The organism is Rhodococcus sp. GQ147, assembly GCF_059759155.1.
On the sequence record NZ_JCAXDU010000029.1, the window covers coordinates 1 to 49,149 of the forward strand.

Below are 49,149 nucleotides of genomic sequence, written 5' to 3' on the forward strand. Positions count from 1 at the left end.
GCACCGGCCCGGCTACCCTCGACTCAGCACACCCGGACATGGGGAATTCCATGACGGAAACCCCTGGGGAATTACGCGACGGTCGACAGCTGGCACGTGCGAGTTGCTACCGGGGATCCTCTGTGGGGTCGGAAACCGGGTTCTGGACCACTGTGTGTGATGGTGCGACACTGCGACTCAGGGTAGGGATCCTGGCAATTCCGCCTGGCAGACTTCGGCCATGGACCGGAACCGAGGCACCGGAAACAACGGTCGCCACGAGTACTACAGCACCAGCGACGTCGGTGAGGAACTGCCGACCGTCCGGCACGGTGACTTCGAACAAGCGGACTAGGATATGCGCTTTTTGTCCGCGCTGACCAGACATCTGTCGGCACGATCCTGGGACACTGGGGTGTACGAGATCGAACGGCTGAGCTGGGCGGATTCGGTCATGACGTTGGTGGTGCGGGTATGGGGTCGCGATGACTCCGGCCTGGTCGGTTGGCGCGAACACCTGCCCACAATCCGAGCAGGTTTCGCACCCGACGATCCGGAGACAGTCGCGAGCGCCTGGCACACCGGCGAGTTCTGTCCCAGCTACCTGCCGCACCCGTATTCGCCTGGCCCCGACGGTATTCACTGGATCGGGACCCGGCGACCGTCTCACCCCGACAACCGGTGATACCGACCCCGCCGCTGGATCGTCACGGAAGGGTGGACCAGAACCGGACACCGTCACGTTAGGCACGCCGGCGCCGAGCCGCTCCACCGTTCGGTGCCCGCTCGTGCCTCCAGTCGACCAGCGACCGGGCGAACTTCGACATTCTTATACGCTCTAGCAGCTAATACAAGATAAAGTAGGATTTCTCATCTAAGCTTGTACACGTCGAGGGGACGAGCATGGCCGAAACATCACAGCTTCTCTCCGGCGCGATCGCGCTGCTGCGTCGTGCCGGCATCCGCCTTGTCTCCGGTTCCCTCGACGCCTGGGACCTGACTCTGCCCGACGGCCGGGAATTGCCGACCCGGGTGCGCATATCCCGGCGGCCACCCACCCCCACGGTCCTCGCCCGGCTGCTCGCCGAACCGGGCCCAGCCCGGCGCGTGCTCGTGGTAACCCCACACGCCACGGCGCATCTGCGCACTCTCGCGACAAACGGCGAAATCGATCTCATCGCCGTGGACGAAGACCTACTCGTATTCGCCGGCGCGCGCTACGACGTGACCGAAAACGCAACCCCTACATCCCCTGCCGCATCTGCTGCCCGGGGCCGCAAACCCTGGGTGCGCTGGGCTCTGGCCCGGGTCCTGCTGCTCTCGGATAGGGCGCAAACCCAACACCGGCTCGCCGAGACACTGGAGGTCTCCCAGCAGGCAGTCTCATTCGCCCTCAAACAGCTACAGGCGGTGCGGCGCACCGAGCACGGCTGGTTCGCCGCATCCCCCGAGGAGTTGCTCGCGGACTATCTGGCCGGCTATCCCGGTCCCGGTGGCGCCGTGACCTACTGGTACGGCCTGGATCCGGTGATTGCCCAGGCCACCGCCGTTGTTGACTTCTGCGCCCGGCAGGATGTGGCAGTGTTGGTCAGCGGCGATGCCGCGGCCGATGTGTACGCCCCATGGCGGCTGCCGACCCGGGCGATGCTCTACACCGATCGGTTCGTCGACCTCGCCGCCGCGGGCTTCAGTCCCGCCACCGAGGCCGAACACACCATGGCCGTGCAGGTCCCCGCCGATCCGACCCTGTGGCGCACCGCGGAGATCAGCGAGCCAGTGCTGTTGGCCGATCCGCTGATCACTGCGGGCGATGTGCTGCGCACCGGTGGCGCTGATGCCGCCGAAGCCGCCGATCATGTGTTCGCCACGATCCGTCAGAAGGCTGCTCTGTGACCGAGGTGGAGATCCTCGCCGCGTCGAATGCCGCCGACCGCGGCCTGCGGGCGTTGGCCGATCTCGCCGCCGCTGCGGCCGGGGCCAACTATCGGGTCGTTGGCGGGCACATGGTGCACCTGCTCGGTCGCCTCTACCCCACCGACACCGCTGCCCGGGTCACCGCCGACGCCGATGCCGGCATGGACCCTGTCGCCGCAGCCGACGCCACCTTCCACACCGCGCTACTCGCCCGTGGTTATCGGCTGGTGACCGGCAACCACTACGAGGCACCCTCCGGCGACGACACTCCCCTGTCCGTGGATCTCCTGGTTCCCGGCACCGGTGGTCGCCGGATCGAACGCGTCGAGTACGCCGGGCGCGGCTTCGACGCCACCCCCGGGCTGACCCTCGCGCTCGCCGCCGACCCGATGCAGGTGCGGGTGCGGGCACGCCTGACGACCGGCGAGACATTGCGTTTCGAGGTGCCGGTGCCCGGCGTCGAGCAGGCGGTGGTGCTCAAGGCGCTCGCCTGGCGCAGCCGCCTCGCCGCCAAGGACATCGCCGACCTGTGCACCCTGTTGTCGATCACCCATGAACACCGAGACCGGTTTCCCGATTGGAAGCTGCACACCGCCCGTACCGGTGCCCGCAAGGACGCAGCCCGGGCTCTGCACGAGCTGGTCGCCATGCTCGACCGCGGCCAGCGCATCGACGGACTGACTATCGCCCCGGCGCGTCTGTCCGGTCTCATTCGCCGCTACGTGGTCGACCCCCACACGGCCCGACCGCCAAGCGACACCGGCACCGGCACCGCGCAGCAGATCGCTCGTGATCCCAGCGGACAGGAGGCGTTGCTGTCGGCTCTGCGCGCCGCCGTGTCCGGGTCACCCACCACGCTCGAAGCCCGGTACACCCGGCGGTAGTACGACCCCGGCCCAGCCGGAGCCACCCGACCACAGTCCCCAGGCTGGCCCCGACCTGGAGCTGTAAGCCCGGCATTCCTTGTTCGAGAGGAGCCCCAGACCTCGCACGCTGTCCGCGACCCACGGTGCATGCATGGCTCGCGATGCGTGCACGCATCGCACGCACTGCACGCATCGGTATCGACGCGGATCAGAAAGCCTGGGTCCGAGCCACTGGTGCAGTTCACGCTATCGTGCCCACGACAACTCGCGCCGGGAATAGCCGGAGGCAGGGGCGCGTTGCACTGTCCGGATCGGGTGCGTTTCCGTGTCCCCCGGGCTCAACCCTTTGCCTTCACGGAGTTCCGTTCGGCTGGAGCCGTGTTGCGCCTTTCGCCGAGAGGCGACCGAATGCACCCGATCCCTTCCCCGTCCACTTCGTGCCAGCACGCTGCGGCGGCGTAGCCCATTGCCCACCTGCCTCGCGCAGCATCCGGCCGGCACCGCGAGCTTCTGCAACGCCTTGTCGGTACGGTCGTGGAGCCGGTGAACCAGACACCGACATCAACCGGCGGCGGCACGATATGGGGACGACATCCCCGCCCGCTCGGACACTCCCGTGCCTCCGGACTGTCACCATCAGTATCGACACTTACGTCAGGTGCCAGGTCCAGCGACTTACACCAGGTGATCACAGATTATTCACGTGATGTGCCGCCGACGGCGATGTCGCTGGATGGTCCCGGGGCCAGGAGATGCGAATCTAATATCGTGCCGCTGATTGTGCCCCGGGGTCTCCCCAATCATCGTTTCGTCCGCTACGTTCGACCACCTGTCAGTTCTCCTGGACGCGAGAGCGTTCCGCTGTATCCCCTACAACCGGCGACTCGTCAGATCAGAGTTCTCGTTGACACTGGCACCCTCGAACAATCCTCGGTGGAGGCGCTGGTAGCGCTCTTGACGAGGAGCGAGATCGAGTCCTGCCTTGTCGTTCAGAACGACGACGATTCACCATCCGATTGGATGAATGCTCTCGGCATCGACCGGTGGTACCGCTTTCACTTCACTACCGTGGACGAGGCTCCCCGAAGGGGTGACTCCTCGGTCGTGGGGGTGGAGGGGTTTGTTGGCGTTGACCAGGTGCTGGGCGCCACAGGACACTTCTTCGGTGTCTACTCGCAGCTCGACCATCACCGTGGTGAGGTAGCCGCTGGCCACGATGAGTTGTCGATCGCCGACCGCCATCGAGCGGCTGCGTTGGCCAGTGCCGCAGGCACACTGGGCGCCGATGTAATTGTCACGGGTGCTCGCACGGCTGGACGACACGACGTAGCCGACAACGACATAGCGATCAGCCTTTCCCCGGATCAGTTCACCCGGCTTTTCGGTCACTATCTCCGGATAACCGGGAACCGGGACTTGGAGGTTTCCTTCGGACAGCTGGTCGGCGGTGGAAGCTACAGGCGCACGCACAGCGCTCGATCAGTCACCGACATGTACGAGGCGGGCATCGATGCGTCGGCGCCGCATCTGACTGCGATACGAGTGATGGCCTTGGGAGCGGGGGATCAGGGATTGGTCGATTCGTCGAAGACTCCGGCGCCGCCGCACACCCCGGTGTCGGGCAGGGTCAGCTCGACCCGGGCCGCGGCGTCGTGGTCACCGGCCAGGGCGGCGGCGATGCTGCGGACCTGCTCGTATCCGGTCATCGCCAGGAACGTCGGGGCCCGGCCGTAGCTCTTCATGCCGACGACGTAGAAGCCGGGTTCGGGGTGGGAGAGCTCGGCGACTCCGTGCGGATAGACGGTGCCGCAGGAGTGCACGTTTGGGTCGATCAGCGGGGCCAGCGCGGTCGGGGCCTGCAGGACCGGGTCGAGGTCGAGGCGGATTTCCGAGAGCCACGACAGATCGGGGCGGAACCCGGTCGAGGCGATGACCTCGCCGACGGCGTCGATGCGGGCGCCGGTGTCAGAGACCAGCGTGAGCTGACCGTCGGTGGTGGGTTCGACGGCGGCGGTGCGGAAGCCGGTGACGACCTCGAGGAGTCCGGCGTCGACGGCCGTCTTGGCGCGCAGCCCGACGTCGCCGCGGCGCAGCACCCAGGTCAGCCGGGTGCCGGGGGTGGTGCGGGCGAGTTCGGCCAGCGCGACGATGGCATTGAGCGTTGAGTGGCCACTACCGGCGATGACGGTGTGCCGGCCGGCGTAGCGGGCGCGCACCGCGTCCTCGCCCAGGTCCGGGACGCGGTAGGTGATCTTCTCGGCGGCGGCGCGCTCGCCCAGGGCGGGCAGTCCTTCACCGCCGAGGGGGCTGGGGGTGTCCCAGGTGACCGAGGCGTCGATCACGGCGCGGGCGAGCAGGCGGGATTCGGTGCCGTCGCGGTGGCGTACGTGCACCGACAACGGTTCGGTGTCGCGTCCGGCGTCGACGATCCGGTCGCGGCCGCGGCGGGCGATGCCGATGACCTGGTGGTCGAGCCGGACCGCGTCGCCGAGGGCGTCGGCCAGCGGGGTCAGGTACCGGCCGGCCCAGTCCTGGCCGGTGGGGTAGGAGTCGACGCCGGGGGCGCTCCAGCCGGTGGTGTCGAGGAGACGCGGGCTGCGGGGTCGATCAGTTCGGCCCAGCGGGAGAAGGTGTGGACGCTGTGCCACTGCGTGATGGCGGCTCCGGCGCTGGTACCCCGCTCGAGTACCAGCGGCTCGAGGCCGCCTTCACGCAGGTGAGCGGCGGCGGCCAGGCCGATCGGTCCGGCTCCCACCACGACGACGGGCAACTCGCTCATAACAGATCCTTTCATCGATGGGTATCGATCTAAGCTGCCGCCAGAATATAGATGGGCATCGATGAATGCAGCCATCGATGCCGATCGATATAGTGGGGGTATGACATCACTCGGCCTGCCGACCCCGGCCATCCCCGGCGCGGAGGTGGACATCGACGCCCTGAGCCCCGAGGACGCGGCCACCTACGCCGGGTGGTTCGCCTGCCTGGCCGAGCCCACCCGGGTGCGGCTGCTGCACCACGTCGCCGCCCGCCCGGCCGGCATCACCGTCGGGGAACTCGCCGAGATCCTCGGGATCGGCCAGCCCACCATCTCCCATCACGTCCGCAAGCTCGCCGACGTCGGCTTCGTCACCACCGGCAAACACGGCACCAGCACCGTGGTGATGGTCAACCCGAGTTGCTGCAGCGACCTACCCAGTGCCGCCGACGCGGTCATGGGTGTGCTCACCGCACGGCCGTGCTGCCCCGAGGACGTCCCGGCCGACGTGAGCGTGCGCCCGCTCGCCGACCGCGATTGGGAGGCGGTGCGCCGCATCTACGGAGAGGGCATCGCCACCGGTACCGCAACGTTCACCACCGAGGTTCCCACCCGCGAGGTCCTCGAGGACCAGTGGCTGCCCGGGCATCGGTGGGTCGCCGAGATCGAGGGCCAGGTGGTCGGCTGGGCAGCGTTGAGCCCGGTGTCGGGGCGCGAGTGCTACCGGGGGGTGGCCGAGAACTCGGTGTACGTCGGCGACGGCATGCGCGGACGCGGGGTCGGCAAAGCGCTGCTGCGTACCCAGGTCATCGCCGCCGATCAGGCCGGACTGTGGACGCTGCAGACCTCCATCTTCCCGGAGAACCGTCCCAGCCTCGCCCTGCACCATTCGGCGGGGTTTCGCACCGTCGGTGTGCGCGAACGCATCGGCAAACTCGCCGGGGTGTGGCGCGATACGGTACTGCTCGAACGCCGCTCCGAGTCCGTTCCCGCCGCTGACAACCACTGACGAACGGGACCGACCGCCATGGATATCGAACTGCTGTACTTCGACGGCTGCCCGAACTGGCAGCTCGCCCGCGACCGCCTCGCCGAGGCCCTGGCCGCAACCGGCAACGCCGGCACCCCGATCCGGCTGCGCCGTATCGAGACCCCGGAGGCTGCTGAGCGCGCCGCCTTCGCGGGCTCCCCGACGATCCGCATCGACGGGATCGACCCGTTCGGTCCCACCGAGGGTGTCGGGTTGACCTGCCGCGTCTACCGCACCGCCGACGGACCCGGCGGCGCCCCGAGCACCGCGGAGCTGATCGACGTGCTCCGCCGGGTCGAAGGTCGGCAGGGCTGAGCCGGTGTCGGGCTTGACCTTCGAGTCGACTCGAAGGTTTACCGTCGAGGAGTGAGCACGATGCTGATCTCCCAGTTCGCCGAACACACCGGTGTCCCGGCCACCACCTTGCGGTTCTACGAATCCGCAGGACTGGTCCCGGCGGGGCGCACCGACAGTGGATATCGCGTCTACGGAGATCGGGATGTCGACCGCGTTGCGTTCATCCAGGCGGCCAAGCACGTGGGACTCCCCTTGGGTGAGATCCGCGAACTACTGGCGGTGTGGGAGCACGATCCCTGCGCCGAGGTCCGTGCGCAGCTACGCCCGAAGATGGCCGCTCGCCTGGACGAGGCCGCCACCCGGACCGCGGAACTCGCCGCCTTCACCGACACGCTTCGGCATGCTCTTGCCCAGCTCGACGACCTGCCTGATCGCGCCGAGCCGTGCGATGCCGGCTGCGGATTCCTTGCGCCGCAGCCCCGCACCCAGGTCGTCGACCCTCCTTTCGCTGCGCCTGGCGCGGCGATCACCGTGCCGGCCGACCCGCCGATTGCCTGCTCCCTCGACGCCGCCGACCACGGGGAACGTGTGCACCGGTGGCAGCAGGTACTCGTCGACGTTGTCCGCGAACCCGGTCCGGCGGATGTGCGACTGCGCCTGCCCATCGACCGAGTCGGTGCACTCGCCGAACTCGCCGCCGCCGAGCAGCACTGCTGCCCGTTCTACGAATTCGACCTGCATCTGCGCGGTACCGAAGTGATCCTCGACGTGGGGGCACCGGCAGCGGCTGCAGAAATGGTGCGCGCGTTGTTCGGCGACGGCACGAGCGCCCCACCTGCTCGCTGACCACCGGTCCCACATCCCTGGCTTTCACAGCCGGTCCCCACTGCTGCCTCGCTCGACCCGCCTCGAAAGGCCTCTACCAGCGCATGTCCGCGACCCAGTGGCTCGAACGCCACCAGATCCTCGTCTACCTCGGTGCCCTGGTGACCGGCGCCGTCGTGGGACTGACCCTGCCGGATTCCTCGTCGGTGTTCGAAGCGAGCATCTACCCGCTGCTCGGGGCACTGCTCTACGCCACCTTCCTGCAGGTGCCGTTCACCACACTGGCCGAGGCCGTCCGCGACCGCCGGTTCCTCACCGCGGCCCTGGTTCTCAATTTCGTCGTCGTCCCGCTCGTCGTCGCCGCCCTGACGTTGGTGGTGACATTCCCGCAGGCCGTGCTGCTGGGCATCCTGCTGACCCTGCTCACGCCCTGCATCGACTACGTCATCGTGTTCTCCGGTCTCGCCGGAGGTGACAGCAGGCGACTGCTTGCCGCCTCACCGCTGCTGATGTTCGCCCAGATGGCGGCACTGCCGCTGCTGTTGTGGCTGTTCATGGGATCAGAGCTCACCGATATCGTCGACGTCGCACCGTTCCTCGAGGCGTTTCTCATCCTGATCGTCGCACCGCTCGCCCTGGCGTGGGTCACGCAGGCCCTGGCTGCACGGCGCCGTGTCGGTGTCGTGCTCACCACCGCGTTCACCGCGGCGATGGTTCCACTGATGGCCGGAACCCTGTTCGTCGTCGTGGCTGGTCAGATCCCGAAAATTCGCGACGAACTCCACCACGTCGGCACGGTCATCCCCGTCTACGCCGCCTTCTTGATTCTCATGGCCGGACTCGGATTCATCGCGGCACGAGTGTTCCGGTTCGACGTCGGCCGCTCACGTGCGTTGATCTTCAGTGGTGCCACCCGCAATTCGCTCGTGGTACTTCCGCTCGCGCTCGCCTTACCGGCCGGCTATGCCCTGACCCCCGTCATCGTCGTCACGCAAACCCTGGTCGAGCTCGTCGGCATGGTCCTCTACGTCCGGCTCGTGCCACGCATGGTTCCCGACACACCGACAGCATCTCTGCCGTGAGGCATCGCTCGCACTGTCGATGATCAGGTCATCGACAGTGCGGGGACGCTGATGCGCGGGCGACGTTTGGAACGAGCTCGGCGATCAGCGCCTCGACCTGGGCCTTGATCTCGTCGCGGATCGGCCGCACCGCCTCGACCCCTTGCCCGGCCGGGTCCTCGAGCACCCAGTCCCGGTAGGACTTGCCCGGGAATGCCGGGCAGGTGTCGCCGCACCCCATGGTGATCACCACATCGGAGGCCTGCACTGCGTCGACGGTGAGGATCTTCGGATTCTGCGTGGAGATATCGATCCCCACCTCGGCCATCGCCTCGACCGCAGCGGGGTTGACCTGCGCGGCCGGAGCGGAGCCGGCGGAGCGGACCTCGATCCGATCCCCGGCCAGGGCGGTGAGGAACCCGGCGGCCATCTGGGAACGGCCGGCGTTGTGCACGCACACGAACAGCACCGACGGCGTGCGATCGGTGGCGGAGTGGGTGGTCATGAAGTGGAACGTCCTTTCGTAGAGGAAGGTCAGGCAGAGACAAGATCAGACAGAGACAGCGCCGAGCTCGGTCAGCAGGACACGGACCCGGGCATCGATGTCGTCGCGGATGCCGCGCACCGCCTCGAGCGACTCGTCTTCCGGGTCGAGCAGCGACCAATCGAGGTAGCGCTTGCCCGGATACACCGCGCAGGCGTCACCGCAGCCCATGGTGACCACCACGTCCGCGGCCGCCACCACATCATCAGTGAGCGGTTTGGGGTATTCGGCGCCGAGATCGAGCCCGATCTCGGCCATCGCCTCGACGACAACGGGATGGATCGACGATGCGGGCGCCGATCCGGCGGAGCGCACATGCACGCGTCCGACGCCGTGGTGGGCGAGCAACGCCGCCGCCATCTGGGAGCGGCCGCTGTTGCGCACGCACACGAACAGCACCTCCGGTACGTCCTTGGTGATCGCACCGTCGGCTTGTGCCAGCGCGGTGAGGCGTTCGCCGGCGAACCGGGTGGCCAGGGCGGTCAGGTGCGTGTGGATCTTGGCGGTGCGGCGCAGCGCAGCGTACGACTCGAACACCATCCGTTCCACGGTCTGCGGGGAGAACACCCCGGCGTACTTGTCGGCGAGGTGCTCGGCGGAACGCTGCAGCACCGCCTGAGGCATGAGCAGTTCCGGTTGTGCGGGGTGTGAAGACATCGGTCGCCTCCTGGCGTATCGACTTTTACTGCACAGCAGGGGTATTTGAACTCTTGAAACGCTTGCGCAGCGCCAACGAGACATAGATGAGGGCGACGAGGATCGGCACTTCGATCAGCGGACCGACGACACCGGCCAGAGCTTGACCCGAGGTGACACCGAAGGTGCCGATCGCCACGGCAATAGCGAGTTCGAAGTTGTTGCCCGCAGCGGTGAACGCCAAGGTGGTCGTGCGCTCGTAACCCAGACCGATCGCGGCGCCGAACAGGAACCCACCGCCCCACATGAGGACGAAATAGGCGAGCAGCGGCAACGCGATCCGCGCGACGTCCCACGGCTGCGACGTGATCTGCTCGCCCTGGAGCGCGAACAGGAGCACGATCGTGAACAGCAACCCGTACAGCGCCCACGGTCCGATCTTCGGCAGGAATGTGTCTTCGTACCAGTCACGGCCCTTGGCCTTTTCACCGAAGTGCCGGGTCAGGAAACCGGCGACGAGCGGGATGCCGAGGAAGATCAACACCGATTTGGCGATCTGCCACGGGGAGACGTCGAAAGCGGTCTGCTCGAGTCCGAGCCATCCCGGCAGCACCGAGAGATAGAACCAGCCGAGGACGGCGAACATGATCACCTGGAACACCGAGTTGATCGCGACCAGCACCGCGGCGGCTTCGCGGTCGCCGCACGCGAGGTCGTTCCAGATGATCACCATCGCAATGCAGCGCGCGAGGCCGACGATGATCAGACCCGTACGGTACTCGGGCAGATCCGGCAACAGCAACCACGCAAGGGCGAACATCAGCGCCGGGCCGAGTACCCAGTTCAGAATCAACGACGAGATCAGCAGTTTGCGGTCGCCGGTGACGGTGTCGAGACGGTCGTAGCGCACCTTCGCGAGCACCGGATACATCATGATCAGCAGACCGAGGGCGATCGGCAGCGAGATGTTGTCGATCTCGAGGACGCTCAGAGCGTCGCCGAGCCCGGGGATCATCCGGCCGAGCAGCAGGCCGACGACCATGGAGATGCCGATCCACACGGCCAGGAAGCGGTCGAGGGTCGACATTTTTCCTGCCACAGAACGGTTTTCGGTGGTGGTGGTCACGAAACGGTCTCCTGATGAGGTTCGGCCGGGGTGCACGCACAGGTCGATCCGGGTAGCACCCCCGATTCGGTGGCCAGCACTGCGGACAACTGCTCGAGCGCGGCAGGGATCACCCGGTAGTACACCCAGGTGCCGCGGCGTTCGCAGTCGAGCAGTCCGGCTTCGCGCAGCACCTTGAGGTGGTGCGAGATGGTGGGCTGGGACAGGTCGAAGGCGGGACTGATGTCGCACACGCAACTCTCGCCGCCCTGGTGGCTGGCGATCATGCTGAGCATGCGCAGGCGCACCGGATCGCCGAGGGCCTTGAACATGCGGGCCAGGTCGCCGGCCCAATCGGAGGTCAGGGGCTCACGCGAGAGTGGAGGGCAGCACAGCTCGGCCTCGCTCGACATCTGATTCGACATACGTCTATATTGACTTCTATCAATTCAATCGTCAACCCGAGTCCGTCGGAAAGGACCACCCCTCGTGCCCACACCCTCGGTGCTGTTCGTGTGCGTGAAAAACGGCGGCAAATCCCAGATGGCTGCCGCCCTCATGCGCAAGACCGCAAGCGACCGGATCGTTGTCCATTCGGCCGGCACCACGCCCGGCTCGTCGCTCAACGCCCTGTCGATGCAGGTTCTCGAGGAAGTCGGGGCACCCACCGCGGGCGAGTACCCCAAGCCGATCGATCCGCAGCTGCTGTCCGAGGTCGACCTCGTCGTCACCCTCGGCGGCGAAGCCCACGTCGACGCGCCCGCCGGCGTAGTCGTGGAGAACTGGGACATCGACGAGCCGTCCGAGCGCGGCGTCGACGGTATCGAGCGGATGCGTCTGGTCCGCGGCGACATCGCCACCCGCGTCGACGAACTCGCCACCCGGCTACTCGACGCGACCCGCTGAGCACCTACCCCAACCAGGAGCAGAACACCATGAGCACGATCGCAGTCTTCGAACCGGCCCTGTGCTGCAACACCGGCGTGTGCGGCGAGGACCTCGACCAGAACCTGGTCACCTTCACCGCCGACATGGCCGCGCTGACCGGGCAGGGCGCCACCATCACCCGCCACAATCTGGCCAACGACCCGCTCGCGTTCGCGCACAACGAGACCGTCACAAAGTTCCTCGAACTTGCCGGATCGGACGGTCTTCCGCTGGTGCTCGTCGACGACGTCACCGTCGCCACCGGGCGTTACCCGACCCGCGCCGAGCTCGCCACGTGGGCCGGACTCGATGTTCCCGCCGCAGCGCCGTCCGGGGTGACCATGCTCGGGCTCGCCGACGACAACGACTCGTGCTGCACACCGGACGAGTCCACCTGCTGCTGACCACCCAGATCCGCACCCGCCCGCCGATCCGTCCGACGAGGAGTATCTGCTGCCATGACTGCCACCGACCCGACGTTCCTGACCGACCCACCCAGGTTCGTGTTCTTCACCGGCAAAGGCGGGGTCGGCAAGACCTCCATCGCGTGCGCGTCGGCGCTGCGCCTGGCCCGAGCCGGCAAGAGGGTGCTGCTGGTCTCGACCGACCCCGCGTCGAACGTCGGGCAGGTCTTCGGTCTGAGCATCGGCAACACGATCACCGAGATCCCCGCGGTGCCGGGGTTGTCGGCGCTCGAGATCGATCCCGAACAGGCCGCCGCCGCCTACCGTGAACGCATCGTCGGCCCGGTCCGCGGATTGCTGCCCGACGCGGAGATCGCGTCGATCACCGAACAGTTGTCCGGCTCGTGCACCACCGAAGTGGCCTCGTTCGACGAATTCACCTCGCTGCTCACCGATCCCGACGACCGGGTCGCCGGGTTCGATCACGTGCTGTTCGACACCGCCCCCACCGGCCACACCATCCGGCTGCTGCAGCTGCCCGGCAACTGGACCGAATTCCTCGATAACGGCAAGGGCGACGCGTCCTGCCTCGGGCCGCTCGCCGGCCTCGACAAGCAGAAGGCCATGTACGCCGGCGCGGTCGAGGCGCTGTCGGATCCCGGTCGCACCCGCCTGGTGCTCGTCGCCCGCGCCAACCGCTCTGCGCTGACCGAAATCGCCCGCACCCACGACGAACTCGCCGCGATCGGCATGACGAGACAGCATGTGGTCGTCAACGGCGTGCTGCCCGCCCCCGTCGACGACACCGATCAGCTGGCCACCGCCGTGCATCACCGCGAACAGGCGGCGCTCGCCGCGGTTCCCGCCGCGATCGCGGCGCTGCCCACGGATCTGGTCGCCCTCAAGCCGGTGAACATGGTCGGTCTCGACGCTCTGGCCACCCTGTTCGACATCACCACGGCCTCGAGTGCCGTCGGCGTCGATCCGGACGTCGCGGCGGTCACCGATGCTTCCCTGGCGGATCTGGTCGATGAGATCGAGTCCGACGGGCACGGTTTGGTGATGTGCATGGGCAAGGGCGGGGTCGGTAAGACCACCGTCGCCGCCGCGATCGCGGTGGCACTGGCCCGCCGTGGCCATGACGTGCACCTGACCACCACCGACCCTGCCGCGCACCTGACCGACACTCTCGCCGGGGAACTCGACCATCTTGAGGTCTCCCGCATCGACCCCCATGAGGCCAGTCAGGCCTACCGCAACCGGGTGCTGGCCGCCAAGGGCGCCGGGCTCGACGACGCCGGCCGCGCCACCCTCGCCGAAGATCTGCGGTCCCCCTGCACCGAAGAAGTCGCGGTGTTCCAGGCGTTTTCGAAGGTCATCCACGAATCACGCCGCAAGTTTGTCGTCGTCGACACCGCCCCCACGGGTCACACCTTGCTGTTGCTCGATGCGACCGGCTCGTATCACCGTGAGATCGCCCGGCAGATGGGCGACGGCGGACGCTTCACCACTCCTTTGATGCGGCTGCAGGACCCGGCACAGACCAAGATTGTGCTGGTCACGCTCGCCGAGACCACTCCGGTGCTCGAGGCCGCCGGTCTGCAGGGCGATTTGCGACGCGCCGGTATCGAGCCGTGGGCGTGGGTGGTCAACAACTCTCTTGCCGCAGCGGAGCCCACCGCACCGCTGCTCCGCCGGCGGGCCGTAGCCGAACTCGAGCAGATCGACAAGGTCCGGGGTGAGCTTGCCGACCGGTACGCGGTGATTCCGCTATCCACCACCGAACCCGTCGGAATCACCGCGGTGGGATCCTTGGCCGAACTGCGTCCGGAACCGTCGCCGGTGCAGTAGCTACCTGTAGAGGATTCAGCGGAACTTCTCCCGCGGAAGTCCGTCCACAGGTCTACCCAGAATCGGGAGCTACTCGCCGCTCGAGTATTGAAACTCGATGCTGCGACGATGTATCGGACATTATCGCCCACCCTGCCGCCTGAATACCCGTGGAGAAGAACTGTGCCGACTGTCCTTGCGTCCGACACCACCGATCTTGTGTCCGCGGTGGGTGCGGCTGTCGGTGGTGGTGCGACGGTCGTGGCCGCAGCGGCGGCGGTCGCCGCAGCTTTCGTGGCTGTTCGCACGTTGCGGGCGACGAAGCGTGACAGTCGGGACCGATCACGGCCGATGGTCGGTGCTGAATTGGTGATCGATCCTCAACTATCTGCTCGGACGGCGTCTCTGGTCGTACGCAACTTCGGACCCTCGGTGGCGTACAACGTCAAGGTTGAATTCGACCCACCACTGGCTGAGCAACCTACCCACAGCGGCCAGCCGAGCATCATCGCATTCCTCCTCAAGCGCTACGCCGACCCCATCCCCACCTTCATGCCCGGTAACGAACTGTTCAACATCTATTTCATCGGCAAAGAGGACCCGGACGACCCCGACCGGTCCATCCGCAACGATGAACAGATCCCCGATCGAGTCACCGTGACCATCACCTACGGATCTGCCCCCAACGAGCGTGATACCTACAGCGACACGTTCGTGCTCGACATGAGCGTTCATAGGTGGGGAACATTCTCGACGCACTCGGACTCACTGCACTCCCTGCAGAAACGCTCAATACAGGCATTGGAGAAGATCGCCCCCGCGATGGCGCACCTCGCCACGGACATCGGACGGATCGAGGAGTACCTCAAGCCCGAAAAGATCCGAGCACAGCAGGCCGTCGAAAAGATCGAGGAATGTCGCCAGATGCGCGAATTGAGCCGCCAGATGCTCGGAGACCGTTCTCCGTACGCGGACGAGGATGGAGAAGAGCGGCATGCCACCAACCCGCTGAACTCGAACGCCTTACGGTCACCCGGTGACGACAGCGTCCCGGACGGAATCCGCTCGCTCCAGGACCTGCGGGCACTCGCTCGCACGATCCGCATCTCGAGCCGGCCGGACCCGACGGAAATCGCCGCTGCGACGACCGCAGACACGTCCGCTGCGACTCCATACACCGATCTGGGAGGCATCAACGACACCGACCCGGACCCGGCCGGGCGGCAGAAGCCATGAACCGCACCCGCGGCGAGGACGGGGCCACCGTGTTGGTGATCGCCGGACGCAGCATCGACATCGACACCGCGACCGCCAAGGCCCACGGCTATCCGGCGGTGACCGTGGCCCGCTACGACCTGCCCGGACCCGGAGCACTCAAGGAGATCACCGCCGACGAGATCGCCCGCACCCACAAGGTGCGCTCCCGCATCAGCCACGCCCAACTCGACTGGTTCATCCGTACCGCCGTCGACGCCCCGTGGGCGGCGGCGCCGATCGAAGCACAACTGGTCGAGGCCGACCCGAACATCAGCGGCGAGCTCTACGACCGGGCCGAAGCCCTCTACGACCATTTCCGCACGGCCGCGCCCCGGCGCGTGGGGGTAGCCAAGATCAGCAAGGTGCTCCACCTCAAACGCCCCGGATTGTTCCCCATCCTCGACTCGAAGGTCAGGTGGGTGAGGTCGAGGTGGAGGCGCCGCAGCAGCTGGGCGTTGAGCGCGTCGAGAGGGGATGCGATGGCAGAAGAGTCCACTCTGGGGTCTACCGTGAACAAGTGCGCCGTGTGATGTTTCTTCTCCGTCCGAGCTGGTTCATTCTGGCCGTGGTGGTAGTCGGTTTCGCGTATGGGTGCTTCACCCTGCTCGCCCCGTGGCAGCTGAGCAAGAACACGAGCACCGAGGATCGGAATGCGCGGATCTCGGCATCGATGGCGCAGGACCCGGTCCCTGTCGCCGAGCTGCTCGGCGGTGACAGTGCGACGATCGACGACGAGTGGAGGCGGGTCGTCGCGCAGGGCTCGTATCTGCCCGACTCTGATGTGCTCGTCCGGTTGCGCAGCGTCGAATCCCAACCCGCGTACGAAGTGCTCACGCCGTTTGCGCTGGGTAATGGTCGGACGATTCTCGTCAATCGAGGTTATGTGCGTCCGGTACGCGGTAGCGAGGTCCCCGCAATCCCCGCCGCACCGGGCGGAAATGTCTCGCTCGATGCTCGGATCCGCAAGTCCCAAGGCACAATGGACGGCAAGGAGCCCTTCACTGACGCGGGCTATCAGCAAGTGTATTTTATCGACGCGCCGCAGGTCGCGGCTGTGACGGGTCTCGAACTCGAAGACGTCTACCTACAACTCGATGCTCACCAGCCGGGCGGGCTCGGAGTCATCCCACTTCCCCAACTTGATGCGGGTCCGTATCTGTCGTACGGGCTGCAGTGGCTCGCGTTCGGGATCATGGCCCCAATGGGACTGGGGTATTTCGTGTGGGCGGAGTTGAGGGAACGCCGCAAGGTGAAGGCCACCCGAACCGACGACGAGACGCCGCTCTCCGCGAGCGAGAGTCTCGCCGCCCGGTACGGCCGGCCGCGGTAACCGAGCCCAACGTTGTGCTCCGATTCGACAGTCCACGAGCTACGCGGGCAGCGACGGCCATCTTTGGACCGCGCACATTTCAGCATCAACGCCCAGCGGTTCCTCATGCTTCGAGCAAAAAAGTTCCAGCACACAAAGTGCCGTGCCGGTTTCGGGATCTGCTCTGTAGAATGAGACGGAAGGTTTTCTTCCCTTCTGAGGGAAGGGAGAGTCAGGTCGCAGGACTCGTTCACCTCGGTTCGACGGTATGAGGGCAAGTCGAGTCCTGCGATTCTGGCCGCCACATGATTGCCCGGACCTCAACATAATCCGTGTCTGCGCAGCACAACGTGCGGGTGGTCCCTGACTGGCCCCTTTCGAACTCGGACAGCAAGTAGTAGATGAGGAAGACGGTGCACTACCGGACTTGTTGTTCCGTCTGACTCAATCGCAGCGAGAGGCGCGGTGTCAGGTGGGTCGAGTGAGCATCGAAACCAGATCCTCCGGGACCTGCATCGGGGTCATCAGCCCCGCCGAAGTACGCCCGGTGTTGCCTTGAGGGTAGCGGCCCAGCGCCGAGCCGGGAGCGGCGAGCAGAATCCGCACGACCTGGCCCACAGCCTCGCGGCGATCACGCTGGCGCAGCGCCAAGGTGAACATGGCGAGGTGGTTGCGGGTGTGCGGCCACGGGTAGGGCTGGGACAAGATGTGGGCGCGTTCGAGGTGGCGCCAGCGCCTGACATCGTCGCTGCTATGTCGAGCGGCGGTCATCTCCGCGGTGTAGAGGGTGCGCAGCTGTTCGGGCATTCGACTCATGAGATGTGGTCCCTGTTGGAGGTTGCGAGAAGCAGGGCGCCGACGACGAGGACAACACCGCAGGTGATGTAGGTGTCGGCGAGGTTGAAGGTGGGCCACCACCCGGTGTGGAAATAATCGGTGACTTTGCCATCAAGGAAGCGGTCGACGACGTTGGCGGTGGCGCCGGCGACGATCGCGGCCAGGCCGATGGTCTGGATCAGTGGACTGTCGAGTGCAGTGCGCCAGGCGAACACGCCGATCGTCACGGTGAGGGCAGCGGTGACGGCAAGAACGACGGTAGGGGGGAGCTGGTCACCGAGACTGAACGCGACCCCGGTGTTGTAGGCCAACCGTAGTTGCAACAACCCGAAATCGATTGCCCGCCCACCGGACAGCGCGTCGCGCGCCACCGGATCGAGGGCCAACGCGACCGCAGCCAGGGCACCCACCAGCACGACGAGAATACCTCGGCCGCAACGCCGCCTGCCCACGGGCACTACGGACGACACGGAGTTGTCCTTATCTGTCATGACCGAGCTCCGGCGACCGGCACGGATGACTTTGTCGATTCTGTTGTCGCGGTCAGGCTCCGGGCGTGTCCGGCGCGCACCCCGTTGGCGATCACAATGATCTCGGCGATCTCGTGGACCAGGACGACGGCGGCCAGCCCGAGTATCCCGAACAGGGCCAGGGGCATCAGGACGGTGATGATCGCGAGCGAGAGGCCGACGTTCTGCAACATGATCGTCCGGGAGCGTCGGGCGTGCTGCAGGGCTTGGGGTAGGTGCCGCAAGTCCTCACCCATCAGGGCGACATCGGCGGTTTCGATGGCGACGTCGGTGCCCATCGCGCCCATCGCGATCCCGAGGTCGGCGGTGGCCAGGGCCGGGGCGTCGTTGACGCCGTCGCCGACCATCGCCGTCGGCCGCGTACCGCGGAGAGTGTCGATGATGCGGGCCTTGTCCTCCGGACGCAGATCGGCGTGGACCTCGTCGATGCCGACGGCGGCGGCCAACGCTCGTGCGGTGCGCTCGTTGTCGCCGGTGAGCATCGCCACGGTGTAACCGTCGCGGCGCAACTCAGCGACGACGTCGCGGGCTTCGGGGCGCAGTTCGTCGCGCACCGCGACCGCGCCGATCAGGGCGCCGTCGCATTCGATGAGCACCGCGGTGGCTCCGGCGTGCTGCATCCGCTCGATATCCGCGGCCAGGGGGCCAGGATCGATCCAGCCGGGCCGGCCGAGCCGGGCGGGGATGCCGCCGACGTGTCCGGTCAGTCCGGCCCCGGGGACCGCATCGACGTCCTCGGCCGGGGTGTAGTCGTCGACGGCGGCGAGGATCGCTGCGGCGAGGGGGTGTTCGCTGCGGGCCTCGAGGGCGGCGGCGACGTTCAGGACGTCGCCGCGGGTGGCGCCGCCGGTGGTGGCGACGTCGATGACCTCGGGGCGGTTGCGGGTCAGGGTGCCGGTCTTGTCCAGCGCGACGGTGCGGATCCGGCCCAACGCTTCGAGGGCGGCACCGCCCTTGACCAGGACACCGAGCTTGGACGCGGCGCCGATCGCGGCGACCACCGTGACCGGGATCGCGATGGCCAGCGCACACGGGGACGCGGCGACCAGCACCACCAGGGCGCGTTCGATCCACACCAGCGGATCGCCGAACACGCTGCCGATCGCGGCGATCAGCGCCGCGGCAACCATCACCCCCGGAACCAGAGGCTTGGCGATCTTGTCGGCCAGACGCTGGGCCTCGCCCTTGCGGGACTGCTCGGCCTCGACGATCCGCACGATCTTGGCCAGCGAGTTGTCCTGCGCACCGGCGGTGACCTCGACCTCGAGAACGCCGGTGCCGTTGATCGAGCCGGCGAACACCTCGGAGCCCGGTGCGGCCTCGACCGGGACGGATTCGCCGGTGATCGCGGAGGTGTCCAGGGCGGTGCGGCCGGTGCGGATGGTGCCGTCGGTGGCGAGCCGCTCCCCGGGTTTGACGATCATGATCTCCCCGAGCACCAACTCTGCGGGGGCGACGGTCTGTTCACGACCGCCACGCAGGACGGTGGCGGTGTCCGGCACCAGATTCAGCAGGGCGCGTAGGCCGCGGCGGGTGCGGGTGACCGCGTACTCTTCGAGGCCCTCGCTGATGGCGAACAGAAAGGCGAGCATCGCGGCCTCGCCGACCTCGCCGAGCAGCACGGCGCCGACGGCGGCGATCGTCATCAGAGTGCCGACCCCGATCTTGCCGCGGGCCAGGCGTGTGAGGGTGGAGGGGACGAAGGTGTAGCCGGCGACGATCAGCGCCAGGGCTTCGAGGGTCAGCTTCACCGGGTGGGGGCCGTCGGTCCACCCCACGACCAGGGCGGCAACCAGCAGCAGCCCGGCGACGGCGGCCGCCCGAATCTCGGTGACCTGCCACCACTTGTCGGGCTCGTGGTCTTCCTCACCCTCGACGCGGGGTTCGTCGTGGCCGCAACCGCACGCGTCACTCACGACTTCTCCCCGGTGTCGGTGCTGTAGTTCGGGCACAGCGCGACGGCGTTGCCCGTCGCGGCCAAGAGGGTTTCGGCCGCGGCGAGCAGATCGAGCAGTTCCGGTCGGGTCAGCGAGTAGAACACCTGCCGGCCCTCGGGTCGGCCCTGCACCAGACCGCAGTCCCGCAGGCACGCCACATGCGCGGAAATCGTCGACTGCGCCAAGTCGAGCGCGCCCACCAGATCCGCCACGCGGGCTTCACCGCCGGCGAGCCGGCGCACGATGGCTAGGCGGGTGCCGTCGGAGAGGCTGTGGAACAACGCCACTGCCGAATCCACGGATTCGCGGGCGTGGCAACCCACATCATTGATCGTCATATGACGATAATAACCGGCACTCAACGATATGAATAGGTCGGGTCACCGGCGGGCATCCTCACAGCCCGAATGCATCACCCTCGGCGAGAATGAACACGCCGAGACCGATCAACACGATCGGAAACAGCACGTGTTCCCAGCGCTCAAGAACCTCGGCGATCGGCTTGCGGGTGGCGAGGTAGCGCGCCGCGATGACCAGAACTGCAACCAAGGCCAAAAAGACGATCGAGTAGGCCACCACCGCGGGGGCTCCGACAGTGACGAACACCGGGACGTAGACCCCGATGTTGTCGCCTCCATTGGCGAACGTAACCGCGGCGACCGTCCCTACCGCGACCTTCTTACCGGCGGTTTTCTGTTCGTCGTCCTCCCCTCGCCCCCGCCATGCCCGCCATGCGGCGTACGCACCCAGAAGCAGAGGGATCAGACCGAAGTAGGCGATCACCTCCTCCGGCAAGAAGGTCGTCGCCCCCACTGCGACCAGAACGGAGGCGGCGAGGATGGCGCCGAATCCCAGATACTGTCCCACCAAAATCGCTGTGGTGGTGCCCCCAACCCCGGCTCCTCGAGCGAAGAACAGCGACAGCACGATGATGTCGTCGATATTGGTCACGAGAAACAGGCCGACCGCCTGCAGGACGGACGCGAGCAGATTCATGAGCACCTTTCGACCCGGCGCCCGAACCCGTCCGCTTACGAGCGATCCGGGAAGACAGCAACGCTTCGGCGCACACCTATAATCGATTGAAGGGGATTATATCGGGTTTCGACGATGACAGAGTCGCCGCCCTGGTGGGATCGCCCTCGGCCACGCCGGCCCCCGGCCCCCGGGACCTCGGGTGCCGCCCAACGCCTCAATCCATCAAGGTGCACATCAACGGCCCCGCAAGGACAGTGACGATGACGGCCCCGAGCAGGACGGTGACGCCGAGACGAACGAGCGGCGGAGGCGGGCTGACCAGCCGCGCGGCGCGGGCGGTGAGCCCACCGCCGCCGCCGAGGGTACCTTCCGGGGCCGGATGCCCACCCAAGGCGAGCAAACCGCCGAGGAGGGCCCGCCTTCCCTGTCCGCGGACCGACACGTCGTCAGCGCACATCTCGAACAGACGCCCGATCTCGGTGGCGCCGACCCGGAACAGGGAAACCCCGGGCAGTGCCGCTGCCACACTGTGGACGACATCGAGCACCAGCGAGTGGCGGCCGCCGAGGTGGGCTCGCTCGTGCGCGAGGACGGCGGCGAGCTGCCGGGGATCGAGCACCGCCAACGCGCCACGGGTGATCACCACCGATCTTTCGCGTCCGGCTATGCAGTACGCCACTCGTTCCTCGGAGTCGATCACCACTGCGTCGAGATCGGGGATGCGACGTCCGACCATCCGGGCCAGGTGGGCGTGCTCATGGGTGCGGGCTCGGCGGCGCTGCACACCCCGGCAGATCCGCCACGCCCCGACGACCCCCACGGCCGCCCCCCGGACAATACGATTCCCGACAGCAGACGCATGTCTGCGCCGGAGTGCTCGCCGACGCTTGTCGAGAGCGCGCCGACACAGTCGACGATCCATCGAGCGGCGTCACCACCTCTGCCGAGCACGTCGACGAGGGCAATCGCCACGGCAGCGGTTGCGGCGACGGACACACCTGTGATTGCGCTCAGCCAGGCGGCCACGCCCAGGCGCGGGGCGATCCCGGCGGCGGTCAGCCGTGCCAGGACCACGGGACCGAACACCGCGACGGCGGCGGCGTAGAGCAGCAGGCAGAGGACGGGGATCACGCGGTGTCCTCGCCGCCGGACAGTCGACGCAGTGCTTGGCGCAGGCTCGCCGACTCCTCCGCGCTCATCTGCTCGACGAAGTGGGTCAAGACCAGATCGGTCTGCCCGCCCGCGTCGAACACCTCGCGCATCAGCCGAGCCGTGTGTTGTTCCCGGCTCAGTGTCGGCCAGTAGGTGAATGCCTTGCCGGTGCGGACCCGTGCCAGCCACCCTTTGCGGTACAGGTTGTCCATCGTCGACATCACCGTGGTGTAGGCGATGTCGCGGTGCGCGGCGAGAGCGTCGAAGATCTGCCGGACCGTGGTGGTGCCCTCGCGCTCCCAGATCCGGTCCATCACCACGGCCTCGAGTTCACCGAACCCCTTCACCCGCACCGTTGCCTCCGCTTTCGTGTCTGCCGTTCTCCCAGGGTAAGGCGGGCCGGATGCGTCCGCGGCCGGTCACCGCCGTTGACCCTCCCGATCACCCGGATCGACCGTGCACCTACTGAGCGCAACCGAGCGGATGGATGTGCCGGTGGCCGGCGGTGTCGAAGTGCACCAGGTCGGTGACCGGATCGAGCACCACGTCGGTCAGGACGGTGTGCAGGCCGATGTGGACTCCGGTCAGCAGTCCGAGCGCCACCGAGTCGTGATCGGCGATGCGCCGAACGGTGAATCGTCGACAGGGCAGGACGGCGGTCAGAAGATCGGGCCACGACTCGGCGCGGTCTTCGGTCGGGAACGGGATGGGACTGCCGAACGGGTTCGACCGCGGATATCCCAGGACCCGGACGAGTCGGACCTCGAACAGTATGCCGACAACATGCTCGAGCCGGTCGGCCTCTCTCGGGAGTTCGATCCACAGCAGGGACAACTCCGGTGCCCTGAAGGTCTTCACCGGGCAGTTCCGCCGCACCACGTTTCTCGCGTGTTGTCGGCCGTGGCCGGTCAACTCCGCTCGGTGCGCCGTGGGGCGGACGATCAGATCGGCGGCCCCCTGGCGTCGGTGCATGGTTGACACTGCTGACAGCCTCCAGCCCAGACGGGCTGCCCGCGCCGTGGTCGAGGTTTCTTCGCAGCGGCCGCTCCGACGGTAGAGGCTCGCAAGGTAGTCCTCCACCGCCTCGAGGTGGTGAACCCGCCACGGGCGCCACAGCGGAGGTGAACCGGTCGTTTTCGGCATGAACGCTTCCTTGCTGGACGAGCCCAGGACCAGCGTTCCCGTCTACATCTACTATCTACGTACGGAGATAGTAGATGCGCGAAAGCGGCGCATCGCGATCGAGGAGGAGGTGAAACATGCAGGAAATGATTGCGAATTTGCAGGCGCTGTGGGACTGCCACGTGATGATGCTCAGCGGCGCATGCCAGATGTGTGCGTCGATGATGTGCTGCTGATCCCGACCGGTCGTCCGATCGAAATACTATCTCGCGTAGTATTTCGGTCGGACGACAACGGAGAGGGGCCACATGTCTACCAGAGCCGCATGGTCGATCACGTGTCTGTTCGTGATCGTCGCGTTCGTGGTGGCGCTGTGGCCCCAACGGGAGGACGACACCGTGACCCCAGCCGATTCCGGGCTACAGCCGACCGCGGTATCCGCCCGCCCCGCCCCGGCACGCAACGCTCTGCCCGACCCGGGCGCGACCCCGCCCTGCCCGACCGGCACGGGCATCGGGGCTGCAGGTCCCCTGGCGGAGGTGACGGTGCGGTGCCTGGGTTCGGACCGCCCCGTCGATCTCGGCGGCGCCCTGGCCGGGGAACCGGCCCTGCTCAACGTGTGGGCCTCGTGGTGCGGACCGTGCCGGGAAGAAATGCCCGTGCTCGATGCCTACGCCCGCGAGCCCGGCGCGGTGCGGGTGATCGGGATCAACGTGCAGGACACCGCGGGCTCCGCCGCGACGCTGATGACCGACCTGCGCATCGGCTACCCCTCGTTCGTCGACACCGACGACCGGGCACAGCAGGCACTGGCCGGCCCACCCGTGTTGCCGCTGACCTTCCTTCTGCAGCGCGACGGTTCGGTGGACCGGATCGCCGAGCCCGCGGTGTTCACAGGCCCGGACCAGGTCCGTGCCGCGGTGAACGGGCTGCTGCGATGACCGGCGTAAAGCCGACAGGCGGCCGGCCGTCTCGACTGCTGGGCCGAGTGGTCCTGGCCGTGGTGGTGCTGGTGGGGGTGAGCGGCTGCGGCACCGGCTCCGACGCCGTCGCCCAGGGTGGCACCTTCGATTTCGTCGCCCCCGGTGGACAGACCGACATTTTCTACGATCCGCCGGCCGACCGCGGCACCCTCGGCGCGCTCTCCGGCCCGGACCTGATGACCGACGGCGTCACCGTCGACCTGGCCGATTACGCCGACCAGGTGGTCGTGCTCAACCTGTGGGGACAGTGGTGCGCCCCGTGCCGCAGCGAAGCCGACGATCTCGAGCGCGCCTACGCAGCCACCCAGGATCTGGGAGTGCAGTTTCTCGGTATCAACGTCCGCGATCCCCAGCGCGACAAGGCCCAGGACTTCGTGATCGACAACAATGTGTCCTACCCATCGATCTACGACCCGCCGATGGCGACCTTGACCGCCCTCGGTGGCGCCTTTCCCACCAGCGTCATCCCGTCCACGCTCGTCCTCGACCGGCAGCATCGCGTCGCGGCGGTGTTCCTGCGGGCCCTGCTGACCGAGGACCTGCAACCGGTCATCGAACGCGTGGCGGCCGAACAGTGACCGTGACTGTGCTCGCGCAGGGAATCGGGGCGAGTTTCCAGACCGCGGCCGCGTCCGGGCCGCTGCTGTTGGCGGTGGGCGCCTGTCTGTTGGCCGGGTTGATCTCGTTCGCCTCTCCGTGCGTGGTGCCCCTGGTGCCCGGCTACCTGTCGTATCTGGCCGGCGTCTCCGGCGCCGAAGCACCGGCCCTGACCCCTGCCGGTGTAGGCACCGCCGGGGTACACACCACGGGCCGGTGGCGGGTCACCGGCGCCGCCGGCCTGTTCGTCGCCGGTTTCACCGTGGTGTTCGTGCTGGCCACCGCCTCGGTATTCGGGGTGATCGGGGCACTGCGGATCAACCAGGAACTGCTCCAACGCCTCGGCGGGGTGATCACCATCGTGATGGGCCTGGCCTTCATCGGCCTGATTCCGGCATTGCAGAAGGACACCCGTTTTGCGCCCCGGCGCATCTCCTCACTCGCCGGCGCCCCGCTGCTCGGTGGGGTCTTCGCGCTGGGGTGGACACCGTGCCTGGGCCCGACGTTGGCCGGGGTGCTGTCTGTGGCGGCCGGCACCGAAGGCACCACCGCCGCCCGCGGAGTGCTGTTGATCGTCGCGTACTGCCTGGGACTGGGACTGCCGTTCATCGCCTTGGCGTTCGGTTCGTCCTCGGCCCTGCGCGGTGTCGGATGGCTGCGCCGCCACTCTCGCACCATTCAAATCGTCGGCGGCGTGATGCTCCTCGCGGTCGGCATCGCTCTGCTGACCGAGGCATGGGAGTTGTTCATCGCGTGGATCCGGGATGAGTTCGTCACCAGCGTGGTGCTACCGATATGACCCTCACCGACCGGAATCCGGCACCACCGCTACCGAGTCCTCCTCCGTGGCGCCGCGCCCTCGCCCAGGCCCGGAACCTGTGGCGTCAGCTCACCTCGATGCGCACCGCCCTGGTGCTGCTGTTCCTGCTCGCGGTCGCCGCGATCCCCGGGGCGCTGCTCCCGCAACGCAACCTCAACGTCGGCAAGGTCGACGAGTACATCGCCGCCCGCCCGGTTCTCGGCCCGCTCCTGGACCGACTCGAAATGTTCGACGTGTTCGCCAGCTTCTGGTTCACCGCCATCTACGCGCTGCTGATGATCTCGCTCATCGGATGTCTGCTCCCGCGCCTGCGCGAGCATCTGCGGGCGCTGCGCAGTGAGCCGGTCGCGGTACCGCGCAATCTGTCCCGGCTGCCGCACCACCACCAGGGAAAACTCGACACTCCCATCGACGACACTCTCGAGCAGGTACAGACCGTGCTGCGCCGGTGGCGAACGGTCACCCGCACCGGCGACGACGGGCACCGGTCGATCTCCGCCGAAAAGGGCTACCTGCGCGAGGCCGGCAACCTGGTCTTCCACTTCTCCCTGGTGGGGTTGTTGGTGGCGGTGGCCACCGGCCGGTTGTTCGGGTACGAGGGCGCGGTGATCGTCATCGCCGACGGCGGTCCCGGGTTCTGCAACACCTCCCCGGCGGTGTACGACTCGTTCCGAGCCGGTACCGCCACCGACGGCACCGGACTCGAGCCCTTCTGCGTCAGGGTCGAGGACTTTTCCGCCGACTACCTCGACAACGGCCAAGCGAAGATGTTCACCTCGAACATCTCCTACCAAAACGGAGAGGACTTGGGCACCGACCGCTGGCAGCAGCACCGACTGCGGGTCAACGAACCGCTGCGCCTGGGCAACGAACGGGTCTACCTCACCGGCCACGGCTACGCGCCCCGGTTCACCGTGACCTTCCCCGACGGACAATCGCGCACCGAAACATTGCAGTTCGCCCCCGAGGACGCCACCACGTTCCTCAGCAGCGGCGCCCTGCGTTTCGATCCGCCCGGCGGCACCTACCCGGATCCGGACGAGCGCCGCCGCAACCAGATCGCGCTCGAAGGGCTGTTCGCGCCCACCGCAGCGTTCGACGGCACCTTGCTGACCTCGGTGTTCCCCGACATGTTGGATCCGGCCGTGGCCATCGACATCTACAAGGGCGATACCGGCCTGGATACCGGCATTCCGCAGTCGATCTTCAAGCTGAACTCCGAAATGATCAATCAGGGCCGGTTGGTCAAACAGGACCGCGTCAACCTGAAGCCCGGCGAGTCCACGACCCTGGCCGACGGTACCGCGGTACGGTTCGACGGCGCCGAGGAATTCGCCTACCTGCAGGTCTCTCATGATCCCGCGCAGAACTGGGTGCTGGTCTTCGCAATCACCATGATGGGCGGACTTCTGGCCTCGCTGGTGATCAAGCGCCGCCGGATCTGGGTGCGGTTGCGCCCTGACGGCGCCGGCACCGCCCTCGAACTGGGGGGATTGGCCCGTACCGACCAGGCCGGGTGGGGTTCGGAGTTCACCGACATCTGTCAGCGCCTGCTACCCGATGTGCCCTCTGCTCCGAAGGAAGACCGATAGCGTATGCCGATTGACGACACCCTCGCCCGCTACTCCGACCTGAGCTTCGAAACAGCCTTCGCCATCTACTTACTGGCGCTGGTGCTGTTCATCGCCGAATTCGCGGCCGTGCGGGTGCGCCGTACCGCACCCATCCTCGCGGCCGCCACCACCTCTGCCACTTCTACCACCTCTGCGGTCCCCGCCGACAGGCCGGGCCGGGTCGCCGAGCCACCCCGGCGGGACCTTTCGGACCGGCTCGGCCGCATGGGCGTCAGCGTCCTCGTGATCGCCCTGATCTTGCACGTTGGTTCGATGGTGCTGCGCGGGCTGGCCACCGCGCGTTTCCCCTGGGGCAACATGTACGAGTTCGTCACCGTCACCTGCGCGGTGGGCGTACTTGCCGGGCTGATCGTGCTGCGCCGCCCGGCGCTGCGCGTGCTGTGGGCATTCGCGCTGATCCCGGTGCTGATCCTGCTGTTCGTCGCTGGCACCGTGCTCTACGCCGATGCCGCCCCGGTGGTGCCGGCGCTACAGTCTTTCTGGCTGCCGATCCACGTCTCGGTCGTGTCCGTCTCGAGCGGAGTTTTCCTCGTCTCCGGGGTGGCCAGCACGCTGTTTCTGCTGGCGTTGAACGCCGAAAAACGCCCGGATACCCGGCTGGCCCGACTCATGCAACGGCTCCCCGACGCCCGCGCCCTCGACCGTCTCGCCTACCGCACGACGATCTTCGCGTTCCCCTTGTTCGGTGCCGGGGTCGTCCTCGGCGCGATCTGGGCCGAAGCCGCCTGGGGCCGGTTCTGGGGCTGGGACCCGAAAGAAACCGTCTCGTTCATCGCATGGGTGATCTACGCCGCCTACCTGCACGCCCGGGCCACCGCCGGCTGGCGGGAAACCCGCGCGGCCTGGATCAACATTGCCGGGTTCGTATCTATGCTGTTCAACCTGTTCATCATCAACATGGTGGTCTCGGGGCTGCACTCCTATGCCGGACTGAACTGACACACCCTGGGCATGTGTACCTGTGTGTACAGGGGTCTGCGCGTCCGCCTAATAGGAGGGAACTCGTCGATGAGTGAGGGGGCCACCACCGTGGCGCTCCCTACCTCGGTGCGCCGCCGCGGACCGGAGTTGTCGGTGCCGGTGCGTAGTGCGGCATCGATTCTGGCCGGGCTGATGCTCTATGCCAGTTTCCCACCCCGCACGGGATGGTGGTTGGCCCCGCTCGCCATTGCCGTGCTCACCGCCGTACTGCACGGCCGACGCAGGCGCGCCGGCTTCGGCTACGGCTACCTGGCCGGGTTGGGGTTCTTTCTGCCCTTGCTGCCCTGGGTCGGTGTCTACGTCGGACCAGTGCCCTGGTTGGCGCTTGCAGCGATCGAGGCGCTCGCGGTCGGGATATTCGGCGCCCTGGCCGCGGCGCTCAGCCGCCGCCCGGCGGCCCCGGTATCGATTGCCGCCGCCTGGGTGGTCACCGAAGCAATACGCGCACGGATTCCGTTCGGAGGATTTCCGTGGGGACGGCTGGCCTTCGGGCAAGCCGAGGGGCCACTTCTGCAGCTGGCTTCCCTTGCTGGGCCTGCCGGTGTGGGCTTCGCCGTCGCGGTGATCGGCACCGCGGTGGTCACAACCGTGATCGCTGCGCGCGAGCGGCGGCCTGCGGTCGCGATGGGTTCGATGCTGCTGGCAGCGGTCGCATTTGCGGCGGCACCGCTCGTCGGGATGCGCGACTCCGCCCGCTTCCCGGCATCGACGGTCACGGTCGCGGCCGTGCAAGGCAACGTGCCGCGAATGGGGCTCGATTTCAACGCCCAGCGTCGGGCCGTGCTCGACAATCACGTCGCGGCGACCGAACGACTTGCCGTCGACGTGGCGTCGGGTCGCGCGCCCCGGCCGCAGCTGGTGGTGTGGCCGGAGAACTCCTCGGACATCGATCCGCTGCGTCAGGCCGATGCCCACGCCGAGCTCGATGAGGCCGCTGCCGCCATCGGCGTGCCCATCCTCGTCGGTGCCGTGCTCGACAACGGGGACGGCACCAGCGGTAACAGTGCGCTGGTGTGGGATCCGGTGACAGGTCCCGGGGCCCGGCACCTCAAGCGGCGCCTGGTGCCATTCGGGGAATATCTGCCGCTGCGCCCGGTGATCGAGCGCCTGTGGCCGGCGGCCGCGCAGGCAGGCCGGTTCATCCCCGGAGACGGTACCGGCCGGGTCGAGCTCAACGGCGTACCGGTGGGGGTGGCGACCTGTTACGAGGTTGCCTTCGACGATGCGGTTGCCGAGTCGGTGCGGGCAGGCGCCCAGTTGCTGGTAGTGCCCACCAACAACGCGACCTTCGGCCGCACCGAGATGACCTACCAGCAGCTGGCCATGTCTCGGCTACGGGCGGTAGAGCACGGGCGGTCCGTGGTGGTCGCGGCTACCAGCGGCGTCAGCGCTCTGATCACTCCCGACGGCGCGGTCACCAACCGCAGTGCGATGTTCACCGCCGACGTCCTCGTCGGTGAGCTGCCCCTGGGTACCCGACTGACCTGGGCGACCCGGCTCGGTTCGGGCCCTGAGGTGCTCGCCGCCGCGGCCGTGATGTGGATCCTGCTCATCGGTCGCCAGAAGGCCCACACCCACCCAATTACTAAGACAGGTAGTTTTTAGCGCCTTCTTAGTATATCGTTTCGTTATCTTACCCGTCGCGGCAACGGCGGATCTACATCGAAAGAGCATGTCAGGAGCGTTATTGTGGGACGGCACCATGCATCAACCCGGAACCAAATCCGTTACCTTACCGATATAGAACCGGGTTCCGCGCCAGGATCCGAAGGACGCCGGGGGCGGCACCGGGCGCCGACGAACCGCGCCACGACCGGGGCATGTGCATCGTCGGTCGCGACCGGCGCACTGCTGATCGTGGGATCTCAGATTCTCGCTCCGGGCACCGCGGCTGCCCAGCCGACCTCGGGTGGTGTGCATGCCGCCGCGCCTGCACCGGTCCCGTTGCCAGCCGAACTCGCAGCACTGGCCGCCCTGCCGGAGGTCGAGGCGGCGCTCGACCAACTCGCCGCGGTTCCGGGTTTTCCCGCGGTAGTGTCCCCTGCCGCCACTGTTCCGGCCCTGCCGTCGAGCTCAGCGGTGCCGACAAACGCAGCCTCCTGGGCGACACCGACACTGCAGCCCCTCGCCGTCGCTCCGGTCTCGGGCACCTTGACCTCCGCGTTCGGACCGCGATGGGGTTCGTCCCACGCCGGTCTGGACATCGCCAACAGCATCGGCACCCCGGTCTATGCTGCCGCCTCGGGCACCGTGATCGACTCCGGCCCGGCCTCCGGGTTCGGTCTGTGGGTCCAGGTCCGGCACGATGACGGGTCCACCAGCACCTATGGCCACATCAACGAAACGCTGGTTGAGGTAGATCAGCGTGTGCAAGCCGGTGAGCAGATCGCCACCGTCGGCAATCGTGGTCAGTCCACCGGTCCGCACCTGCACTTCGAAACCACCGATCCGGCCGGTACGAAGGTAGATCCGACCCAGTGGCTGCAGCAACGGGGTGTACCCCCGACAGACCTGTCGCGGATGGCATAGCCGCCGCGTCGGCTCGGCGATGGCAGCCTCCGACGGCCCCCACGTGGAAAACTATGATTTATAGTATTTACGGTAGGGCGACGGCCTATCGGTGCCGAGGAAGGCAAACGCGGTGAACAGCTCAGACAAACCGAAGTCGCAGACGCCCCGAAAGCGACCGGGACCGCTCCTCCTAGCCGACTCGCACCGGGTGCCGTGGCCGATGATCGGCGCTGCCGTGGTGATCATCGCCCTGATCGGGGCCATCGCGTACAACCTCGTCCCGAAGATCTCCGAACGCACCGAGGCCCAGAAGTACGTGCCCAGTGCGGACAACCCCGATCCGTCTGCGGTGATCGACGGGGTGGAGAAGATCGACTACCCGGCCGGAACGCATGTGCAGGCACCGCAACGGGTGGCCTACGACCAGACTCCCCCGATGGGGGGCCCACACGATCAGTACTGGGCCACCTGTACCGGCACGGTTTATTCCGAACCGATCCGCAGCGAGAACGCGGTGCATTCGCTCGAACACGGCGCGGTGTGGATTACGTACGACCCGCAGAAGGTCACCGGGGACGAGGTGTCAACATTGGAGGCGAAGGTCGACGGCCAGCCCTACACCCTGATGTCGCCCTATCCGGGCTTGCCATCCCCGATCTCGGTGCAGTCCTGGGGCCACCGCCTCGCGCTCGATGACTCCGAAGACGATCGACTCGCCCAGTTCATCACTGCCTTGCGCCGAAACCCCAACACCCACCCCGAGGCAGGTGCCACCTGCTCCACCACTCCAGGCAGTTTCGATCCGAGCGCTCCGCCGCCGTTCGATGCGTCCGCGCCGGGGCCGGACGCCGTCCCCATGACCGTGGGCCAGCAGTCTGCCCCCGCCGCCCCGGCGACAGGCTCGAACCTCGGACCCGGCAATGGCTGAGTCCGACGACACTCCCGTCCTCACTGCCCCCGCCGCTCCCGCTGCCGGTGGATGGGCCAGGCTCGGCCGCACGCTCGCCGTGGGTGTGTTCGCGCTCGTCGTCGGTCTCTATCTGGGTATCGGTGCCTCGGGACTGAGAGGCGGTCATCCCGAGCCACCTGCACAGGACTCGGTCGAGGTTGGCTTCGCCCAGGACATGTCGGTGCACCACAGCCAGGCGGTAGAAATGTCGGCCATGGCGCTGACCAACGCGACCGACCCGGCGGTCCGCACCCTCGCCTACGACGTGCTCACCACCCAGCAGGGCCAATGGGGCACGATGCAGGGCTGGTTGGCCGTATGGGACCGACCGCTGCAGGCGGCCGGGGAACCGATGACCTGGATGCGCGCTACCGAGGACAGCGCCGGGACGGCGGCAGGTATGACCGAGCACGCGGCGATGCCGCCCGGATCGGCCATCCAAGGACCACGGATGCCCGGGATGGCCACCACCTCCGAACTCGACACGCTACGACGCACCACCGGCCCCGCATTCGACACCCTGTACCTGCAACTGCTGCTTCGGCACCATCAAGGCGGCCTGCCGATGGCACGCTACGCCGCGGCCAACGCCACCGAACAAGTGGTCACGACGCTGGCCCGACAGATCGCCGACACCCAGCAAGCCGAATCGACGACGATGCAGCAACTACTTACGGCCCACGGCGCCGCACCCTTACCGATGAACTGACCGGCGAAACTGCCAGGACCCGGACCGGCACCGTCCCGGGTCGGCGCTCAGGAGCGATCATGAAACAGTCGTCGACCATGCGGGTGTCCCGCCTGGTGTTCCTCTACACCGCAGTCCGTCTGGCGGTGGTCGCCGGCTGCGCCGGCGCCGCGGTGGCCGGCGTCCACCTTCTCGGACTCGAGGTGTCGCTGACGTGGACGCTCCTTGTCGGTGTACTCGCCGGGATAGCAGTGTCGCTGGTAGCCCTGCATCGGCTGCGCACCCGGATCAACGACGAGATCCGCATCATCGATAACCAGCGAAAATACCCACCGAAACGGCCCCGGCCCTGATCCTCATCAATCCGATGTTTCGGAACGGACGCAGTCAAGGCCGCGCCGTCAAATAGATCAACACCAAATTGAGCGCCGTGATCGTGGCAGCAATAACCCACGCCACCATGGTGGTGAGCCGATGGTTGACGTCGATGCCCATCAGCGCCCGATCGCTGGTCAGACGCACCAGAGGGATCAACGCAAAAGGAATACCGAACGACAGCACCACCTGCGAGAGCACCAGGGCCCGGGTCGGATCCGTCCCGAGCGCGACCACCACCAACGCCGGCACCAGGGTGATCAAGCGCCGCGCCAGCAGCGGTATCCGTCTGCGCAGCAGCCCGTCCATGATCAAGGACCCAGCGTAGGCACCCACCGAGGTCGACGCGAACCCGGAGGCCAACAGGCCCAGCGCGAACAGCAGCGCTACCGTCGAGCCGAGTTCTAGGCCCAGCGCCGTGTGCGCCTCCTCGATCGAATCGACCCCCTCCCGGCCCTGCAACGTTGTCGCGGCCGTGAGCAACATGGCCAGATTCACCGTGCCCGCCACCACCATGGCCAGTCCGACATCCCAGCGTGTGACCCGCAGCAGCACGGCCCGTCGCGGACCGGGCTCGGGATGACCGTGACGATCCCGGACCAGTCCCGAGTGCAGGTACACCGCATGCGGCATCACGGTCGCACCGAGCATGGCCGCCGCGAGCAGCACCGATTCGGCACCGTCGAAGCGCGGCACGAGTCCTGCGGCCACGGCGTGGGCGGGGGGCGGGGCAACGAAAAGGCTGGTGACGAACCCGATCGCGATGACCAGCAACAGACCGGTGATGACCCGTTCGAAACCGCGCTGACCACGCGTGTCCTGCACCAGCAGCAAGAGCAACGAGACCGCTCCGGTGATCAACGCTCCCGTCAGTAGCGGGAGATCGAACAGTAGGTTCAGGGCGATGGCGCCGCCGATGACCTCGGCCAGGTCGGTAGCCATGGCGACCAGTTCCGCCTGTCCCCAGTACGCCAAGCGCGCCGGTAGGGACATGCGCTCGCGGAGCACCTCGGGCAACGACCTGCCGGTGACCAGACCGAGTTTGGCGGACAGGTACTGCACCAGCGCGGCTATGACATTGGCCACCACGATGACCCACACCAGCAGATAACCGAACTGGGCCCCGGCACTGACGTTGGAGGCCACGTTGCCCGGATCGACGTAGGCGATAGAGGCGACGAATGCCGGTCCGAGAAGAGTCCCACGGCGCCACCGTTGCACTGGCCCGACATTGCGCGTCAGCGTCATCCGCCCTCCAAAAGGTTTCCCTGAATTAAAAGTCAGGGGAACCGAAATTTCAAGAAGTCGCGGTGTGCACAGAGTCCCGGCGAGGAGATGACTGCGGGCAGCACCTCCTCGCCGAGTCCGGTGTCAGCTCTTCCGGAAGGCGCGCATTGCCGCCCAGGTGCCCCCGGCGATGACCAGCACCCCCAGTACTGCGAACCCCAGCAGCAACGGAATCGACGAGCCTGAGGACTGTGAGTCCTCAGGGGCAACCTGCGCTTCGGTGGTCTCGGGCTCGGCTGCGCCCGACGAGGGGGACGCCTCCTGAGCCTCGGAGGTCGGTGTCTGCCCGGCCGCCGCGGTGACGGTGAAGGCGTAGGAACCGGTGATGGGATGGCCGTCGGCGGAGACGACCCGGTAGCCGACGGTATACTCCCCTGCGGTCAAGGGCTCCGGGATGGCCAGCCGCACCCGTTCTGCGTCGACAATCGCCTCGGAGCTTCCCCGTTGAGTGCCCGAACTGTCGGTAAGTGTCACGGTGGCGAAAGCGGTGTTGATGGGTTGGTTGAACTCGAGTTCGATTCCGTCCGGGGAACTTGCCACCGTGGCGTCGGCGGCGGGAGTCGAACCGATCAACATGCTGTGAGCTTGCGCGGGCGCGACGCCGAGGAGCAGCACCGCGGCGGCCGCGGCGAAGATCGTGATGAGTCTGGTCATGGGAACATACTTTCTCGGCTCCCTACCCCGGCGCAGCGTCCGGCGCGGTGGCCTGTCGAGAGAACGCAAAGGGTGCTGATCGGGGTCTACCCTAGCCCATCTACTATGTACCGTAGTTTTACGGTTGGTCGGTGACGCTACCGGCTCGCTCAGACACCGAGACGGACGAGAATATGAAACTGACGACCAATGTGAAAGTGTCCGCGGCTCTGGTCGCCCTGTTCGTGGTGTTGTTGTCGGTGTTGCTCTACACCAATAGGGCCGGGACGAACGCCGGGACGACTGGCCAAGAGGCGCCCGGCGCTGCCACGGCACCGGTGTGGACCCCAGATATCCGTACCTTGTCCACGGCCCCCGACGACAAGGTCCAACTCGTCGAATTCCTTGATTTCGAATGCGAGTCCTGCCGGGCCTTGTACCCGGTGATGGAACAAATCCGCAACGAGTACGTCGGGCGGATCGACTTTGGGATCCGCTACTTCCCCATTCCCAGCCACACCAACAGCCATCTGGCCGCACGGGTCGTCGAAGCCGCGGCCCGGCAAGGGCGTCTCGAGCCGATGTATCAGCTCATGTACGACACCCAGGCACAGTGGGGCGAGTCGAGCCAGTCCCAGGAAAAAGTATTCTGGGGTTTTGCCGAACAACTGGGCCTGGATATGGCCGCATTCGAGCGGGACGTCAACGATCCCACCGTCAGCGCGCGCGTGGACCGGGACTTCGACGACGGTCTTACCCTCGGTGTACAAGGCACACCCACCCTGTTCCTCAACGGCGTCGAGCTGCCCCCCATGCCCACCTACGAACAGCTACGGGCCCGGATCGACGCGGCGCTGGCCGAGTGAGCGCCCCGACGCGTCCGGCGGCGCCTGCCACCGACGAGGCGTCGGGTCGGACGCTCGGCAGCACGGGGGTGGGCTGGATCCTCGTTGTCTGCGGCGCAGCGGGGCTACTAGCCTCGCTGGTACTCACCGTCGAAAAGTTCGCCGTGCTGGCCGATCCGGCCTATCGGCCCTCGTGCAGCATCAACCCGGTCATCAGCTGCGGGTCGATCATGACCTCGTGGCAAGCGGAACTGTTCGGCTTCCCTAATCCGTTGCTGGGCGTCATCGGTTTCACGGTCGTACTGACCACCGCCGTAGCGGTCCTGGCCGGGGCCGGCGTGCCCCGCTGGTATTGGAACGGCCTGTTCGCCGGCCTGACCGCGGCGGTCGCCTTCGTGCACTGGCTGATTTTCCAGAGCCTCTACCGGATCGAAGCGCTGTGCCCGTACTGCATGGTGGTGTGGCTGGTCAGCGTGCTCGGCTGGTGGTATTGCCTGCTGCACCTCGAGGCGGTGCAAAAACATCGACCGTTGCGGTCATGGCAGCGGCTGCACCGGCTGCATGCAGTGGTCCCCACCGTCTGGACGCTGACTGTATCCGCCCTGGTAGCGCACGCCTTCTGGCCGTACTGGCAGACCCTGATCTGACAAAAGTTTCCGGGTAGCGGCAGCCTCCGCTCACTCACGGCGCATCGAGCGATATTCTCCCCATCGCGAGGTACCTTTTGCGAGGCGCGCGGGAATGCTCGGACGACTACGTGCCGTCCTCGCGTGGTGGAGGAAGCCGGTGCAGGTACTGCTCGGGCAGCTCGGATTCGGCAGCCCGACGGGCAGCCTCGGCCTCGACCATCTGCGACGACCGCGCCCAAACCACCTTGATCCAGTGGTACGCCAGGACGGTCATCGCTCCCCACCCCAAAAACAAGCCGATGCCCGGGCCGGCCCCACCGGCGACGGGATCGAGGGTCTGCCGCGACCACACGGCAAGCACACCGAACACGATCGCCAGCGTGCACCCGGCGCTGGCAAACCAGGCCAGCACCCATCGTCGGGTCACCAGCGCCAGCATCGAGAGCACGATCCCGAACACCGCTGCCAGCACCAAAAAGATCCGCGAAGGAAGGGTGATGGTTTCGGCCTGTGCCACCGTAGAGCCGGCCAGCACCTGCCAGCCGTTGGCGCCACCGTTGTGCGGAAGTGAGAACGAGACCGCCACCACCACCACCACTGCAGCGACCACCACCGCACGCATCCCGGGATCGATCTGTCCGGCGACCCTCTTTTCGGCGGCCGCCAGCTCCTGTCGACGGTGGACCGGATCGGGGTAGACAGTCGACTCGTCGCCGGGCTGTACCTCGTCCGGATCACTACGGTCACCCGACTCGCTCATAACTCGACCTCCGCCCTGGGAAAATGTTCCGGTGACCGCGACCGTCCAAAGCGGAGCAGACCGGTCGGCCCTCGGATGGATCCAGCCCGATCCGTCCGAGGACCGACCGGCGCAGGTACCCGCACCCCTCGGACCAGGCACCAGCCCTCTACCCGGGATCGACCAGCACCTGTGCCTGGGGCTCGTCCCGCCACAACTGCGCAATGATCGCGCAATACGACCCCGCGGTAGCGGACCAGGTCGCGGAGGCATCGACTACCCCCAGCCCCCGGCCGATAACTCCGGCCGCGAGCAGCACCGCCCGATTGGCCAGTGCCGCAGCCGGACTGCCACGCTCGACGACGGTGCCGGCCAGGTCCGCCGCCACGTCGAAGAGCTCTGTCGGCACGGCCGGTACCGACTCGGTTCCTAGGCCATGCTCGCGCAGGTGCGCACCGGCACGAAGATGCCGATCCACCTGCCCGAGAACATGTTCCAACGCACGCACATGTCGGCGCAACTTACCCGGCTTGCCGATGTGCGCGGCGGTGATCGGCGGCAGGCGACGTAACCGTTGAGGATCCGGAAGCCCTGCATGCTCGAGCGTCACGGCGGTCAGGTCTCGGATGAGCCAGTCGGCCAATGCCGCGGTGGCTCGGTCTGTTGCCGGCACGGTCACCACCGGCATGTTGGTCTTCAACGGTATTTTCCGATCTTTCGGCGCCGAGACGGCGAACGATTTATTCCTTCGTATCGGTGCGTGCCGAGGCCTCGCCGGTGCTCCGCGGTTCGGCAAGCTCACGCTTAGCGATTTCGGTGCTCCTGGGCGCACCACCGAAACCCACGTGTGCCTCGGCCCTCATGCGTTCGACCATGTGCGGGTAGTGCAGCTCGAACGCCGGCCGTTCGGAGCGGATCTGCGGCAGTTCGGTGAAGTTGTGTCGCGGCGGCGGGCAGGTAGTCGCCCATTCGAGCGAGTTGCCGTAGCCCCAGGGGTCGTCGACAGTGACGATCTGCCCGTAGCGGTAGCTCTTGAAGATGTTCCACACGAATGGCAACACCGAGGCACCGAGGACAAAAGATCCGATCGTCGAAATCGTGTTCAGGGTGGTGAATCCGTCCGAGGGCAGGTAGTCGGCGTACCGGCGGGGCATGCCTTCATTGCCCAGCCAGTGCTGGACGAGAAAGGTGGAATGGAAGCCCAGAAATGTCAACCAGAAATGCCACCTGCCTAGGCGCTCGTCGAGCATTCGACCGGTCATCTTCGGAAACCAGAAGTAGATACCCGCATAGGTCGCAAACACCACGGTGCCGAACACGACGTAGTGGAAGTGCGCCACCACGAAGTACGAATCGTGCAGCTGGAAGTCCATAGGAGGGGAGGCCAGGATCACGCCCGACAGGCCGCCGAAGAGGAAGGTGATCAAAAAACCCACGGAGAACAACATCGGTGATTCGAAAGTCAACTGCCCCTTCCACATGGTGCCGATCCAGTTGAAGAACTTCACTCCGGTCGGGATGGCGATCAGGAAGGTCATGAACGAGAAGAACGGCAGCAGCACCGCGCCGGTGGCATACATGTGGTGCGCCCACACCGCGATCGACAGGGCCGCGATGCCGAGGGTGGCGTAGATCAGGCCGGTGTAACCGAAGATCGGCTTCCGGGAGAACACCGGGAAAATCTCGGAGACGATGCCGAAGAACGGCAGCGCGATGATGTAGACCTCGGGATGACCGAAGAACCAGAACATATGCTGCCAGAGCATCACTCCGCCGGTGGCGGGATCGAAGAGGTGACCGCCGAGTACCCGGTCGTATAGCAGCCCCATCAACGCTGCGGTCAGCAGCGGAAAGGCGATGAGGATCAGGATGGAGGTGACGAGAATGTTCCAAGTGAAGATCGACATCCGGAACATCGTCATGCCGGGGGCTCGCATACACACGATGGTGGTGATGAAGTTGACTGCGCCCAGGATGGTGCCCAGTCCTGAGATGGCCAGGCCCACGATCCATAGATTTGCGCCCATGCCGGGGGAGTGCACTTCCGTGCTTAAAGGCACATACGCGGTCCAGCCGAAGTCGGCGGCGCCGCCGGGGGTGATGAAGCCGCCGACTGCAACGAGGGATCCGAACAGATACAGCCAGTAGCTGAAGGCGTTCAGCCGGGGGAATGCGACATCGGGCGCGCCGATCTGCAGTGGAAGGATGTAGTTGGCAAAGCCGAACACCACAGGAGTGGCGTACATCAGCAGCATGATCGTGCCATGCATGGTGAACAGCTGATTGTACTGCTCATTCGAGAGGAACTGCAGACCCGGCGCGGCCAGTTCGCTGCGCATGATCAGGGCCATCAGGCCTCCGATAGCGAAGAACGCGAACGCGGTCACCAGGTACATCTGACCCAGTACTTTCGGGTCGGTCGTGGTGATCATTTTGTGGATGAACGCACCCTTGGGGCCGCGCCGCGCCGGCATGGGGCGGGTAGCGGCAGGCCAGGGTGGCGGGGCGAGAGCGGTCATGTGCTGTCCGATCCGAAGTTTCGCGCGAGCGCACGGTGATGAGACGCCCTCGAGCGTACCTAATTACTATGCTGCATAGTAATTAGGGTCGGTTCGGTCGCCCGTGCCGGATCATGCCTGAGCGAGGGTCAGGCACACGGCCGCGGAGGTCGCCGCCAGCCCGACCAGCGCGGTAGCGACAGGCATAGCCATCGACAACGCCGCAGCTGTGGCGTACGACACCTTCGGGCACCGCGTCCGCCAGCTCACGCGCAGCTTGAGCAGTCGCAGCGAGATCTCGTTGCTCAACCCCAAGGTCCCGGCCGGCTGCGGCAATGTCGAAGCGGAGACCACGGTCAGCGCCGAGCACACCGTCGCCGTGCTGGTGGCGCGGGCAGCGTGCTGATCAGCGGTCAGTTCGACCAGGGTTTTGACCGCGGCCGGGGCGGCGGCGAACAACGGCACTGCCGGAAGCACCGCGGCCAAGATGTCACATGTGGTGACGATCAGGTGGTGACTGCCTCGCAGGTGTGCCCGCTCGTGGGCCAGGACAGCATCGCGTTCGGAACCGCTCAGACACTGCGAGAGCCCGTCGGTAGCCACCACGAATCCGGGTCGGCCGGCCACGCTGTAGGCCATTGGCATCGGGTGCGCCAGCCACATCACACCGTCGTCGCGGGAGTGGGCGACGATGGAGACCACATCACGGTGGTAGTCGAGTAGACGGGTTTGTTCTCTGGTGTACCGCCGACCCAGGATCACGGCTCGCACGGTTATGGTGAGCAGGGCCAGGGCTCCGGTAGCGGCCAGGGTTTCGGTGATCCACGGCTGCATCGCGTGGGAAACCGCGGACAGACACCGCACCACGGCCTCGACCGCGGTCTCGGCAGGCGCATGGTCGGGCCAGGCCAAGGTGACCACCGCGGAGGCGCCGAAGAACAAGGCCCCGGCTATGCTGCCCAGCCACGCCGCCAGCAGGACTCCGGGAGGCACGGAGGTGGCGGCGAGCGGACCGAGCATTCGCGGGGCCGCCATCGAGATCAGGGCGGCGCCGAGCAACAGGACCAGGGCCAATGTCATTGGTCGGCGGCCCGGCCCGTCCAGCCCCGGCGCAGGGCATCGTATTCGCGGTCGCTGACCGTCTTGGCGAAATGCAGCAGCACCGCGCTGGGGTCGGTGCTGCTGTCGAGCAGGGCGCGCAGTGCCTCGGAGGTGGCTTCCTCCCGGCTGCGTGAGGGCGAATAGTAGTAGGCGCGACTGCGTTTTTCTCGCTGCACCCAGCCCTTCTCATACAGATGGGTGACCACGGTCAAAATGGTGGTGTAGGCGAATTCCTTGCGATCGCGAAGCCGTTCGACCAGGCCATGGACCGACTGTGGCTCGTCGGTCGACCACAGTTCGTTCATCACCTCGGCTTCGAGACCCCCCAACCTGTGTATGGCTTCCCTCGCAGACATTCGCCGATTATCCCTTATCTATGTGCGTGCATCTGACGCGATCTGAACCCCTCGTGCGTTCAACCATGCCATGGGATCGGCCTTCTGGCCGTCCGGTCCCCACACTTCATAGTGCAGATGTGGCCCGGTCGATTGTCCCCGATTGCCCACGGTGGCGATCTGTTCCCCGGCTCGCACGCGCTGACCTGCAGAAACCAAGGCCTGATCGATGTGCCCGAACACCCCGATCGTGCCGTCGTCCTGCAGGATTCGTACCCACAGTCCGAAGCCGGAGGCGGGACCGGCCTCGAGTACCGTGCCATCGGTCACCGAGACGATCGGGGTGCCGATCGAGTTGGCGATGTCGAGCCCGTAGTGGCTCGTGCCCCAGCGGGGTCCGAAGTTCGACGTGAGCGTGCCACTGACAGGCATCAGCGTTTTTGGGCGGCGCGCCTCGGCCTCTTGCATGAGTCGGCGCTCCTCCCGGATCCGTGCCCGGTCGAGTTGATCCGCGAAGTCTGCCAGCATCGGCACCTGCACGGCCTGCAACACCTGGGGGGCCTGGGGTAGCACATCCGTAGGGGCTGAGGGTTGCGACGCGGCCTCGATCTCGTCGCTGACCGTGGGAGGGACCGAGGCGGCATGGGCGCTCGAGGTCGTTGCTGCCAGCAGCGCGCCTGCCGCTACCGACACGGCCAGCACGCGTCCGCTGGTTCCTGGGCTCGTTCGGCGATGCGCGCCTTTGCTTCGGATCGGCCTCGGGGCGAGGGCGTCCGCATGCTCGGCAAGGGCATCCCGATGCTCGATATCGAGACGTTCTACCGGGTCCAGGACAGCCACTGTCGTCGGGAAAGCAGCGTCATCGCGACCTGCGTCGATGGGATCGGTCGGCTCGGGAACAGGCCACGCTGCAGTACTACAGTCAGAGCGGCGGGGAACGACGAGTTGGGGCTCTGGTTTACGGTGTCGGGCCAAGATCGCATCCTCAAGAAGGCACCCGCTCGCGTGATAACGAAACGGTGACGGACACCGACACGTTACTACTATTCTGCATAGTTTCAATACCGGATCGTTACCCGGTCTCCGATTCGCGCTTGGGGTCGTGGCCGGAGTCAGCGGCGTCGGCTGCTGCCGCGGTACGAGAGTGTGGGTGCAGTCCGTTCAGCATCGCGTTGTAAGCGGCCAGTTCGCGATCTCCCTCGCGGTCGACCTGGTCGTTCCGCTTCCGGGCACGCTGGTTTTCGATCGAACTCCATCGCACGAGCGCGAGCACGGTGGCCAGTAGCAGCGGTAGCTCGCCGACGGCCCACGCCAGGTTTCCACCGAGTCGCTGATTGGCAGCCAAGTCGTCGAACCAACCCAGTTGCAGTGAGGTATAGAACTCGGCGGCGATCACAAAATCCGCCATGATCAGGGCGACCAGAAAGAACGCGTAGCCGGCCAGCGCGACCGCCACTGCTCCCACGCGCGTCAACGGTCCCTGCGGCACGGGGACAGGATCGATCCCGACGGTGACCCAGAAGAAGACCAACCCCACCGCCAGCAACCACATATCGAGCACCATGCGTCCCGGGTAGGAGCCGCCGTCGTACAGTCCTCCGAGATACAACAGGTAGAAGGTGCCCACGAGCACCACCGCGGCCACCAGGGGATGGGTCACCCATCGCAGTGCGGTGCTGGCGAAAATCGCCCGCATCCAGTCGCGGGCTCCTGGAACTGCATCGCTGGGGCCGGAGCGAACCGCGCGGGCCGCCAAGGTGAGCGGAGCGCCCAGAACCAAGCACATGGGCACCACGATCGCCAGCGCTGCGGATGCGGGCAGGTGCACGCTGAACGCCGCCGGGGCGTAGCGCCCGACCCCGGAGGATGTCACCAGAAGCAACACTAGACAGCCGAGAAGCCAGGACACGGTGCGCCGGACCGGCCACGGCTGCCTCACTGCACGTAGCCTCCGCACTCCCAGCAGGTAGAGCGCTGCCAGCACGACCGCTGCGGTTCCCAGTAACAGATCGAACCGCCACTCCGTCAGCAACCTGCCCAGCGTCGGGGCACCATCGAACCCGTACCCCAAGACTTCGTCGACCAGGCTGGGTTCGCGACGTTCGCCCAATGGCGGCGGAGTACGGCCCAACGCCACCCCGAGTCCAATCGTGGCCGTCAGGACCGCAGATTCGATTACCGCCAAGCGTATGAACGTCCCCCGATTCGACGCGTCGGCGGCCAGAGCCGTGATCGCCACCGTCCGTTGGCGCCAGCCCAGCCACCCCACTACACCGAGTGCGACGACCTTGGCCAGGACCACAAGTCCGTAGGGGCCGGACAGAAACTCCCGAAGCGGAACCCGCACCAGAGCATTAATTATTCCCGACGCAGCCATCACCACGAATGCCACCGTCGCCAGCGCGGAGAACCGGCGTGTGGCGACATCGAGATGTCCGCCACCACGCACGGCGTGCAACACCAACGCTGCCAATCCCCCGGCCCACAGTCCGGCCGCCACCAGATGAAGTATCAGGCTGTTGGTGGCAAGATCATGCGATCCGCCCCCGGCGGAATGTCCCGTCAACGCGCGTGGCATCAGGCTCCCTACCGCCAGGACCAGCAACAACGGTGTCCACCGGTGCTGCAGAATGAGGCGGCATCCCAGCCCCACCGCGGCAGCCATACACGCGGTCCACAGCCAGGCGGTGGATGCCTCGATTTGCCCCACCGACTGCACGAACGGAACCGGATCGGCGAACACGGTGCTCAGTGGTTGGCCGGAGGTGTCCGACAACGACAGAGGAATCAGCACCAGCGCCGATCCTGCCCATAGCGCTGCAGCCGCGCCCGCAGTCCGCACCGCGCGGTAACCGTCGACATCGAGCAGCCCGGAACGCTGTGGTGGTACCAGCACCGCCGCCACCAGCAACGACCCGATCATCACCACCGCCGCCACTTCCCCTATCGCGGTGGCGGCCGGGAGTCCGTATCTCGTGAGCACTCCTGGATCCGGCAGCCCGAGCAACCGCAGAACCTCGCTGCTCGACACGGCCGCCAGGGCGGCCGCCACCAGGGCCGCGCCTGCCGTCCAAGAGACCATCATGCCGACTACAGCTCTACTGGTACCTGCCACGGAAAACCTCACCTCGTCCGTTGTTCGCCCGTTCCCGCCGGCCGAACCTGCAGGCCGCGCCTCGCCGCCGAAATACTATGAAGGATAGTTGATCGTGCCGATCCAATTTTCGCGACCATCCTATATATTCATGCGCATATGACTATATGATGTCGGTGTCTTGAGAAAGGAAAACGATGAGCCACGGACACGGACACGGCCTCTCGCCCGCCCAAGCCACCAGCGCCTCCGGCCGACACGTCCGACGGTTGTGGATCGCCGTGGCCCTGGGCCTGGTGACCTTTGTGCTCCAGGTCGTCGTCGGACTCTCCACCTCGTCGCTGGCCTTGCTCTCCGACTCCGCGCACGTGTTCACCGACGTGTTCGGCGTGTTGATGGCCGTCACCGCTATCACCGTCGCCCAGCGTGCCCGCACCCGACCGGACCGGACCTTCGGCCTGTACCGCACCGAAGTGTTCGCCGCCCTGCTCAACGCACTCCTGCTGTTCGGCGTCGCCCTCTGGATTCTCTACGAAGCCCTCCAACGACTGTCCGCCCCACCCGAAGTCCCCGGCCTGCCCGTCACCATCGTTGCCGTGGTCGGCCTCACCATGAACGTCATTTCGTTTCTCCTGTTGCGCGCCGGCGCCAAGGAGAGCATCAACGTCCGCGGGGCCTACCTCGAAGTCCTGGCCGACATGCTCGGTTCGGTCGGCGTGCTTATCAGCGGTGTGGTGACCATCGTGTTCGGCTGGCGGTACGCCGACCCGCTCATCGGTGTCGCCATCGGACTCTTCGTCCTGCCCCGGGCCTACAATCTCGGCCGACACGCGATCGGCATACTGCTCCAACAAGCCCCGAAGAGTATCGACATCACCGAGGTCAACGCCGCCCTTAATGCCCTTCCTGGAGTCCATGAATCCCACGACCTGCACGTCTGGACTCTTACCTCGGGCATGGAAGTGGCCTCTGCACATCTGGTCACCGAATCCGACGCGGACTCCACAGCCGTGCTCACAGCGGCACAAACCTTGTTGGCGGAACGCTTCGGCCTCGAACACGCCACCCTGCAGGTCGAACCCCACGACGGCGAGGGACGCTGTCGCGAACTCTCGTGGTGACCTCCACAGACCCACCAGGAGTCCCTGGGACGAACACGGCGCACGCTGCAGCTCCTTCGATCCTACGGTCACTGTCGCCGAGGCTGCGATGGCCAGTTCGAAGTTGTTGCCCGCGGCGGTGAACGCCAGGGTGGTGGTGCGCTCGTAGCCCAGACCGATCGCGGCGCCGAACAGGAACCCGCCGCCCCACATGAGGACAAAATAGGTGAGCAGAGGCAGAGCGATGCGCACGACGTCCCATGGCTGCGACGTGATCTGTTCGCCCTGGAGCGCGAATAGGAGCACGATCGTGAACAGCAACCCGTACAGCGTCCACGGCCCAGCCGGTCGACAGAGGCAGCACTCGCCAGTTCGACACGCTCTTCGGCAGCTAGACCTATTCCGAGGTCGCCGATCTGATCGCTGAGCCGCTGCGCCTGCAGGCCGGGCTGCTGCCCGACGGCAAGGTCGCCGCCGTACGCGCGCTGCAGGCCGACGGAGCGAAAGTGGTCGTCGTCGGAGACGGCATCAACGACGCTCCCGCGCTGGCCGCTGCGCATGTCGGTATCGCCATGGGTGGCGCGGGATCGGATCTGACCTTGCAGACCGCCGACGCGGTCGTCGTCCGTGACGACCTCACCGCCATCCCTGCGGTGATCCACCTGGCCCGGAGGGCTCGACGCCTGGTCATCGCCAACCTCGTCATCGCCGCCTCGGTCATCGTGGTCCTGGTGACCTGGGACCTTGTCGGCACGCTGCCGCTGCCGCTGGGAGTGGCGGGTCATGAAGGCTCCACCATCCTCGTCGGTCTCAACGGACTGCGATTGCTGCGAGAGACCGAATGGCGCCGTGCTGTCCGCACAGACCGACACAGTTCCGCTGCGCACGTGTGACCTCGCCACCGTTAGTCATCTGGCCGAATCCACCTTCGACGCTCACCTGTCTCATCTGCTTCAGGTGGTCACCGATTTCGAAGAGCATGGCATCGGTTTTCCCTCGGTGACCGCATCGATACTGTGGTAACGAAGTGCTCCATCTCCGATGTCACAGAATGTACGTCTATGGAAGGCACCTGATGCTGCGCAAGTTCGTCGTCGTGACCGCTGTGACCGCCGCGCTCGGAGCGGGTTCGATGGGTACCGCTGCTGCGGACACCGCCCCACCCGTGCCTGCCCTCAACTTGTGCAAGTGGGAGCGCTTTACGCCGGAGTGCATTGCACTGTGGTTGGCGGGCGTGGCGACCGGCTCGGCGGGATCCGGTTCTGCCTTGTCCTGATCGACGGCGCTCGTTAACTGTGGCTCTGGCGCACTCCTGTGGGATGCGTCGGAGAGAATCAAGACCGACGACAACTGCATGAATGCACGGCATGCGTGCACGTCCAGCGGGCGACTCCATCAGACTCCCTTCACAGTCCCTCAAGCACCCCCATCAGGTCCTCGAGGAGCGCATCGGTGCGGGCTTCGATCTCGTCGAAGACGTCGGTGAGGTCTTCGAGGGTCTGGTGATCGCGGCGGCGGGCGGTGGTACCGCGGTCGTAGTAGCCGGCGTCGAGGTCGATCTCAGGCTCGACCCAAGCGTCGACATCGTCTTGCGGGGGAACGGGCAACACCTTCCGTACCGGGGCCCGGCCGGACAGGTGCGCCCGGGTCAGCGCCGACACCGATTGCGGGGTCATCGGCTGCGCGTGTGGGAGGTGTCCCCAGCGGTCGATCGGACACAACAGCGGTTGCCGAGCCTGTTCCGCATCGAGCGGATCGGTGATGATCTCGCTCGGGTCGGTGAGGTGATGGCGCAGCAGATGGGTGCCGGGATACTGGTCGAGGAACGCCTGGATCTGCGCCCACCGCTGGTAGATCGCGACCGCGGGGTTGTCCCCGGTCTCGGAATCCGGTGGGAGACGGAATCTTTCGCCGGTCCGGGTGGTAACCACGAGGGTGTTGCCGTCGAGGCGGAGGTCGCGGCGGCGCAGCCGGGTGAGGTCGGTGAAGGTCATGCCGGTGGCGGCGAGGACCAGCAGGAGCGCGTCGCGGCGGCCGAACAGTCCGCTCGGCCATCCCTCGACAGGTAGTTCGGCCGCCCGCTGCACCAGAAGGCGCCCGAGCCGGTCGAGACGCGAAGCACGAGTGGTGTCGAGGTGCCGGCGCACCATCTCGGTCCGCCCCGGGGCGGGATAGCCGTGCCCGGTGTGGACGGCGTTGATCGCCGACAAGCGGCGCCGCTGCGTCGCGACCACGGCCGGGTGCTCGTGCAGGAACAACGCCAGGGATTCGGGTGCGGCGGGGATGGGATGGTGGTCGGCGGCGGTGCACCAGTCGGTGAACAGGGCCCAGTCATGGCGGTAGCGGGCGGGGATCCGCAGGTCGAGGTCGGCATCGTGAACATCGGTGCTGCGGAAGAACTCTCGTCCGGCGCTGGCGCTCACGGTCACAGGCCGAGATTGGTGACGGCGTTGCCGATGAGTGGTGCGTGTTCGCGGGCGTAGGTCTCGAGCATGGCGGGGGTGGTGTGACCGGTCTGGCGCATGATCGCGTGCGCGGAGGCGCCGTTGCGGAAGGCCTGGGTGACGAATCCGGCCCGCAACGAATGACCACCGAGCTGTTTGACGATGTCGGGGTCGTAGCCGGCCTGTTCGGCGCGGCGCCGGATCGCTTTGTGTACCGCCGCACCCGACAGGACAGTGTCGGAGAGGTTGCCGTGCTTGCGGATCGCCCGCAACCACGGCGAGGACGGCGCCATGCGTGGTCGCGATCCCCGGCAGACGTGCGCCTCGAAGGGTTCGGCGGTGCGGAGCAGCCGGATGACGGCGGGGCGGCCCCCGGTGTCGAAGGCGGCGACGACCTGCGCCCACCGCATCCACGCACACGGCGGGCAACTGACGTGGCTGTGCGTGAACGGCAGGGCCCGGATACTCCCCCGCCCTTCCTGATCGGTCTTCGATTTCCGGAGTTTGATGTGCAGCCCGTCGAGCCGGTGCAGCGACACGTCGCTACAGGTGAGCGCGACGAGTTCGCTGCGGCGAAACGCCCCGGCGAAGCCCACCAAGAAGATGGCGGAGTCGCGGCGTTCGAGGACCTCCGCGGCCCAACTGCCGGTATCGGCGCGCATCTTCTCGACGATGGTGACGATGTCGGCGGTGAGCAACGGCGCCCGCGGGGTGCGGGGCCGCTCCCCCGCCGCCGCATAGTCCCGGCGGATCCCGGACAGGGTCGCGGTGACCAGCTCGTCCGCTCCGGGGGCGGGGTGGCCGGCGCGGCGGTGGTGGAAGCCGATCCCGGCGACCCAGCGGGCCAACGTCGAGGGTGAGTAGGCCCGCTCCCCCACCTCCGACACCGTCGATGCCGCGTCGTGGAGGTAGGCGGCGACGGTGAGCGGATGCGCCGGCAGCGGGGCGTGTCCTTCGCGCTGGCACCAGGCGGTGAAGCGTTGCCAGTCGGCGGCGTAGTTGCGGCGGGTCGACTCCGACCGCGACCGCCCCGCTGTCCCGGCCACCTGCACGAGGGTCTCGGTCGGCAACACCGGCACCGACGGCGCAGCTGGGGCCGACTCGGTCGGCACAGGCACGGAAACGTCGTCCGGACGGTGGCTGATCAGGTCATCGGGCACGAAACAGGAGCCTACCGTCCCGCACCGACGCTCTCGAGCAGGAAAAGGCGCTCAACAGGTGTTTCGGGGGCGATGGTGCGCTAATGTCAATTAGCAGCATCAATGCCGTACAAACTATGAGTGACACACCCGAGCACGCCCGATTTATACCATTCATACGTTTCAGCTTGTTGTCGAGATGCAGCGAAGACTAGCGAGATGAGCGAGGCAGATTAACTGGGCCGACTAGCGCCTTGATAATACTTCTGAGCTGCGGTTTCCCGGAATGAAACCTTGACTGGCGCTCTCGTCTCACCGAGCCTCTGTCAATCTGTAGCGGCGTATCCTGTCAATCTTCACTGCATCTCGACATGTAGGTTCTCTGGGAACATGTCATTTTCCAAGGTTCCTATCACTCGGGCGGGCACTATAAAAGTGCCCGGAACCTGCGAGGTTGAGGTCGGGTACG

51 protein-coding genes and 3 pseudogenes are annotated in these 49,149 nt (G+C 66.6%); 27 read left to right on the forward strand and 27 right to left on the reverse strand.

Annotated elements, in window-relative coordinates:
- The first annotated feature begins 882 nt into the window (after window positions 1-882).
- On the forward strand, window positions 883-1,872 hold the full coding sequence (locus tag AC6CID_RS23315; protein ID WP_019290647.1) for a hypothetical protein: 990 nt from the start codon (window positions 883-885) through the stop codon (window positions 1,870-1,872).
- Window positions 1,869-2,777, forward strand: a complete 909-nt coding sequence (locus AC6CID_RS23320) for a hypothetical protein (RefSeq protein WP_498354572.1) — start codon at window positions 1,869-1,871, stop codon at window positions 2,775-2,777. Before AC6CID_RS23315 ends, AC6CID_RS23320 begins: the two co-directional genes overlap by 4 nt.
- A gap of 987 nt (window positions 2,778-3,764) precedes the next feature.
- Here AC6CID_RS23320 and AC6CID_RS23325 read toward each other — a convergent pair.
- Window positions 3,765-4,148 (reverse strand): hypothetical protein, encoded by a 384-nt coding sequence (locus tag AC6CID_RS23325; protein WP_065996612.1) that lies wholly within the window; start codon window positions 4,146-4,148, stop codon window positions 3,765-3,767.
- A 176-nt stretch (window positions 4,149-4,324) separates the two neighbouring features.
- Window positions 4,325-5,538, reverse strand: a pseudogene (locus tag AC6CID_RS23330) (NAD(P)-binding domain-containing protein).
- A 100-nt stretch (window positions 5,539-5,638) separates the two neighbouring features.
- Between AC6CID_RS23330 and AC6CID_RS23335 the strand changes: the two are divergent.
- The 4 genes from AC6CID_RS23335 (at window position 5,639) to AC6CID_RS23350 (ending at window position 8,751) form a co-directional block, all read left to right on the forward strand.
- A complete protein-coding gene (locus AC6CID_RS23335; RefSeq protein WP_064061719.1) occupies window positions 5,639-6,526 on the forward strand; it encodes a helix-turn-helix domain-containing GNAT family N-acetyltransferase in 888 nt (295 codons plus the stop codon).
- A gap of 18 nt (window positions 6,527-6,544) precedes the next feature.
- Window positions 6,545-6,862 (forward strand): DF family (seleno)protein, encoded by a 318-nt coding sequence (locus AC6CID_RS23340; protein ID WP_006554203.1) that lies wholly within the window; start codon window positions 6,545-6,547, stop codon window positions 6,860-6,862.
- Between the two features lie 60 nt (window positions 6,863-6,922).
- Entirely contained in the window at window positions 6,923-7,690 is a 768-nt protein-coding gene (locus AC6CID_RS23345; RefSeq protein ID WP_039586197.1) for a MerR family transcriptional regulator, read from the forward strand.
- 83 nt (window positions 7,691-7,773) lie between these two features.
- Window positions 7,774-8,751: an arsenic resistance protein gene (locus AC6CID_RS23350; protein WP_064061720.1), complete on the forward strand. Its 978-nt coding sequence runs from the start codon at window positions 7,774-7,776 to the stop codon at window positions 8,749-8,751.
- A 28-nt stretch (window positions 8,752-8,779) separates the two neighbouring features.
- Here AC6CID_RS23350 and AC6CID_RS23355 read toward each other — a convergent pair whose 3' ends face one another.
- The 4 genes from AC6CID_RS23355 to AC6CID_RS23370 are packed head-to-tail and all read right to left on the reverse strand — an operon-like array spanning window position 8,780 to window position 11,440.
- Window positions 8,780-9,235 (reverse strand): arsenate reductase ArsC, encoded by a 456-nt coding sequence (locus AC6CID_RS23355; RefSeq protein ID WP_033098575.1) that lies wholly within the window; start codon window positions 9,233-9,235, stop codon window positions 8,780-8,782.
- 45 nt (window positions 9,236-9,280) lie between these two features.
- Window positions 9,281-9,931: an arsenate reductase ArsC gene (locus tag AC6CID_RS23360; protein ID WP_006554200.1), complete on the reverse strand. Its 651-nt coding sequence runs from the start codon at window positions 9,929-9,931 to the stop codon at window positions 9,281-9,283.
- Window positions 9,932-9,956: 25 nt separating this feature from the next.
- Window positions 9,957-10,997 carry an ACR3 family arsenite efflux transporter gene (arsB, locus tag AC6CID_RS23365; RefSeq protein WP_006554199.1) on the reverse strand — a complete coding sequence of 347 codons (1,041 nt, stop codon included), beginning with the start codon at window positions 10,995-10,997 and terminating at the stop codon, window positions 9,957-9,959.
- A gap of 35 nt (window positions 10,998-11,032) precedes the next feature.
- Entirely contained in the window at window positions 11,033-11,440 is a 408-nt protein-coding gene (locus AC6CID_RS23370; RefSeq protein ID WP_006554198.1) for an ArsR/SmtB family transcription factor, read from the reverse strand.
- A gap of 64 nt (window positions 11,441-11,504) precedes the next feature.
- Here AC6CID_RS23370 and AC6CID_RS23375 point away from each other — a divergent pair, with 64 nt between their 5' ends.
- From AC6CID_RS23375 to AC6CID_RS23400, 6 genes are all read left to right on the forward strand, one after another.
- Window positions 11,505-11,921: an arsenate-mycothiol transferase ArsC gene (locus tag AC6CID_RS23375; RefSeq protein WP_006554197.1), complete on the forward strand. Its 417-nt coding sequence runs from the start codon at window positions 11,505-11,507 to the stop codon at window positions 11,919-11,921.
- 29 nt (window positions 11,922-11,950) lie between these two features.
- Window positions 11,951-12,346, forward strand: coding sequence for an arsenite efflux transporter metallochaperone ArsD (gene arsD / locus AC6CID_RS23380; protein WP_006554196.1), 396 nt, complete (start codon window positions 11,951-11,953; stop codon window positions 12,344-12,346).
- A 54-nt stretch (window positions 12,347-12,400) separates the two neighbouring features.
- Complete coding sequence (gene arsA / locus AC6CID_RS23385) at window positions 12,401-14,197, forward strand: arsenical pump-driving ATPase (protein WP_006554195.1); 1,797 nt, start codon at window positions 12,401-12,403, stop codon at window positions 14,195-14,197.
- A gap of 240 nt (window positions 14,198-14,437) precedes the next feature.
- A complete protein-coding gene (locus tag AC6CID_RS23390; protein ID WP_138941583.1) occupies window positions 14,438-15,412 on the forward strand; it encodes a DUF8453 domain-containing protein in 975 nt (324 codons plus the stop codon).
- The gene (locus tag AC6CID_RS23395) at window positions 15,409-15,963 is read left to right on the forward strand and encodes a DUF6308 family protein (protein WP_006554193.1); all 555 of its coding nucleotides are present in this window, start codon (window positions 15,409-15,411) and stop codon (window positions 15,961-15,963) included. The genes AC6CID_RS23390 and AC6CID_RS23395 overlap by 4 nt, the downstream gene beginning before the upstream one ends.
- Complete coding sequence (locus AC6CID_RS23400; protein ID WP_039958570.1) at window positions 15,951-16,763, forward strand: SURF1 family cytochrome oxidase biogenesis protein; 813 nt, start codon at window positions 15,951-15,953, stop codon at window positions 16,761-16,763. Before AC6CID_RS23395 ends, AC6CID_RS23400 begins: the two co-directional genes overlap by 13 nt.
- A gap of 447 nt (window positions 16,764-17,210) precedes the next feature.
- Here the strand turns inward: AC6CID_RS23400 and AC6CID_RS23405 are convergent, their stop codons facing one another.
- The 9 genes from AC6CID_RS23405 to AC6CID_RS23445 all read right to left on the reverse strand — a co-directional run bounded on the left by AC6CID_RS23405 (window position 17,211) and on the right by AC6CID_RS23445 (window position 23,319).
- Complete coding sequence (locus tag AC6CID_RS23405; RefSeq protein ID WP_033098568.1) at window positions 17,211-17,558, reverse strand: DUF3703 domain-containing protein; 348 nt, start codon at window positions 17,556-17,558, stop codon at window positions 17,211-17,213.
- Window positions 17,555-18,070, reverse strand: coding sequence for a signal peptidase II (lspA, locus tag AC6CID_RS23410; protein WP_051121673.1), 516 nt, complete (start codon window positions 18,068-18,070; stop codon window positions 17,555-17,557). Before lspA ends, AC6CID_RS23405 begins: the two co-directional genes overlap by 4 nt.
- Complete coding sequence (locus AC6CID_RS23415; protein WP_033098567.1) at window positions 18,067-20,025, reverse strand: heavy metal translocating P-type ATPase; 1,959 nt, start codon at window positions 20,023-20,025, stop codon at window positions 18,067-18,069. Before AC6CID_RS23415 ends, lspA begins: the two co-directional genes overlap by 4 nt.
- A complete protein-coding gene (locus AC6CID_RS23420) occupies window positions 20,022-20,384 on the reverse strand; it encodes an ArsR/SmtB family transcription factor (protein WP_081263498.1) in 363 nt (120 codons plus the stop codon). Before AC6CID_RS23420 ends, AC6CID_RS23415 begins: the two co-directional genes overlap by 4 nt.
- Before the next feature lie 58 nt (window positions 20,385-20,442).
- Window positions 20,443-21,042 (reverse strand): cadmium resistance transporter, encoded by a 600-nt coding sequence (locus tag AC6CID_RS23425; protein ID WP_006554188.1) that lies wholly within the window; start codon window positions 21,040-21,042, stop codon window positions 20,443-20,445.
- Between the two features lie 196 nt (window positions 21,043-21,238).
- A complete protein-coding gene (locus tag AC6CID_RS23430) occupies window positions 21,239-21,760 on the reverse strand; it encodes a M56 family metallopeptidase (protein ID WP_162273076.1) in 522 nt (173 codons plus the stop codon).
- On the reverse strand, window positions 21,721-22,155 hold the full coding sequence (locus AC6CID_RS23435; protein ID WP_006554186.1) for a hypothetical protein: 435 nt from the start codon (window positions 22,153-22,155) through the stop codon (window positions 21,721-21,723). The genes AC6CID_RS23430 and AC6CID_RS23435 overlap by 40 nt, the downstream gene beginning before the upstream one ends.
- Entirely contained in the window at window positions 22,152-22,529 is a 378-nt protein-coding gene (locus AC6CID_RS23440; RefSeq protein WP_033098566.1) for a BlaI/MecI/CopY family transcriptional regulator, read from the reverse strand. The genes AC6CID_RS23435 and AC6CID_RS23440 overlap by 4 nt, the downstream gene beginning before the upstream one ends.
- Before the next feature lie 109 nt (window positions 22,530-22,638).
- Window positions 22,639-23,319: a metal-dependent transcriptional regulator gene (locus tag AC6CID_RS23445; protein WP_081263500.1), complete on the reverse strand. Its 681-nt coding sequence runs from the start codon at window positions 23,317-23,319 to the stop codon at window positions 22,639-22,641.
- Between the two features lie 287 nt (window positions 23,320-23,606).
- Between AC6CID_RS23445 and AC6CID_RS23450 the strand changes: the two genes are divergently transcribed.
- From AC6CID_RS23450 to AC6CID_RS23495, 10 genes are all read left to right on the forward strand, one after another.
- On the forward strand, window positions 23,607-24,239 hold the full coding sequence (locus AC6CID_RS23450; RefSeq protein ID WP_006554183.1) for a TlpA family protein disulfide reductase: 633 nt from the start codon (window positions 23,607-23,609) through the stop codon (window positions 24,237-24,239).
- Complete coding sequence (locus tag AC6CID_RS23455) at window positions 24,236-24,859, forward strand: TlpA disulfide reductase family protein (RefSeq protein WP_051121670.1); 624 nt, start codon at window positions 24,236-24,238, stop codon at window positions 24,857-24,859. The genes AC6CID_RS23450 and AC6CID_RS23455 overlap by 4 nt, the downstream gene beginning before the upstream one ends.
- Entirely contained in the window at window positions 24,856-25,677 is an 822-nt protein-coding gene (locus AC6CID_RS23460) for a cytochrome c biogenesis CcdA family protein (RefSeq protein WP_498354573.1), read from the forward strand. Before AC6CID_RS23455 ends, AC6CID_RS23460 begins: the two co-directional genes overlap by 4 nt.
- Complete coding sequence (resB, locus tag AC6CID_RS23465) at window positions 25,674-27,290, forward strand: cytochrome c biogenesis protein ResB (protein WP_006554180.1); 1,617 nt, start codon at window positions 25,674-25,676, stop codon at window positions 27,288-27,290. Before AC6CID_RS23460 ends, resB begins: the two co-directional genes overlap by 4 nt.
- Window positions 27,291-27,293: 3 nt before the next feature.
- The gene (gene ccsB, locus AC6CID_RS23470) at window positions 27,294-28,271 is read left to right on the forward strand and encodes a c-type cytochrome biogenesis protein CcsB (protein WP_006554179.1); all 978 of its coding nucleotides are present in this window, start codon (window positions 27,294-27,296) and stop codon (window positions 28,269-28,271) included.
- Between the two features lie 69 nt (window positions 28,272-28,340).
- Window positions 28,341-29,918: an apolipoprotein N-acyltransferase gene (gene lnt / locus AC6CID_RS23475; protein ID WP_006554178.1), complete on the forward strand. Its 1,578-nt coding sequence runs from the start codon at window positions 28,341-28,343 to the stop codon at window positions 29,916-29,918.
- Window positions 29,919-30,170: 252 nt separating this feature from the next.
- Window positions 30,171-30,842, forward strand: a complete 672-nt coding sequence (locus tag AC6CID_RS23480; RefSeq protein ID WP_006554177.1) for a M23 family metallopeptidase — start codon at window positions 30,171-30,173, stop codon at window positions 30,840-30,842.
- Between the two features lie 202 nt (window positions 30,843-31,044).
- Window positions 31,045-31,752: a thioredoxin-like domain-containing protein gene (locus AC6CID_RS23485; RefSeq protein ID WP_033098563.1), complete on the forward strand. Its 708-nt coding sequence runs from the start codon at window positions 31,045-31,047 to the stop codon at window positions 31,750-31,752.
- Window positions 31,745-32,482: a DUF305 domain-containing protein gene (locus tag AC6CID_RS23490; protein ID WP_033098562.1), complete on the forward strand. Its 738-nt coding sequence runs from the start codon at window positions 31,745-31,747 to the stop codon at window positions 32,480-32,482. The genes AC6CID_RS23485 and AC6CID_RS23490 overlap by 8 nt, the downstream gene beginning before the upstream one ends.
- 59 nt (window positions 32,483-32,541) lie before the next feature.
- Entirely contained in the window at window positions 32,542-32,814 is a 273-nt protein-coding gene (locus tag AC6CID_RS23495) for a DUF4229 domain-containing protein (protein WP_006553277.1), read from the forward strand.
- Between the two features lie 34 nt (window positions 32,815-32,848).
- Here AC6CID_RS23495 and AC6CID_RS23500 read toward each other — a convergent pair whose 3' ends face one another.
- Together AC6CID_RS23500 and AC6CID_RS23505 are read right to left on the reverse strand one after the other, a co-directional pair.
- Complete coding sequence (locus AC6CID_RS23500) at window positions 32,849-34,084, reverse strand: Nramp family divalent metal transporter (protein WP_498354574.1); 1,236 nt, start codon at window positions 34,082-34,084, stop codon at window positions 32,849-32,851.
- 123 nt (window positions 34,085-34,207) lie between these two features.
- Entirely contained in the window at window positions 34,208-34,777 is a 570-nt protein-coding gene (locus AC6CID_RS23505; RefSeq protein WP_006553275.1) for a copper resistance CopC family protein, read from the reverse strand.
- Between the two features lie 173 nt (window positions 34,778-34,950).
- On the opposite strand from AC6CID_RS23505, the gene AC6CID_RS23510 reads away from it, so the two are divergent.
- Complete coding sequence (locus tag AC6CID_RS23510) at window positions 34,951-35,622, forward strand: DsbA family protein (RefSeq protein WP_006553274.1); 672 nt, start codon at window positions 34,951-34,953, stop codon at window positions 35,620-35,622.
- Entirely contained in the window at window positions 35,619-36,248 is a 630-nt protein-coding gene (locus AC6CID_RS23515; RefSeq protein ID WP_006553273.1) for a vitamin K epoxide reductase family protein, read from the forward strand. Before AC6CID_RS23510 ends, AC6CID_RS23515 begins: the two co-directional genes overlap by 4 nt.
- A gap of 106 nt (window positions 36,249-36,354) precedes the next feature.
- On the opposite strand, the gene AC6CID_RS23520 is transcribed toward AC6CID_RS23515, so the two are convergent.
- From AC6CID_RS23520 to AC6CID_RS23550, 7 genes are all read right to left on the reverse strand, one after another.
- Window positions 36,355-36,990, reverse strand: a complete 636-nt coding sequence (locus tag AC6CID_RS23520; protein WP_006553272.1) for an Rv2732c family membrane protein — start codon at window positions 36,988-36,990, stop codon at window positions 36,355-36,357.
- A gap of 148 nt (window positions 36,991-37,138) precedes the next feature.
- Entirely contained in the window at window positions 37,139-37,669 is a 531-nt protein-coding gene (locus tag AC6CID_RS23525; RefSeq protein WP_085989315.1) for a hypothetical protein, read from the reverse strand.
- 40 nt (window positions 37,670-37,709) lie between these two features.
- Window positions 37,710-39,488: an aa3-type cytochrome oxidase subunit I gene (gene ctaD, locus AC6CID_RS23530; RefSeq protein ID WP_039958315.1), complete on the reverse strand. Its 1,779-nt coding sequence runs from the start codon at window positions 39,486-39,488 to the stop codon at window positions 37,710-37,712.
- A 111-nt stretch (window positions 39,489-39,599) separates the two neighbouring features.
- On the reverse strand, window positions 39,600-40,547 hold the full coding sequence (locus AC6CID_RS23535) for a M56 family metallopeptidase (RefSeq protein ID WP_006553269.1): 948 nt from the start codon (window positions 40,545-40,547) through the stop codon (window positions 39,600-39,602).
- Window positions 40,544-40,906 (reverse strand): BlaI/MecI/CopY family transcriptional regulator, encoded by a 363-nt coding sequence (locus tag AC6CID_RS23540; protein ID WP_033098755.1) that lies wholly within the window; start codon window positions 40,904-40,906, stop codon window positions 40,544-40,546. Before AC6CID_RS23540 ends, AC6CID_RS23535 begins: the two co-directional genes overlap by 4 nt.
- A 36-nt stretch (window positions 40,907-40,942) precedes the next feature.
- Entirely contained in the window at window positions 40,943-41,605 is a 663-nt protein-coding gene (locus tag AC6CID_RS23545) for a M23 family metallopeptidase (RefSeq protein ID WP_006553267.1), read from the reverse strand.
- A 370-nt stretch (window positions 41,606-41,975) separates the two neighbouring features.
- Window positions 41,976-43,988, reverse strand: a complete 2,013-nt coding sequence (locus tag AC6CID_RS23550) for a bifunctional copper resistance protein CopD/cytochrome c oxidase assembly protein (protein WP_006553265.1) — start codon at window positions 43,986-43,988, stop codon at window positions 41,976-41,978.
- A gap of 206 nt (window positions 43,989-44,194) precedes the next feature.
- Between AC6CID_RS23550 and AC6CID_RS23555 the strand changes: the two genes are divergently transcribed.
- A complete protein-coding gene (locus tag AC6CID_RS23555; RefSeq protein WP_039958313.1) occupies window positions 44,195-45,118 on the forward strand; it encodes a cation diffusion facilitator family transporter in 924 nt (307 codons plus the stop codon).
- Between the two features lie 57 nt (window positions 45,119-45,175).
- Here the strand turns inward: AC6CID_RS23555 and AC6CID_RS23560 are convergent.
- A pseudogene (locus tag AC6CID_RS23560) lies at window positions 45,176-45,439 on the reverse strand (arsenic resistance protein); the annotation flags it as partial.
- A 95-nt stretch (window positions 45,440-45,534) separates the two neighbouring features.
- Between AC6CID_RS23560 and AC6CID_RS23565 the strand changes: the two are divergent.
- Window positions 45,535-45,990 (forward strand): annotated as a pseudogene (locus AC6CID_RS23565) (HAD-IC family P-type ATPase); the annotation flags it as partial.
- A 182-nt stretch (window positions 45,991-46,172) separates the two neighbouring features.
- Window positions 46,173-46,373, forward strand: coding sequence for a hypothetical protein (locus AC6CID_RS23570; RefSeq protein ID WP_006553262.1), 201 nt, complete (start codon window positions 46,173-46,175; stop codon window positions 46,371-46,373).
- 130 nt (window positions 46,374-46,503) lie between these two features.
- Here the strand turns inward: AC6CID_RS23570 and AC6CID_RS23575 are convergent, their stop codons facing one another.
- Both AC6CID_RS23575 and AC6CID_RS23580 read right to left on the reverse strand, forming a co-directional pair.
- A complete protein-coding gene (locus AC6CID_RS23575; RefSeq protein WP_006553261.1) occupies window positions 46,504-47,526 on the reverse strand; it encodes a hypothetical protein in 1,023 nt (340 codons plus the stop codon).
- Window positions 47,523-48,701: a tyrosine-type recombinase/integrase gene (locus AC6CID_RS23580; protein ID WP_033098744.1), complete on the reverse strand. Its 1,179-nt coding sequence runs from the start codon at window positions 48,699-48,701 to the stop codon at window positions 47,523-47,525. The genes AC6CID_RS23575 and AC6CID_RS23580 overlap by 4 nt, the downstream gene beginning before the upstream one ends.
- Window positions 48,702-49,149 lie beyond the last annotated feature (448 nt).

Bases quoted from the DNA above. Each gene is read 5' to 3' on its own strand.
- AC6CID_RS23550 (WP_006553265.1), bottom strand. From the start codon at position 43,988: ATGATGGTCTCTTGGACGGCAGGCGCGGCCCTGGTGGCGGCCGCCCTG.
- lspA (WP_051121673.1), bottom strand. From the start codon at position 18,070: ATGACAGATAAGGACAACTCCGTGTCGTCCGTAGTGCCCGTGGGCAGG.
- lnt (WP_006554178.1), top strand. From the start codon at position 28,341: ATGAGTGAGGGGGCCACCACCGTGGCGCTCCCTACCTCGGTGCGCCGC.
- AC6CID_RS23420 (WP_081263498.1), bottom strand. From the start codon at position 20,384: ATGACGATCAATGATGTGGGTTGCCACGCCCGCGAATCCGTGGATTCG.
- AC6CID_RS23490 (WP_033098562.1), top strand. From the start codon at position 31,745: ATGGCTGAGTCCGACGACACTCCCGTCCTCACTGCCCCCGCCGCTCCC.
- ctaD (WP_039958315.1), bottom strand. From the start codon at position 39,488: ATGACCGCTCTCGCCCCGCCACCCTGGCCTGCCGCTACCCGCCCCATG.
- AC6CID_RS23455 (WP_051121670.1), top strand. From the start codon at position 24,236: ATGACCGGCGTAAAGCCGACAGGCGGCCGGCCGTCTCGACTGCTGGGC.
- arsB (WP_006554199.1), bottom strand. From the start codon at position 10,997: ATGTCGACCCTCGACCGCTTCCTGGCCGTGTGGATCGGCATCTCCATG.
- AC6CID_RS23535 (WP_006553269.1), bottom strand. From the start codon at position 40,547: ATGACATTGGCCCTGGTCCTGTTGCTCGGCGCCGCCCTGATCTCGATG.
- AC6CID_RS23555 (WP_039958313.1), top strand. From the start codon at position 44,195: ATGAGCCACGGACACGGACACGGCCTCTCGCCCGCCCAAGCCACCAGC.
- AC6CID_RS23315 (WP_019290647.1), top strand. From the start codon at position 883: ATGGCCGAAACATCACAGCTTCTCTCCGGCGCGATCGCGCTGCTGCGT.
- AC6CID_RS23505 (WP_006553275.1), bottom strand. From the start codon at position 34,777: ATGACCAGACTCATCACGATCTTCGCCGCGGCCGCCGCGGTGCTGCTC.
- AC6CID_RS23485 (WP_033098563.1), top strand. From the start codon at position 31,045: ATGATCGGCGCTGCCGTGGTGATCATCGCCCTGATCGGGGCCATCGCG.
- AC6CID_RS23340 (WP_006554203.1), top strand. From the start codon at position 6,545: ATGGATATCGAACTGCTGTACTTCGACGGCTGCCCGAACTGGCAGCTC.
- AC6CID_RS23500 (WP_498354574.1), bottom strand. From the start codon at position 34,084: ATGACGCTGACGCGCAATGTCGGGCCAGTGCAACGGTGGCGCCGTGGG.
- AC6CID_RS23350 (WP_064061720.1), top strand. From the start codon at position 7,774: ATGTCCGCGACCCAGTGGCTCGAACGCCACCAGATCCTCGTCTACCTC.
- AC6CID_RS23450 (WP_006554183.1), top strand. From the start codon at position 23,607: ATGTCTACCAGAGCCGCATGGTCGATCACGTGTCTGTTCGTGATCGTC.
- AC6CID_RS23360 (WP_006554200.1), bottom strand. From the start codon at position 9,931: ATGTCTTCACACCCCGCACAACCGGAACTGCTCATGCCTCAGGCGGTG.
- ccsB (WP_006554179.1), top strand. From the start codon at position 27,294: ATGCCGATTGACGACACCCTCGCCCGCTACTCCGACCTGAGCTTCGAA.
- arsD (WP_006554196.1), top strand. From the start codon at position 11,951: ATGAGCACGATCGCAGTCTTCGAACCGGCCCTGTGCTGCAACACCGGC.
- AC6CID_RS23510 (WP_006553274.1), top strand. From the start codon at position 34,951: ATGAAACTGACGACCAATGTGAAAGTGTCCGCGGCTCTGGTCGCCCTG.
- AC6CID_RS23425 (WP_006554188.1), bottom strand. From the start codon at position 21,042: ATGAATCTGCTCGCGTCCGTCCTGCAGGCGGTCGGCCTGTTTCTCGTG.
- AC6CID_RS23495 (WP_006553277.1), top strand. From the start codon at position 32,542: ATGAAACAGTCGTCGACCATGCGGGTGTCCCGCCTGGTGTTCCTCTAC.
- AC6CID_RS23335 (WP_064061719.1), top strand. From the start codon at position 5,639: ATGACATCACTCGGCCTGCCGACCCCGGCCATCCCCGGCGCGGAGGTG.
- AC6CID_RS23520 (WP_006553272.1), bottom strand. From the start codon at position 36,990: ATGAGCGAGTCGGGTGACCGTAGTGATCCGGACGAGGTACAGCCCGGC.
- AC6CID_RS23445 (WP_081263500.1), bottom strand. From the start codon at position 23,319: ATGCCGAAAACGACCGGTTCACCTCCGCTGTGGCGCCCGTGGCGGGTT.
- AC6CID_RS23355 (WP_033098575.1), bottom strand. From the start codon at position 9,235: ATGACCACCCACTCCGCCACCGATCGCACGCCGTCGGTGCTGTTCGTG.
- AC6CID_RS23570 (WP_006553262.1), top strand. From the start codon at position 46,173: ATGCTGCGCAAGTTCGTCGTCGTGACCGCTGTGACCGCCGCGCTCGGA.
- AC6CID_RS23405 (WP_033098568.1), bottom strand. From the start codon at position 17,558: ATGAGTCGAATGCCCGAACAGCTGCGCACCCTCTACACCGCGGAGATG.
- AC6CID_RS23430 (WP_162273076.1), bottom strand. From the start codon at position 21,760: ATGGTCGGACGTCGCATCCCCGATCTCGACGCAGTGGTGATCGACTCC.
- AC6CID_RS23345 (WP_039586197.1), top strand. From the start codon at position 6,923: ATGCTGATCTCCCAGTTCGCCGAACACACCGGTGTCCCGGCCACCACC.
- AC6CID_RS23395 (WP_006554193.1), top strand. From the start codon at position 15,409: ATGAACCGCACCCGCGGCGAGGACGGGGCCACCGTGTTGGTGATCGCC.
- arsA (WP_006554195.1), top strand. From the start codon at position 12,401: ATGACTGCCACCGACCCGACGTTCCTGACCGACCCACCCAGGTTCGTG.
- resB (WP_006554180.1), top strand. From the start codon at position 25,674: ATGACCCTCACCGACCGGAATCCGGCACCACCGCTACCGAGTCCTCCT.
- AC6CID_RS23370 (WP_006554198.1), bottom strand. From the start codon at position 11,440: ATGTCGAATCAGATGTCGAGCGAGGCCGAGCTGTGCTGCCCTCCACTC.